Consider the following 55782-nt stretch of genomic DNA (forward strand, 5'->3'; position numbering starts at 1 on the left):
AGGGAGGGCAGCGGATCGAAGCTGCGGCCGCTGGGGATGTCGACCTCCACTTCCGGCCAATGATCGCGGAAATAATCGATGGTGGGCATCAGCCACTGGAAGCAGCTGTGGCACTCGATGGCCATGTGCAGTCGTCCCTGTTCCTCGCCGGCCAGTCGCGCCAGGTCGCGCTCGGCCATACGAATCTGCGGCAGCACCTGCTCCGCCAGGGCCAGCAGGCGCGTGCCGGCGCGGGTGAACTCCACCGGACGGGTCTTGCGCAGGAACAGCGGACTGCCCAGACGCTCTTCCAGATCCTTGATCTGGTGCGAGAGGGCCGACTGGGTCAGATGAACCCGTTCGGCGGCCTCGACCAGGGAGCCGGCGTCGCGTAGCGCGATAAGGGTACGAAGGTGACGTAGCTCGAGCATGGAGAATGAAGTTTTTTCACTTTAATGATTAGTTAATTTAGTTTGATTCAACCAAGTCGGCCAGCGAGACTGCACTCCAACGCCATTGGCGAAAACACCATTCTATCCGCTAATCAAGCCAAGGAATAACCATGACGCTGGCCCACACTTTAGGTTACCCGCGTATCGGTGCGAACCGTGAACTCAAGCAGGCCGTCGAGTCCTACTGGAAAGGCGACATCGATTCCGCCGCGCTGGAAGCGCGAGGTGCCGAGTTGCGCGCGCGTCACTGGCAGGCAAGCCGCGACGCCGGGCTCGATCTGGTCACCGTCGGCGACTTCGCGTTCTATGACCAGATTCTGAATGTCACCGCCATGGTCGGCGCCGTCCCTGCACGCTTCGGCCCGAGTGGCGAGCAGGTTGATCTCGACACCACCTTTCGTATGGCGCGTGGCCGGGCACCGACGGGTACGCCGGCCGCGGCCTGCGAGATGACCAAGTATTTCGACACCAACTACCATTATCTCGTCCCCGAGCTACACGCGGGACAAACCTTCCGAATCGCCAGCTCACGGCTGTTCGACGAAGTCGAGGAGGCCAGGTCGGCGGGTCATCCTGTCAAGGTGGTGCTGACCGGCCCGCTGACATGGCTGTGGTTGGGCAAGGCCCGAGAGGAAAACGGCTTCGAACGTCTCGATCTGCTCGATGCACTACTGCCGGTCTACGGCGAGATCCTCAACCGTCTGGCCGAACAGGGCGTGGAGTGGGTGCAGCTCGATGAGCCGGCGCTGGTTCAGGACCTGCCCCGGAAGTGGCAACAGGCGTTTGAGTCAGCTTACAGCGCGCTGCGTATCGCGCCGGTCAAGTTGCTCGTCGCGACTTATTTCGGTGGCTTGGGTGACAATCTGGCATTGGCGGTGGGGCTGCCGGTGGATGGCCTGCACATCGATGTGGTGCGTGCCCCGGAACAGCTGACCGGCGTCCTTGACCGACTGCCCTGTTACAAGGTGCTGTCGGTCGGCGCCATCGACGGCCGTAACGTCTGGCGTGCCGACTTGACCCGGTTGCGTGACACACTGAGCGCGGCTCGCGCACGTTTGGGTGAGCGGCTGTGGATCGCGCCCTCCTGTTCGCTACTGCACGTTCCGGTGGATCTCAACTCCGAGACCGAGCTGGATGCCGAGCTCAAAAGCTGGCTGGCGTTTGCGCGTCAGAAACTCGACGAGACCGTGACCCTGGCTCGGCTGCTTGATGGCAATGCATCCGTGGCGGACGAGAAGCGCCTCGAGGCGGCTGATGCGGCCCTGGCCGCGCGGCGGGCTTCAGCACGTATTCACAAATCGCAAGTGGCCAAGCGGCTCGGCGCCGTGACTTCGGCGGATACCGAGCGCAGCAGTGCCTACCCGGTGCGGGCACGCGAACAGCAGCAGGCGCTGGGATTGCCGTTGTTTCCCACCACTACGATCGGCTCCTTTCCGCAGACCTCCGATATCCGTGCGGTGCGTCGCGCCTTCAAGGCCGGCGAACTCGACGAGGCTGACTACGAGGCGCGCATGCGTGAGGAGATCAGTCATGTCGTCTCGCGTCAGGAGGCGCTGGGCCTTGATGTGCCCGTACATGGCGAGCCGGAACGCAACGATATGGTCGAGTACTTCGGGGAGTTGCTCGACGGCTTTGCCTTTACCCGCTTTGGCTGGGTCCAGAGCTATGGCTCACGCTGCGTCAAACCGCCCATCATTTTCGGCGATGTCAGTCGCCCTCACGCCATGACCGTGCGGTGGAGCGAGTATGCCCAGTCGCTGACGGCCCGGCCGATGAAGGGCATGCTTACCGGCCCGGTGACCATCCTGCAGTGGTCATTCGTGCGCGACGATCAGCCCCGCGAGACAACATGCCGCCAGATCGCCCTGGCTCTGCGTGACGAGGTGGCCGAACTGGAAGCTGCCGGGATCCGTATCATCCAGATCGACGAGCCCGCTCTGCGCGAGGGCCTACCGTTACGGCATGCGCAGTGGCAACATTATCTCGACTGGGCCGTGGAGAGTTTCAAGCTGTCCGCCGCCGTTGTCCGTGACGAGACGCAGATTCATACGCACATGTGCTATGCGGAGTTCAATGACATCATCGCCGCCATCGCGGCACTCGATGCCGACGTGATCACCATCGAGACGTCGCGCTCCGACATGGAACTGCTCGAGGCATTCCAGGAATTCGAATATCCCAATGGCATCGGTCCGGGGGTGTACGACATCCACTCGCCGAATATTCCCGATGTGGCCTGGATGGTTCAGCTAATGGAAAAGGCTTTGGACAAGATTCCCGCCGAGCGGCTATGGGTCAACCCCGACTGTGGCCTCAAGACCCGCGGTTGGTCGGAGGTCGAGCCGGCCCTGGCGAATATGGTCGAAGCGGCTGAGGAACTGCGTAGACGCTTTGCCTGAGCGCGGCGGCACGTGAGCGAGAAAGACGCGTGTGTAAGCGGTACATGCAGCGGCGCTGATGATCAGCGGCTGGTATGATGAGATATCTCGTTCCGATGTGCCAGTGGAGTTGCTATGCGTCTCATACTTACCTTGCTGGGAGCCGTCGTGCTAATGACCGGCTGTGCCGGACCGGCCCCGACCCCCGATACTCAGCCGCCGATCGATGATATTGCCGTTCGTGTGCCCACCGCCGTGCCGTCAGCGGCGCCGGACAAGGCGCCCGAACCGAAGTCGCCACTGTTACCCTCGGCATTCTTTGCCGATGGTGCAGAGGCCTTCATCGCTTGGCGCTGCATGCCGGCCCAGGATCTGATTGCCGCCTTTCCTGACGGTTACCTGCGCTTATGGTCGGCGCAGGGTCACTATCGCCTCGACCGTGCCGTCGTGGCGTCGGGGAAACGCTACGTCAAGGATGATCTGGTGTTCTGGAACGAAGGTCGTCAGGCGAGGGTGGAAAGTGACAATGGTCGCCTGGCATGCGAAGAGGATGCCCAGCGTCAGACTCTGACGCGTCGCGACCACCCGCGATCGATCTTTCACGCCGTGGGTAACGAGCCGGGCTGGACATTGGATCTGGACCGCGACCGGCCACAGATGACGCTGATCAGTGACTATGGCGAGCAAAACCGCACGCTGGATTATCAGTTGGTCAATCTCAACAATGGGCAGCAGGCCAGCGTAATCCTGCGCAGCAACGACGCCTCGCAGCCGATCACGGTACGTCTTCAGGCACGTGCCTGTTTCGACACCATGAGCGGCAAGCCCTATCCGGTGCGGGTCACAATCGAGATGGGGAGCCGTACATTGCAAGGATGCGGACAAGGTATCGAGCGCCAGTCATAGCCTGCGCTCATCGGGCGTCGATGCTGATTAACATTCGTTTACGTCGAATGGTTGGCGCGGTTTTTTGCGATTTTCATTGCAAACTTTCTATTTAAAATGATCGTCATCCCCCTTCAAGGAGAATGGATGATGATGACCCCTACTCGCGTGTTGCTGCTCAACAGTTCGATTCTCGGCGATAACGGCCAGTCCCGTGGTCTCGCCGAACACTTCAAGCGTCAGGCCGCCGAGCGCGACGAGCTTAGCGTCACCGAGCGCGATTTGGTCGCCGAACCGCTGGCGCACCTCGACAGTGCCGAGCTCGCCAGCTGGATGGCCGCCAAGCACGAGCGTAGTGACGCGCAGCAGGCGTTGGCGGAACGCTCCGAAGCCCTGCTTGCCGAGCTATTCGCTCACGATGTGCTGGTATTGGCGGTACCGCTATACAATCTCGGCATTCCCTCCCAGCTCAAGGCCTGGTTTGACCGTGTGCTACGCGCCGGCAGAACCTTTCGCTACACCGAACAGGGGCCGCAGGGGCTGGTCGAGGGAAAGCGCGCCATTATTCTGGCGGCACGCGGTGGCCGGTACGCAGGTACCGAGCTGGATTCGCAGACTCCGCACCTGACACATATGCTGGGGCTGATGGGGATCGGTGAGGTCGATTTCGTTTATGCCGAAGGCTTGGCAATGGGCGTTGCACCTCGCGAGGCGGCGGTTGCCGAGGCGCGCCAAGCCATCGATCGCTTGGTTGCAAGCCTATAGACGCGCTGGCGAAAACATCAGCGCTCGGTGTTGCGCGCTTCGGCATGGCTTGCCTCGACACTCTGCGCGTCGATAAAGGTGCGATGATCCTCAGCGACGCAGTCGGTATAAGGGAGCGTTAGCGTCGTTACCATCTCGATGAAGCCTCGAGCCGGCCCTCCAGCCGCTGACTGACATGGCGGGCGAGACGTGCTCGTCGGGATTGAGCGATCGCGAGCCGCGTAGATGTTCGCGTGCGAGAATGCCTCCCCGCTTGCGATAGGGCTTGCCGGCGTCGAGCGTGTGGGTGCCGCGAAAGAAGCGGTAAGGCGATTCGGCAAACTTGGCGTATCTGGCGGCGCGATCGGACCCGGCAAGGTGTGCGTTGGCCGTGGCGATGGTGTTCAAGGCTTGCCGAGGCCGGTCGTGCCGGGTTAACGGCGCTGACATGAGATGATCCCTTGATGGGAGGGGGCGTGGCACAGGGGGATGCGGTCCGAGACGATACGCCGCATGAGTTGTCGCAAGCTATCTCCGTTAGCCCGCTCGCCAGGTGCCCGATGTGCCTCGATGGCTTGCCAGCTGTCACTCGCGCGACGTTCGGCCAGGGCAAAGCGGAACGGGTAGTAGCCCGGAAAGCCGAGGCGCAGGTCGGTGGCGATCAGCGTTTCGTGATCGGCGTGTGCTTGACGTTGATAGGCTAGAAACGGTCCGGCGAACCAGTCAAGGCGTTGGCCCGCAGGCGTATTCAGTGCGATTGCCTCAAGCGCCGCGCCACGTGCAAAGCGGGTCATGCTTGGCGGGCGTTCGTCGAGCAGGCCAACCAATCCTTCGTAATAGTCATCGCCTTCGATGATTGTCACCCGCCATAACAGCGCATTGAACGGTGTCGGCTGGACCAGGCGCGGGGCCTTCAGCAGGCCGCGGTCGGCAAGAACAGGGGCCAGGCGGGCATCGACCACACTCATGGCCACTAGGGTGAAGGCCAAGTACGCACTCGAAAGCGTCAGCCCCCAGGGGAGCGCTCCGGGAACTCGACCGCTGGACAGCGCGATCAGCAGCGTGATCAGTAGCGGCAGGGTGTACAGGGGGTCGATGATGAAAATGCTATGCCAACTGACCGGGGCAACTCTTAGTGGCCACCACAGCTGAGTCCCGTAGGTGGTAAAGGCATCGAGCAGCGGATGGGTGAGCAGGCAGGCGCTGAAAAACAGCCACCAATGCCGGAATGCGATCCCGCGTGTGCGAGGCCCGCTGGCGCAGAGCAGCGCCAGGCCCGTGGCCAGCGTTTCCAGCACGAACAGCGAATGGCTGAAGCCGCGATGATAGGTATAGTCGGCCACGGCGTCGCCATAGTCGATGACCACGTCAAGGTCGGGCAGGGTGCCGAGTGCCGCGCCGACGAGGATCGCCTTGCGACCCAGACGTCGGCCGAGGAGGGTGCCGCCCACCGCGGCGCCAAGGCAGGCCTGAGTCAGGGAGTCCACGATGGATTTCCGGGCGTCATGTGCCGGCCCAGGCGGGACGACACGCCATGACTCTGGAATATGTCGGGCAATCGTCGCGGTGGGCCCCGGGCAGATAGCCGGTGCTCATCAGGAACTCATTGACGATTTCCGGGCCGGTAAAGCGGAAGGTGCGCTTGAACAGGCGTACCCACTCGGGGAGAGTGAGCGGATGATGGTGCTCGAGCCACGCCTGAAAGCTACCATGTTCGCACTGTAGTGCCTGAATGACGACGGCATTGTGGATCGCGGCGTCGATCTTGCGCCGGTTGCGAATGATGCCGGCGTCATGGAGTAGCCGTTCACGCTCCTTCTCGCCATAGGCCGCGACCCGGGCAATGCGGAACTGGTCGAATGCTGCCTGGAATGCCTGACGCTTCTTGAGTACCGTCAGCCAAGATAGCCCCGCCTGGTTGATCTCCAGAACCAGGCGCTCGAACAGTTGGTCGTCATCATTCACGGGAAAACCGTATTCGCCATCATGGTAGGGCCCATGGACCGGATGAGAAGGTGCCAGATCACAGTAATCGGCCATGCGATGCCTCTATAATGAGCGGGTCCGGCTCCAGCCTGACGGATGATTGGAACAATAGTGTCACGCATGATGCCGCAATTCACTGAGATAGAAAAAGCGAGAGTCGATATGGTAATACGCTGCAACGATTTTTTTCCCGCGTTTTCCGGTCGATGGCGCCAGGCGTTGGCCACATTGACATTGGGTCTGGTGGCCGGTGTCGCCTGGGCCGGGCCGGTCGCCGAGATCTGGAAGGATCCCTACTGCGGCTGTTGCTCCGCTTGGGTCGAACACCTCGAGTCCGCCGGTTTTACGGTCCATACCCACGAAGAGCGCAACATGCCTGCGATCAAGGCCGAGCATGGCGTCCCTGCCGGATTGGCTTCTTGTCATACTGCGATGATCGAAGGTTACGTGATCGAGGGCCATGTGCCAGCTACCGACATTCAGCGTCTGCTGGAGATGGATGCCGATATCGAGGGGCTCGCCGTACCGGGCATGCCCCAGGGGTCGCCGGGCATGGAAACCGGTCGATTCGACGATTATAACGTCTATGCTTGGAACGCTGGCGGCAATGAAGCCCGAGTCTTCGAGCGCCATATTCACGAGTAAGGAGAATCTTGATGCAATATCTGCACACCATGGTGCGTGTCGCCGATCTCGACGCCTCGCTGCACTTTTACTGCAACCTGTTGGGACTCAGGGAAGTCAGCCGCATCGAGAATGACAAGGGCCGCTTCACCTTGGTCTTCCTGGCCGCGCCGGATGACGAGGCGCGGGCCCGTGAGGACAAGGCACCGATGGTCGAGCTGACCTATAACTGGGATCCCGAAACCTACACCGGCGGGCGCAACTTCGGCCATCTGGCCTATCGTGTCGAGGATATCTATGCCTTGTGCGACAAGCTTCAGGCGGGCGGCGTCACCATCAACCGCCCACCGCGTGACGGTCATATGGCCTTTGTGCGCTCACCTGATGGCATTTCCATCGAGTTGCTGCAAAAAGACCAGCCCCTTGAGCCGCAGGAGCCATGGGCATCGATGGAGAACACCGGCAGTTGGTAACGCCGACGTCCGCTAGCCGGGCGAGCGCAAGGGAGATGCGAGTCACCTGATCAGGGAGGAAAACATGGCGCTGGATGAGACCCTACGTGAGGCTTTTCGCCATGAAGCCCGTCTGCTCGAAGGCCGGGACAGTGCGGTGTATGAGAAGTATGGCAAGGATCCGCTGGAGCCGATCATCGGCGTGGGCCCGAGTGACGCCCCGCTAGGGTTTTTCGGCCGCGATCCGGGGCGCCAGGAGGTCGAGCATGGCGAGCCCTTCGTGGGCAGTGGCGGCCAGAAGGTGCGGGCGGCGCTGTATCGCCACCTCCACGGCGAGGAGTTGCCCGATTTCGCCGCCTCGCTTGACGTCGGACGGCCATTTTTCTGGGCCAATACCGTGCCCTACAAGCCCGCGGGCAACAAGGCGTGGTCGATGGCGGTCAAGAAGCGTTTTCAGCCACTCATGGCCAAGGTGCTGGTCGATGAGTGGCAGGGGCGCGAGCTGATCACGATGGGGCGCGAGGCCTTCCTGTGGTTTGGCATCAACCAGCCGCGCGAGGTCCGTCAGGCGCTGGAGGCGTTCTGGACCCGGGAAGACCGCTTCAGCGCCTGTCATGCCACTTCGCTAGTACTTGAGGATGGGCGCGAGGCGCAATTCCGCCTCGCCCCGCTGCCTCACCCCTCTCCCCTTAACCAGACCTGGTTCAAACGCTTTCCCGATCTGCTGAAACAGCGTCTCGAGGCCTGGGACGTGGCGGGGCGACTCGCCGATTCTTCAGGCCGACCTTAGGCCCTGGGGGCTAGTCTTAATCGGGGCGCAGGGCCAGTCGTCCGCTACCGAGGAACATGATGGCCAGTGCCCCGCAGAAGAACATGCCCTGAAGTTCCAGGGCCCAGCCGCCCTGTCCCGTGAGGGTCAGCAGTTGCGGGACATGGACCAGTACAATCGCCACCAGCATGTTGCCGGCCATCAGCAATGCGCCGAGCCGGGCCTGCCAGCCGAGTATGGCCATCACAGGAGCGACCAGTTCACCGATCAGCACGCCATAGGCTAGAAAAGCGGGAAGCCCATAGGCTTCCAGCATGCTGCCGATACTGTTGAGGCTGCCGGGGTCGAGCAGCTTTGAAATGCCGTGCAGCAGGATCAGGCCTCCTACCGCCAAGCGCAGGATGAGCTTTCCCAGATCGTCATGATGCCAAAGTGGCCGCATCGAGTTTCTCCATAGTATGCACCAGGTGCCATAATGTCGCGCCGTGGCACTTGGCGCCACTGGTCAAGGGCAGGCGCTTGAAAGATAGAGTAATGTTCTCTAGTCGTATATTTCAGACAGGTAATCAATTTGAAAAAAACGGCCGGCCCACACGGAGCTAATGCAGCTTGGCTTTATCCAATTATCCAGGATATGCAATGCAATAAACATTATAATTGTCGGTGTGATAGCTGATTATGTGAATTATTTTATCATATAAAAGCCTCGTGCGCCTTGTGAGAACATCAATATAGATACCCAGCTCTAGGTAGCTATGCTTTGACTCTTGTCTATGCCTGTCGTACAACAGGCCGGCCCAATGAGCTTTTCTAGTGGCAGGCTGCCGCTACGGCGGCCTATTGGAAAATCGCGCATCGACAATACTAAAGATTAGCTGTCAACGTCTGGCGGGATGTAGAGGAAAGCCAAATGAATAACGTAATTAGGTTCCTGGGAGATGCTTGGCAGCAATTCTTTCGGGCTCCCGTGCCGGTGCCTCTCGAATATCGTCGCAATTATGAAATTTTCGTTCGTATTTACCTAGTGGCGACACTAGCGCATGTTTTCTATATACCGATTATTGTATGGCTGGATTCGGATCTGCTGCTTAATTTGAACTTGATGAGCATCGCGCTCAATCTCGTAGCACTGCTCCTGCATCGGCGCGGGTCGTGCACCTCAGCCCTTATGGTACAGCTTCTTGGCGTTACCGTGCTGATTGCGATCAGCACCATAATGCTCGGGGCCGGCGCCGATTATTACTTTTTTGTTATCCTCTTCGAGTTGCTCATCAGCGATCTACGGCGCCGCGCCAAACTGGGCCTGAGTTTAGCTTTATTGGTTCTGGCGCTATGCTCGATGCATTATTCTCATTTTATGATGCCCCGTTGGCAGCACGACGCCATCTCGAGAGAAATCCTGCAAAGCGTGAATCTAGGTTCCGTGTTTCTGCTGTTCTCGTTTATTGTTGTTCAACTGTATGTCATTACTGCGCGCACCGAAAAGCGCTATCGAGTGGATGCCTCGCACGATTCGCTGACCGGCGTACTCAACCGACGGGCCGTTTTCGAGCTGGCCGGGGAGCACTGCCAGCGAGGCGCGGGGTTCGCGCTGCTGTTGCTCGATGCCGACCATTTCAAGGCCGTCAATGACAATCATGGCCATTCTGCCGGAGATGAAGTGTTGCGCCATCTGGCGATGATCTTGAAAAAGACGCTGCGTGAAGGCGACCTGCTGGGCAGAGTCGGGGGGGAGGAGTTCCTGGTGATATTACCCGGGACCGGGCGCGAGGAGGCGTTGATGGTGGCCTCCCGGCTACGCCAAGGCCTGGCGCAGCAACCCTGTCGACTGCAGAAACTGACGCTGCCGGTGACACTCTCCATGGGGCTGGCACTTTCGCGGGAGGCCACGCAGCTCAGTGAGATGATAGATTTGGCCGATCGACGCCTGTATGCCGCCAAGTCGTCAGGGCGCGATCAGCTGGTGGCCGAAGGCCATGAAGCCGGCCCTTGGGACGGAGACAAGCAGGACATCAAGGGACGGCTCGCTCAAGGCGTGTCTCAGTATCAATGCTTCTGAGGATGCCGATGGCTGTCAAGCGAAGGGCAGATGCAGGCGATGGGCAATCGTGACGATGCGCCTAACACAGCATACTGCCACGGGCGTATAAAGGATCCAGGGGAGAACCATCAGGGCGATGGCGAGCGCTCCCATGTAGACGTCACTGAACCAGTGCGCGCCGACCATGATCCGCGGCGCGCTCAGGAGCACGACGAACATGATGCTCAGCGTGCCGATCATGCGGCCGCTGAAGCGCAGCATGAAAGCGGCAAACACCATCAGCATCAAGCCGTGATCCCCGGGGAAGCTGTTACGCGAGGCATCCTTGGCGGGAATGGAGACGATATCGGTCAGGCGGTGGGCATTCTCGAAAACCAGCGTTGGGCTGGGATGGCCGTAACGGATTCCTTTGGTCGTGAACAGTGCCAGTAAGGCTGCCGTGACCAGCATGGTCAGGCCGATGCCGAACCAGCGCCAAATGCGCCCCGGTGTCTTGTCGCGCATACCGGCGATGAGAAACAGCAATGCCATGACGCCGAAGGCAATAGCGTCGAAGATCCTCAGGTTGAGGAAGGCCAGTACCTCTGTCCAGTGCCGGTGATCGACAGTGACGAATTGGTTGAAGAACCAGAATATACCATCGTCAAGACGTGACCAGACGGTTAGATAAGGCAGCCACCAAGTCACGATGAGCGATAGGCCAAGAGTATTGAGCAGCAATATCTTGCGGGATTGCATGATGAATAACCCGACAGGGAGAATTTCTCTATATTACTTTTAAGTAATCTATCAGTGAACAGTGTTTCTGTTGGGTGCGCTCAATTGCCGCTGTGCCTGAAGCGGTGAGGTCTGGAAAAGGGCATGCCCGGAAGGAAACTCTGCATGAAAGAGCCGCCCGCAGGCGGCTTCGGTTGATCGGGAGACGGTGAAAAGGGAGAGCTGCCGGATTACAGTGCTTCGATCTTGTCGCGCTGTCCGAGCAGCAGATCGCGCGTGCTCTGGGCCTCCTTGAGCTTGGCCTGTTCCTTTTCGACGACTGCCGCCGGGGCCTTGGCAATGAAGCTCTCATTGCCGAGTTTCTTCTCGACGCCCATGATCAGCTTGTCCTGCTTGTCGATCTCCTTGGCCAGGCGCGCCAGCTCGGCATCCTTGTCGATCAAGCCGGCCATCGGCACCAGCACTTCCATCTCGCCGACGCGCTGAATGGCGCTCAGCGGGGCCTGATCGGCGACCTCGAGCCAGGTGGCGCTTTCCAGCTTGGCCAGCTTGGCGAGAAAGGGGCGGTTGGCCTCCAGCCGCTGGCGGTCGCTGTCGCTGCCCTTCGTCAGCAGGGCGGTGAGCGGCTTGCCGGGAGCGATATTCATCTCGGCGCGAATGTTGCGCACGGCGACGATCACGCCCTTGAGCCATTCGATATCCTGGGTCGCCTGTTCGTCGATCCTGTCGGACTCGGCCTGCGGCCAGGGCTGGTTCATGATCGAATCCGAGCCGTCGCCACTTGTCCTGCCCGCCAGCGGCGCCACGCGCTGCCAGATCTCTTCGGTAATGTAGGGCATCATCGGATGGGCCAGACGCAGGATGGCCTCGAGCACGCGTACCAGCGTGCGTCGTGTGCCGCGCTTGGCCTCGGAAGCGGCGGCCTCGTCCCACAGCACCGGCTTGGAGAGTTCCAGGTACCAGTCGCAGTATTCGTTCCAGACGAACTCGTAGAGCGCCTGTGAAGCGTGATCGAAGCGGAACTCCTCCAGGGCCTTGGTCACCTGGGCTTCGGTCTGCTGCAGGCGCGAGACGATCCAGCGGTCGGCCAGTGACAGCTCGATGTCCTGGCCGTTCAGGCCGACGTCTTCGCCTTCGGTGTTCATCAGCACGTAGCGTGAGGCATTCCACAGCTTGTTGCAGAAGTTGCGGAAACCATCGAGACGCCCCATGTCGAACTTGACGTCGCGCCCGGTGGAAGCCAGCGACAAGAAGGTATAGCGCAGCGCATCGGTCCCATGAGGCTCGATACCTTCGCTGAACTCGGCGCGAGTCGCTTTCGCAATCTTCTTGGCCTGCTGCGGCTGCATCATGTTGCCGGTACGCTTGTCGACCAGCGTCTCCAGGTCGATGCCGTCGATCAGGTCGATGGGATCGAGTACATTGCCCTTGGACTTGGACATCTTCTGGCCCTGGCTGTCGCGTACCAGGCCGTGTACGTAGACCTGCCTGAACGGCACCTCACCGGTGAACTTCAGTGTCAGCATGATCATCCTCGCGACCCAGAAGAAGATGATATCGAAGCCGGTGACCAGTACGCTGGAGGGGTGGAAGGTGGCGAGTTCCGGAGTCCTTTCGGGCCAGCCCAGCGTGCCGAAGGTCCACAGGCCCGAGCTGAACCAAGTGTCGAGAACGTCGTCGTCCTGAGCCAGCACGATATCCGGTGCCAGACCGTATTTTTCCCGTGCCTCCGCCTCGTCGCGGGCGACATACGCATTCCCTTCGGGGTCGTACCAGGCGGGAATGCGATGCCCCCACCACAGCTGGCGCGAGATACACCAGTCCTGCAGATCGCGCATCCAGGCGAAGTACATGTTCTCGTAGCTCTTGGGCACGAACTGGATATCGCCGTTTTCGACTGCGGCGATGGCCGGCTTGGCCAGACTTTCCACGGCGACGAACCACTGATCGGTGAGCAGCGGCTCGATGACGTCGCCGGAGCGGTCGCCGTACGGCAGAGTGTTGTTGATGGTCTCGACCTGTTCGAGCAGGCCCTGGGCATCCATGTCGGCGACGATCTTGTCGCGTGCGGCGAAGCGACCGAGTCCGGCATAGGCCGCCGGCAGGGTGGCGTCCTCATCGGGCAGCGGCTGACCCTGGAGGTCGAAGATTTCGGCGTGCTCGAGGATCGTGGCATCCTTGGAAAACACGTTGATCAGGACATGGCCCTGGCGCTTGCCGACCTCATAGTCGTTGAAGTCATGCGCCGGGGTGATCTTCACGCAGCCGGAACCTTTCTCCATGTCGGCGTGTTCGTCGGCGACAATGGGGATACGGCGGCCGACCAGCGGCAGCTCGATGAACTTGCCGACCAGCGAGGCATAGCGCGGATCCTCGGGATTGACCGCCACGCCGGTGTCGCCGAGCAGGGTCTCGGGACGGGTGGTGGCGACCACCAGGTAACTCTTGCCGTCATCGGTGGTCACGCCGTCGGCGAGCGGGTAGCGGAAATGCCAGAACTGGCCCTGCTGCTCGCGGTTCTCCACTTCCAGGTCGGAGATCGCGGTGTGCAGGGTCGGGTCCCAGTTGACCAGACGTTTGCCGCGGTAGATCAGGCCCTCGTCGAACAGGCGGACGAAGACCTCCTGCACCGCCTTGTAGAAGCCATCGTCCATGGTGAAGCGTTCGCGGCTCCAGTCGACGCTGGCGCCCATGCGCCGCAACTGACGGGTGATATGTCCCCCGGACTCCTTCTTCCACTCCCAGACCTTGTCGATGAACGCCTCTCGACCCAGATCATGGCGCGACTGGCCGGTTTCGGCCGCCAGCTTGCGCTCGACCAGCATCTGCGTGGCGATGCCGGCGTGGTCGGTACCCACCTGCCAGAGTGTGTTGCGCTGCTGCATGCGTCGCCAGCGAATCAGCGTATCCATGATGGTGTCCTGGAACGCATGCCCCATGTGCAGGCTGCCGGTGACATTGGGCGGCGGGATCATGATCGAAAAGGGCTGGCCCTCGCCGGACGGCGCGAAGCGGTTGTCAGCCTCCCAGCGTTGATACCAGCGGGTTTCGATCTGTTCGGGTTGGTAGGTCTTGTCCATTGCGAGCTCTGACTGAGAAGGATGGCGCTGACCACGGCCTGACTGGCGTGAATCGCGAAATGGGGCTGATTATAGCGCCCGGCGTTGCGCGTCGCACGCCGCCCGACGCTGTCATGGATGAGGGATATCGATTTAGGGAGACTGCCGAGCGTCAGCCTACAGGTTGTGCGCCTTCACCGGATAGCCGCGCTTCTTGTAGGTCTGCCAGCAGGCGCGCTTGGTGGTCAGTACGTCCTGATGCTGATTGATGATCTCGGCGACCCGCTCGAAGCGCGAGAACCATTCGGGAATCTCGGGGTGCAGGTTGAGCATGGCTTCGATGCCCGGCTCGGGTGGAGTGTCCCAGCCGATGGTCACCGGGGGCGGCGGCTCGAGGGCGTCGGCCAGCAGACCGTGAGGGACGTAGCTGTCCGCGCGAAAGGTCCATAACCGCTCGTCGAAAGCGCGTGCCATCGCCTCGTCTTCGGCATGCACGTGCAGCCGATACCCCTTGCGATGGATGGTTTCGGCCAGCCGGCAGGCGAAATCGAGCCGGGCGTCCAGGGTGGTATCGGAGAGGATATAGAAATCGATACGGGTCATGGGTCACCAATGCAGGAGCAGTGTCGATCGCCAGCGTACGTGCCTGAATCATACTGCGGGTGGTACCGCTCCGGATGCTTGTCGCGAACGACGGCAACCGGAGCAGAGGGCCCGGCAAAACCGCTCAGGCGAGACGCATCAACCAGTCATGCGTGTCTTCGCTGCGCCCATACTGGATATCGAGCAGCCGCTTGCGCAGCGCCTTGCCGACCTCGCCACCACTGCCGGAGGTGCAGGACATGCGCTCGGTATCACTGACCAGTTCGCCGATCGGCGTGATGACGGCGGCGGTGCCACAGGCGAATACCTCGCTGATCTCGCCCGAGGCGATGCCTTCACGCCACTCATCGATGCTGATCTGACGTTCTTCGGGCTTGAGTCCCGCATCCTTGGCCAGTTGCAGCACGGAGTCGCGCGTCACCCCTTCGAGGATGGTCCCGGTGAGTGCGGGCGTGACGATGCGGCCATCGCTGAAGACGAAGAACAGGTTCATGCCGCCGAGTTCTTCCACCCACTTGTTTTCTACCGCATCGAGAAACGCCACCTGGTCGCAGCCGTGAGCGGAGGCTTCCGCCTGTGCCGTCAGCGACGCAGCATAATTGCCGCCGCACTTGGCAAAGCCGGTGCCACCGGGCGCGGCGCGGTTGTACTTCGACGACAGCCAGATCGATACCGGCTTGACGCCGCCCTTGAAATAGGCCGCCGCCGGCGAGGCAATCACGTAGTAATCGACCTCCTTCGAGGGGCGTACGCCAAGGAATTTCTCACTGGCGATCATGAACGGACGCAGATACAGGCTCGATTCCTCGGCCTCGCTGGCGGGTGTCGGCACCCAATCGATGTCCTGGGCGACCAACGCCTTCAACGAGCCAATGAACGTGTCGGTATCGAGCTCGGGCAGTGCCAGGCGCCGTGCCGAGGCACGAAAGCGCGCAGCGTTCTTCTCGGGACGAAAGGTCCACACCGAGCCGTCGGCATGACGGTAGGCCTTGACGCCCTCGAAGATCTCTTGAGCGTAGTGCAACACCGAAGCGGCTGGATCGAGGGTCAGCGGGCCATAGGGGCGAATTTCGCCACTATGCCAGCCATCGTCCAGCGTCCAGCGAACATGTGCCATGTGATCGGTAAAGAAACGGCCGAAGCCGGGGTTTGCCAGAATTTCCGCACGTACGTTCGCATCGGTGGGATTGGCGTTGGGCTTCAAGCCAAAGCCTGGTATGGACACAGTTGCATTCTCCATGGCTGCATTGCAGATAGACAAGGTGACCCGAAAACCCCCTACAACCTGTTCACGATCGTCACCCGCACCGGCGGGGCGCATAGCCAGGACGAAGTCCCTCGGCAATCGACAGACAAGCCGATTTACCGCCATGTCGCGCTGCCTGGCGGCGCCCGGCATCCCGTCGGGGGCATGAGTCCCGAGATGCACGATGGGAACAACACCGTGCAGCGGATCGGTGGTTCGTGGGCAGAGGGTAAGCATGACACAAGCACCTCACGCCGAGAAAGTCCGGCGTGAAATGCTCGCCCGGCGCTTACTCGGCGATGCTTTGGAGTTCGAGTTCCCGGTCGAGCAGGTATTGAGTCAGCAGCCCCACCGGGCGTCCGCTGGCACCTTTCTGCTTGCCCGAGACCCAGCCGGTGCCGGCGATATCGAGATGCGCCCAGGGGTAGCTATCGGCAAAGCGGGACAGGTAGCAGGCGGCGGTGATGGCACCGGCCGGGCGCCCGCCGATGTTGGCCAGATCGGCGAAGTTGGAGTCGAGCTGGCCCTGGTATTCGTCCCACAACGGCATGTGCCAGGCACGGTCCCAGGCGGTTTCACCCGCTTCCAGCAGGTCGAGGGCGAGGTCGTCATCGTTGGAGAACAGGCCGGTGGCGTGGGCGCCAAGGGCGATGACGCAGGCGCCGGTCAGGGTGGCGATATCGACCACGCTGGCCGGCTCGAAACGCTCGGCGTAGGTCAAGGCGTCGCACAGCACCAGGCGGCCTTCGGCGTCGGTATTGAGCACCTCGACGGTCAGCCCCTTGAGGGTCTCGATGATATCGCCCGGCTTGGTGGCCCGTCCGTCGGGCATGTTTTCGGCGGCGGCGACGATGGCGACCACGTTGATCTTGGGCTTGAGCGCGAGCAGTGCCTGGACGGTGCCGAATACGCTGGCCGCGCCGCACATATCGAACTTCATCTCGTCCATGTCGGCGCCGGGCTTGAGCGAAATGCCGCCGGTATCGAAGGTAATCCCCTTGCCGACCAGCACATGCGGAGCTTCCTGGCGATCATCGGCGCCGTGGTAGTGCATCACGATCAGGCGCGACGGCTCGTCGCTGCCACGGCCTACCGAGAGCAGCGAACGTGCGCCCAGCGCCTCGAGTGCCGCTTCGTCGAGGATGTCGACGCCCAGTGCCCCGTTGGACTGTTTGCCGAGCAGTTCGGCCTGGCTGGCAAGATAGCGTGGGGTACAGACGTTGCCGGGCAGGTTGCCCAAGGTGCGGGCCAGATTGACGCCGGCGCCGATGGCGGCGCCGGTCTTGACGCCCTGTTCGATAGCCTGGACATCGTTGGTGTCACTGATCAGCAGTGCCACTCGGTTCAGGCGCGGGGCCGGCCCCGGCGCTGATTTGAACTGGGTGAAGCGGTAAACGGCACGCAGGGCGGCCTCGCTGGTCATACGGGCCTTCCAATCGCTGGTGCGCTCCTCGATGGGGATGTCGGTAAAGGCGACGGTCACCTCGTCGCTCGGCAGTTTGATCAGGGCGGCGAAGGCAGTATCCAGCGCCTTGATCAAGGTCCCCTCGTGGCATTTGCCACGTTCACCCAGCCCCACCAGCAACAGACGTTCGGCGCCGAGTCCCGGTGCGAAGGGCACCAATTGAACGTTGCCGAGTCCGGGATCGAAATCGCCGCGTTCGATCAACTGTCCGATCAGCCGCTCGCTGGCGTCATCGAGCTTGTCGGCTACCGGCAACAGATCGCCGTCCTTGAACACCGGAACCACGAGACAAGCCGTTTCGACCTTGGCGGGATTAACGGTGAGTACGGGAAATTCCATGACATCTCCACACGACAAAGGCTTCAGCCACGCTACGGTCTCTTCGCGAGACAACTGTGCGTGGATTCTGGATAATGCCGGCACGTCGCCGGCGCCGAATGTCCTCAGTGTACGCAAAGCCACGCGGCAATGCATGAAGCGCACGCAGGGATTGCCACGCAGGACACTCGGTGTCTTCATGGAAGCTGTCTTGAGCGCCGGAAGCCGACCCGGGAGAGAAGATTGATCGTATTCCGTTATCTGACACGCGAGATTCTCACCACCATGGCCGCCGTGGCCGGCGTGCTGTTGCTGGTGATCATGGGCAGCCGTTTCATCCGCTATTTCAGTCAGGCGGCCGAGGGCGACATTCCCGCCAGTATTCTCGGCACCCTGATGCTCTATCACCTGCCCGGGTTCATGCAGCTGATTCTGCCGCTGGCATTCTTCCTGGCGATACTGTTGGCATACGGCCAGCTCTATCTCAATAGCGAGATCACCGTTCTGGTGGCCTGTGGCATCAGCCCCAACCGCCTGCTGCGCGTGACGCTGCTGCCGGCATTGCTGATCGCGGTGGTGGTCGGAGTCTGCAGCCTATGGCTGACACCGGCGGGTGCCCGGCACAATGAAGTGATGCTGGAAGAGCAAAAGAGCCAGCTGGATTTCTCGGTACTGGCGCCGGGGCGTTTTCAGGGGCTCGGCGGCGGGCGGACCGCCTATACCGAAAATCTCAGCGACGACCAGTCGCGCATGGAAGGGGTGTTTATCAGCGAGCGCCAGGAGCGCGGCGACGGCATTCCCGAAGCGGTGGTCACACGGGCCGCAGGCGGCTACCAGACCGTCGACAGCGACACCGGCAGCCGCTTTCTCGTGCTGACCGACGGCGAGCGCTACAGCGTCGAGCCAGGCAACCGCATCGCCGAACGACTGCAGTTCGAGACGTATGCCGTACGGTTGTCGCGGGGCGATGAGATGGCCGAGCTGGACGCTGCGGAGCTCACCAGCACTCGCGGCCTGCTCGCCAGCGATACCCTTGAAGCGCGGGCGACGCTGCAGTGGCGCCTGGCGCTGCCGCTGATGGTGCCGATTCTGACCCTGCTGGCGCTGCCGCTGGCCCGGGTCAACCCCCGCCAGGGGCGTTTTGCCAAGTTGCTGCCGGCGATCTTCCTGCATATCAGTTACCTGAGCCTGCTACTCGCCGCTCAGGATGCCATCGAGCGCGGCGCCTTGCCGGTAAGCATCGGCATGTGGCCGATCCATGCCGTCTATCTGCTATTGGGTGTGTGGCTGATGCGCCGCGCCCAACTGGGAGGAGCGCGCTCATGATGGTAGATCGTCTCGATCGCTACATCGCACGCAACGTGCTGGGGGCCATGTTGGTGGTTCAGGTGCTGATCCTGGGGCTCGATCTGGTGATCTCGTATATCAATGACCTGGGCGACGTGGCGGGAAATTACGGTGCGCTGGACGTGTTGCTTTACCATATGCTGCGCCTGCCCTGGCGCTTCTATCAGTACGTGCCGGTCGGCGTGCTGATCGGCGCTCTGATCGGCCTGGGAGCGATGGCTTCGAGCAATGAGCTGACCGTGATGCGCGCCGCCGGTCGTTCCCTGGTAAGAATCCTGTGGGGCGTCATGAAGCCGCTGGGTGTGGTCATTCTGCTGACGATGGCGATGGGCGAGTTCGTCGCGCCAGCGTCCGAGCAGTACGCCGAAGCCTGGCGGCTCGAGCAGCTCGAGGGCGAGGGCGCGATATTGACCGAGCGTGGCGGCTGGCAGCGCGAAGGAGACGATTTCTATCGTTTCGGGGCGATCCGTGCCGACGATACCGTGCTCAACCTGACCCGCTACCACTTCACTGGGACGACGCTCGACGAGGCGGTATTCGCCGAGCGGGCGGTGTGGAGTGATGGTGGCTGGAAGCTTCAGGACGTGCAGGTCACCCGTTTCATGCAGGACGGTACTGTCAGCGAACATTACACGACGCGGCCCTGGGAGACCGCGCTATCACCCGACCAGCTCAACCGCCTGCTGCGTCCCGTCGACAGCCAGGCGCCCAGCGAGCTGTGGCGCTATGCGCAGTACCTGAAATCCCAGGGCGTGGAGGCGACCCAGCCGTTGCTGTTCTTCTGGCAGAAGATACTGCTGCCGCTGACGCTGGCGGCGTTGGTACTGGTCGCGGCATCGTTCGTGTTCGGGCCGCTGCGCAGCGTGGCGGCAGGAACGCGGGTATTCTACGGCGTGATCGTCGGGCTGACCTTCAAGTATCTCCAGGATCTGCTGGCGCCGGCCTCGATGATGTTCGGTTTCTCTCCGGCCTGGGCGGTATTGGTGCCGACCCTGGCGAGCTTCGCGCTGGGGATCGCCATGCTGCGGCGTACTGGCTGACAGCGTGTCTTCAGGCGAACATGATGGCCTTCAAGGAGTATGACCATGCGGCGCTTCATGCATCTCGACGATACCTATCCACCGGGACTGCTACGGCGCCTGGGCGCGGTGCTCTATGATTTTCTCATCGTGATCGCCTTGTGGATGCTGGTGGGCTTCATCGGCGTGGCCCTCAATCATGGCGAGGCCAACGAGAGCCCGTTGCTGCACAGCGCACTGTTCGTCGTGAGCTTCGTCTTCTTCGCTTTCTTCTGGATGCGCAGTGGCATGACCTTGGGCATGCAGGCCTGGCGGCTTCGCGTACAGAGCGTGGAGGGCCATTCCCTGACGCTTCCCCAGTGCCTGGTGCGTTTCATGGTGGCCTGGGTCTCGCTGTTGGCCTTCGGCCTGGGCTATCTCTGGGTGCTGTTCGACCGCGAGAAGCGCAGCTGGCATGACATTGCCTCGGGAACCCGGGTCGTGGTGCTGCCCAAGGGCGCTCGATAGCGCGGCGGTGATCGCCAGGTCATGGCTGGCGACGGGCTTGAGGCTTCGGTAATAGACGAAGTGATAGGGGCCGACGGCTGGAAAAGTGGCCAAAGCCAGCCATGCTGAGAAGCGGTGCGCAACAGCCGCCTCGCGTTCGCGTGGCTCATAACAATCGCGCGCTGCAGGCCACAAGGAGACTCGCCATGATCTACGCTCGTCCCGGTGCCGAGGGCGCCGTCATCGCATTCCAATCCCGTTATGAAAACTTTATCGGCGGCGAATGGGTGGCACCCAGCGACGGCCGCTATCTCGACAACATCACGCCGGTGACCGGGGAGGTGTTCTGCCAGATGCCTCGCTCGTCCGCGGCGGATATCGACAAAGCCGTCGCGGCGGCGCACAAGGCCGCTCCCGCCTGGGGCAAGACACCGCCCGCGGCGCGGGCCAACCTGCTGCTCAAGATTGCCGAACGGGTCGAGCAGAACATCGAACGCCTGGCGATTGCCGAAAGCTGGGACAACGGCAAGGCGGTACGCGAGACGCTGGCCGCCGATATTCCGCTAGTGGTCGATCACTTCCGTTATTTCGCCGGCTGCCTGCGCGCGCAGGAGGGCGGGATCAGCGAAATCGACGAGCATACCGTGGCCTATCACTACCACGAACCCTACGGCGTGGTGGGGCAGATCATCCCCTGGAACTTTCCGATTCTGATGGCGGCCTGGAAGCTGGCGCCGGCGTTGGCGGCGGGGAACTGCGTGGTGCTCAAGCCTGCCGAGCAGACTCCGGCCTCGATCAACGTCTTCCTCGAGCTGATCGGCGACCTGATCCCGCCGGGGGTGCTCAACGTGGTCCACGGCATCGGCGAGGAAGCCGGAGAGGCCCTGGCCACTCATGAAGGCATTGCCAAGATCGCCTTCACCGGCTCCACCCCGGTGGGCAGCCGCATCATGGCCAACGCCGCCAAGCGCGTTATCCCCGCGACGCTGGAGCTGGGCGGTAAATCGCCCAACCTGTATTTCGAGGATGTGCTGTCACATGGCGATGCCTTCGCCAGCAAGTGCATCGAAGGTTTGCTGATGGCGTTCTTCAATCAGGGTGAAGTGTGTACCTGTCCCTCGCGGGCGCTGGTACACGAGTCGATCTACGACGAATTCATAGCCCGGGCCATCGAGCAGGCCAAGACCATCCGTCAGGGCAATCCGCTGGATACCGACACGCAGATCGGCGCCCAGGTATCCCAGGAGCAGTTCGACAAGATCCTGTCCTACATGGATATCGGCCGCGAGGAGGGCGCCGAGTGCCTGATCGGCGGTGGACGGGCCAACATGGAAGGTGAACTGGCCAATGGTTTTTACGTGCAGCCCACCATGCTCAAGGGCAAGAACACCATGCGCGTCTTTCAGGAAGAGATCTTCGGGCCGACCCTGGCGGTAACCACCTTCCGTGACGAGGCAGAGGCGCTGGCGATCGCCAACGACACCCAGTTCGGCCTGGGGGCCGGTGTCTGGTGTCGGGACATGAATCGTGCCTACCGCCTGGGGCGCGGCATACAGGCCGGGCGCGTGTGGACCAACTGCTATCACCAATACCCGGCGCATGCCGCCTTCGGCGGCTACAAGAAGTCGGGCATCGGTCGCGAAACCCACAAGATGATGCTCGACCACTACCAGCAGACCAAGTGCGTGCTGGTGTCCTACAGCGACGATCCCATGGGACTGTATTGAGCCCCGCAAGGCGCATGCACGGCCCGTAGGGCCAGAGCCACAACCCCGCCTGGGCGGGGTTTTTTATGGCAGCGATAAATATTTTTCATTTAGACGAAAATGCAGTTGCAATGCTTTATGCGAATCATTTACATTCGTTATGCAAAGACGAGCGAGGTGATCCGATGTATGTCTGCATCTGCAAGCGCGTAACCGACCGCACGATTCGCGAAACTGTCAACGATGGCGCACGTAGCTGGCGTGAAGTCCAGCAAAGCACCGGGTGTGCCACGCAATGTGGTAAATGTGCCTGCCTGGGCAAGAAGATCGTCAATGAGGCGGTGGCGCGCGAGTTGATGGAGGCTTCGGATCTGGCCTATGCCGTTTAAGCCATTTTTGCAACGGCCTGTTGCAGGTTATGCGACCGAGGATCTGCGTTTGGCCGCCGCGATAGTGTCACGATAGGGGGCAAGCTTGGCTCTTCGCCGCTAGACGCTTGACTCTTCGCCGCTAGAACAGCGGCTTGCGTATACAGCGCGAATCGTTTGCTTTTTATGTGAGCTATCATCCGCTAACGCTTCGTACATTGTGAATGCTTCGCAGTTGCGCGAAGATGGCTGCAAGATGTTGTCATAATTCGACTTTTTCATGTTTTTGCGCGATACTCCCCTCATCGGTCAGAAGGGGTGCGCCAGCGTGCGCCCGTTATTTATGTAAGGTTAAGGGAGCGCAATCATGAAAGGTGACGCCAAGGTTATCGAGCATCTCAACACCGTCCTCGGCAACGAGCTGGTGGCCATCAATCAGTATTTCCTGCATGCCAAGATGTACAAGGATTGGGGTCTCAAGGGCTTGGCCAAGTGGGAGTATGGCGAGTCCATCGAGGAAATGAACCACGCCGACAGGCTGATCGAGCGCATCCTGTTTCTGGAAGGCCTTCCCAATCTGCAGGATCTCGGCAAGCTGCACATCGGCGAGAACACGCGAGAAATGCTCGAAAGCGATCTGCTGATCGAGCACGAAGGCCGCGCCGACCTGATCGAGGCGATCACCTACAGCGAGCAGGTCCGCGACTATGTCAGCCGTGACTTGTTCAAGAGCATTCTCGACGACGAAGAAGAGCATATCGATCATCTGGAAACCGAACTGGGTCTGATCGACAAGGTTGGCCTCGAGAACTACATGCAGCATAAGATGAACGAAGAAGGATAAGTTGCGCTAGCGCCGGGGCGGAGCCATCCGCTGCCCGAGTACGCTGATCGCCCGCCCTTGGTCACAAGCGGCGGGTTTTTCATGTCTGGTATCGACCCGCGCCATTTCGCATCGGCTGACTCCTGGCCACGGCTTCCGGCGGCTATATCAGGGCCTTGTCGAGTCGAACATGTTCTAGACTGCGTAAGCCGCCTTGGGTGTGGATACTCGCGCAGCGCACCACGCCTGGCCAGGGCAGACAGAACTCACTCAGGGATGCAGTGACGCATGGCGGAATTGAACATTGCGTTAGTCACGATAGGCGGCGTGGTGCTGGTGTTGGGCTTGCTGAGCCGTTTCTTGAACCGCTCCTGGCAATCGCCTCCGCTATTGGCCTTTTGCGTCGGAGTTGCCCTCGGGCCGCTGGGGCTGGGGTGGTTGGACTCGGCAACCTGGCCGCATCCGCAGCGTCTGATGGAGGAGGCTGCGCGGTTGGCGCTGGGGATTACCCTGATGAGCATGGCGCTGCGACTGCCGCCGCGGTATCTGTTCATGCATTGGCGCGAAGCGCTGATCCTGGGCGGCATCGTCATGCCGGTCATGTGTCTGGTCGGTGTGGGGCTCGCTAGTGTCCTGCTGGGGGTACCGTTGATCGTGGCTCTGCTGATGGCGAGCAGCATCGCTTCCACCGATTGCGTGGTCGCCTCGTCCATCGTCTCGGGCGATGTGGCCCGGCGCAACATGCCGGGAGGCTTTCGGCACATGCTGCCGATGGAATCGGGCGTGAACGTGGTCTATCCGGTGATGATGCTCGCGGTGCTGCTGACCCGGCCGGGAGATGCGCCATGGTCGACATGGTGGCTGCACGTGCTGCCCTGGGAGGTGGGAGGCAGCGTTGTGCTGGGCATCTTGCTCGGGCTGGGCGTGGGACGCGCGCTGCGCTGGGCGGAAAGTCGTCACTTGATCGATCAACCGTCGTTTCTCTCGCTGACCGTCGCGCTGACCTTGCTGGTGCTGGGCGCGAGCAAGTTGCTCGACATGGCCAACATGTCGGCGGTATTTGCCGCGGGGGTGGCCTTCGACCAGCAGGTCGGCGGTAATGAGCGCAGTGAGGCCGAAAGCCTCCAGGAAACCATCAATCAACTGGTCATGCTGCCGGTATTCGTACTGCTGGGGGTAATGGCCCCCTGGCACGCATGGGCGGACCTGGGAATCCATGGAGTGTGGTTTATCGCCGCGCTGTTCATGCTGCGGCGCTTGCCGGTGATTCTCGCGCTTCGCCCGCTGCTCGGGCCCTGGCGGGACTGGCGTACCGCCTGTCTGGCCGGATGGTTCGGCCCCATCGGGGTCTCGGCGCTGTACTACTCCTCGTTGATCATCACCAAGACGGGAGACGATATCGCCTGGAAGGTTGGCAGCCTGGTCGTGTTGGTATCGCTGGTGCTGCATGGCATGAGCGCAACACCTTTGGCCCGGCTTTACGGCCGCTCGCAGACAGGGCAGCGTCCGTAGACGCGATGGTACTGATAGCGGTGCTTTCGATCAGATGACAAGGAGAGAAAATATCTCATGCAGGATGACAGGAGCCACGCCGCAGCCACGATTCCACCGGAGCCATTGCCGCGCAGTTTCTACGCCCGCCCCAGCCTGATCGTCGCCCGTGAGTTGATCGGCTGCCACCTGGTGCGTGAAACCGGCGACGAGCGTCTCGTCGGACGGATCGTCGAAACCGAGGCCTACGGCGGCGCCGGAGACAGCGCCAGCCATGCGTCGCGCGGCCATACTCCGCGTACCGCCACCATGTTCGGGCCGCCGGGGCATGCCTACATCTATCTGATCTACGGCATGTACGACATGCTCAACCTGGTTACCGAGATCGAGGGCGAGCCCGGTGCGGTACTGATTCGTGCCATTACGCCACTGACGGGGGAGGCCTCGATGATTGCCCGGCGCGGCGGCAAGCGCGGGCGCGAACTGGCCAACGGCCCCGGCAAGCTGGTGCGGGCGATGAGCATCACGCTGGCTGAGCTCAACCGCCATGATGTCTGCGCGGGCAACCGGCTATGGGTGGAGGCCGGGGCGCCGGTGGGGGCCGCCGACATCGTCGCCGGGCCGCGGGTGGGCATCGATTATGCCGAGCCCGAGCATCGCGACGCGGCTTGGCGGTTCCGGCTCGCGCCGCAACTGGTGTCTAGCCGAGGTCGTTGACCAACAGCCTTTCCACCTGGGCGATCCGCTCGGACAGCAGGGCATCGTTGTCGGCAAGAAGCGTAATGTGTCCGATCTTGCGGCCGGCACGGGGCGCCTTGCCGTAGTCGTGCCAGCGGGTACCGGGAATGGCAAGTACCGCATCCCGATCGGGGAAGGCGCCGATCACATTGAGCATGGCGCAGGGCACGAGACGCTCCGTGGCGCCCAACGGCAGACCGCTGATCGCTCGCAGATGGTTCTCGAACTGGCTGGTGGCGGCGCCCTCGATACTCCAGTGACCGGAATTGTGCACCCGCGGCGCGATCTCGTTGGCCAGCAGCGCATTGCCGACGACGAAGAACTCGAATGCCATCACGCCCACATAGTCGAGTGCGTCGAGTACGCGAACGGCATACGCCTCGGCGCGCGCTTGCAGGGCGTGGTCGGGCTGGGGAATCGAGCAGTGCAACATGCCCTGGCGGTGCTCGTTGCGCACCAGCGGCCACACGCGATGCGTCCCGGTGCGATCGCGTACCGCTATCACCGAGACTTCATAATCGAAATCGACAAAGCCTTCCAGAACCAACGGCACGCCACCGAGTTCGGCGAAGGCGCCGCTGACGTCGGTGGTCTCGCGCAGCACCTTCTGTCCCTTGCCGTCGTAGCCCAGGGTGCGGGTCTTGAGCACCGCCGGCAGGCCGATCTCGGCCACCGCCGCGTCAAGCTCAGGCTGCGTGTCGATCTTCGCCACCGGGGGAAGCGGAATTTCCAGCGAGCGGAACAGCGATTTCTCGGCCCAGCGGTCGCGCGCAGTGGCCAACGCCTCGGCGGGGGGAAAGGCCGGACGCTGTTCGGCCAGCTGCGTTACGGTGTCGGCGGGCACATTCTCGAACTCGAAGGTCACCACATCGCTGTTGAGGGTCAACAGCTCGAGCGCGGCGCCATCGCTCCAGTCGGCTTCCAGGTGACGCCCATGCGCGGCGGCGCAGGCCGAAGCCGATGGGTCGAGGAAAGTGAAGCGAAAGTCGAGCGGGGCGCCCGCCTGGGCGAGCATGCGGCCCAACTGGCCGCCGCCGATGATGCCGATACGCATGACTTAGTTCTCTTGTGGCTCGGGTTGGCTGGGGTCGGGGGCATCGAGCACCTTGCGCGTCTGTTCGGCGCGGTATTGCTCCAGGGCGGTGCGGACCTCGGGATACTTGTTGCCGAGCATGGCCGCCGCCAGCAGGGCGGCGTTGATCGCCCCGGCGCGGCCGATCGCCAGGGTGCCGGTGGGAATGCCGGCAGGCATCTGTACGATCGACAGCAACGAATCAACGCCACTGAGCATGCTCGACTGCACCGGTACGCCGAGTACCGGCAGGCAGGTCTTGGCGGCCGCCATGCCTGGCAGATGCGCGGCGCCACCGGCCCCGGCGATGATGATCTCGAGACCCCGCTCGGCCGCGGTGGCCGCGTAGTCGAACAGCAGGTCCGGGGTGCGATGCGCCGATACCACCTTGATCTCGTGGACGATGCCCAACTGCTCCAGAGTCTCGGCGGTATGACACATGGTCGCCCAGTCGGACTTCGATCCCATGATGACGCCTACCAGTGCGTTCATGCTTCCTCCGCTCAGTGCTCGGCCGGCCGGCGGCGAGTGCTATTCGGCTGGGTTGATGCGACTCGTCGGCGGCCGGGAAAATCGGTCGCGCAGTATAGCATCGCCCTGCCGAGGCGGCATGTCACGATCCGTGGCTCGTCTAGGAAAAGGCGGTTTCCAGCTCGAAACGCGATACCGGTTCGCCCTGCACCTCGACCGTCTCGATGAACATGCTCAGCGGCCGCACCCATAAGCCATAATCGCCGTATAGCGCGCGATAGACCACCAGCGTCTCCTCGGTCTCGCTATGCCGGGCCACGCCGAGCACCTCGTAGCGTTGGCCCTTGTAGTGCTGGTAGATGCCCGGCACGGGCAGGCGGACGTCACGTTTCATGGGAAGACTCCTCGGGGGATGACGCGGCGCGTGCCGCCAGGCGGGCCAACACGCGCGAGGCGGCGACGAAGCCGAAGCTGCCGGTAACGAAGGTGGCGGCGCCGAAGCCGCTGGCGCAATCCAGGCGCGTCGCCTCGCCGCCACCGGGTTTCTGCAGGCACACCTCGCCATCGCCGCTTGGGTAGATCAACTGTTCGTCGGAATAGACGCACTCGATGCTGTAGCGACGCTTGGGATTGCGCGAGAAGCCGAAGTCGCGCCGTAGCCGCGAGCGCACCTTGGCCAGCAGCGGGTCATGTTCGGTACGGGTCAGATCGGCGGTACGAATGCGTGTGGGATCGGTCTGGCCGCCGGCAGCCCCGGTGACGGTGATCGGAAGTTTGCGGCGCTTGCACCAGGCGATCAATGCCGCCTTGGCCACCACGCTGTCGATGGCATCAATGACATGATCGGCGTCCTCGGGGATGCGCTCGGCGAGATTGGTCGGGGTGACGAAGGCGGTATCCGCCACTACGGTGATGCCGGGGTGGATCGCCCGGCAGCGTTCGGCGAGCACGTCGACCTTGGGGCGGCCGATAGTGCCATCGAGAGCGTGCAACTGACGGTTGATGTTGGAGACGCAGACATCGTCGAGGTCGATCAGCGTGAGCTTGCCGATCCCGGCGCGCGCCAGCGCCTCCACCGCCCAGCTGCCCACACCGCCCACGCCGATCACCACCACGTGGGAGTAGCGAAAGCGAGAGGCGGCACGGGCGCCATACAGGCGGCGAATGCCGCCGAAGCGGAAATCGTAGTCGTCGTTCATGGCGTCCTGTATCACAAGGCGCCGTCTGCCATGGCAGACGGCATCGTCAGGGGTTCGTGAGGCGTGGTGTCCCAGTCGATGCGGGTCGAGGGCGCGTGCCCCGCCCAGCCGAAGCGATCCAGCAGCGCCGCCATGTCGGCATTCAGCGCCGCCTGGAGATGCAGCGTCTGTCGAAGAACGGGGTGCCACAATCTCAGGCCCACCGCCGCCAGCAGCAGTCGGTCGCTGTCCAGATGATCGCGAAAGAAGCGATTGTGCAGTCCCTTGCCATGCGTGGCGTCGCCGATGATCGGATAGCCGCGGCGCGACAGGTGGCGACGGATCTGATGGCGGCGCCCGGTGTAGGGGCGCGCCTCCATCAGCGAATAGCGGGTCTGGGGATAGCGATCCACGGCGACCGGCAGCTCGACGCTGTCCAGCCGGCGTATCGCGGTGACCGCGGGCTGGGCCGGCATCTCGGACTTGGGGCGCAGGCCGTCCTCCTCACGCAATGCATAGTCGAGGATTTCCTGCTCGGGGCCGATACCGCGTACCACCGCCAGATAACGCTTGCGCACCCGGTATGCGGCGAACTCTTCACCCAGCGCGGTGGCTATTTCCGCTGACAGACCGAACAGCAGAATGCCCGAGGTCGGCCGGTCGAGGCGATGCACGGGGTAGACGTGACGCCCCAACTGATCGCGCAGGGTCTGCAGGGCGAATACCGTCTCGCCACGCGCCAGCGGCGTGCGATGCACCAGCATGCCGGGCGGTTTGCGAACCGCGACGAGATGGTCGTCCTGATAAAGGATCGGCAGTATGGGAACCATGAACCTCTCACCGATGGGGAAGGCGCTATTTTCAGGGCTGATGTCCGCGATGTACAGCCTGGGAGAGTGTGCCGGCTCGCATGTGGCGACCAATGTCGCCTCGCCAAGCACGTCTCGATAAGCGATGCTGAAGCAGAACCAAAACGCCGTTCCAGTGTGAGACTATCAGCCGGTTATCGGCTAGCTTGCGTATGCTGAGTGGCATGGCGAGTCGCTGTTTGCCACCCTGCCGCTATGGGAGTATTCCGAAAGGCAGCTCGCAGCTTTCGATGCCGGCTATCGTTATCCGCCGGCAGGCCCGCCGTTGCTGCGGCGTGATCGGCGCTCCGCCGTGGTGGTGCAGGTGTTGCTTCAACGATTCACGCAGCATCGTATCTCAGACGGGTTTCATTCATCGACGACTGAGCAGGGATACTTCATGACCACCCCCTCCCAGCCCCATCTGGTCGTATTGACCGGCGCCGGCATCAGCGCGGAAAGCGGCCTGAGGACCTTCCGCGACAGTGACGGCTTGTGGGAAAACCATGCCGTTCAGGACGTGGCTACACCCGAGGCCTGGGCGCGCGACCCCGAACTGGTGCTGCGCTTCTACAACGAGCGCCGCGATCAGGTGCGCCGCGCCAAGCCCAATGCCGCTCACAAGGCGCTGGCCGAGCTCGAGCGGGCCGGCTTCCGGGTCAGCGTGATTACCCAGAACGTCGACGATCTGCATGAACGGGCGGGGTCGAGCGACGTGCTGCATCTGCACGGCGAGATTCTCAAGGTGCGCTCCAGCGTCGACCCGCATCTGCTGTATCCGTTGCGCAAGGGCGGCATCGGCATCGGCGACTTGTGTGACAAGGGCAGCCAGTTGCGCCCCCACGTGGTGTGGTTCGGCGAAGCGGTACCGCTTTATGCCCCGGCCTGCGATATCGTCGCGCAGGCCGATCTGGTGCTGGTGGTGGGCACCTCGCTGTCGGTCATGCCTGCGGCATTGCTGCTTGAGCAGGCCCCCTTCGACGCGCCATGTATCCTGGTCGACCCTCAGGCCGATCAGTTGGTGACCCCCGGCGCGATTGCCCTCAGCCAGCCCGCCAGCCAGGGCGTGCCCGAGTTGGTGGGACATTGGCGGCGAGAAGGCCGATTGTGGGTGCCGAGTCTGGACTGAGCCTCGCGGCAACGCTACCGTAGCGGGTGCCGCATTACGGCGCCATCTTCTCTCAAACCAGAGTCGCTGAAGCGACCGGGCCTCATCGTATGTGATGCCCCGATCAGGACACGCCAGCATGTTCGAACGTCTCAATCGCCTGTTCCCGCTGTGGGCCATCCTGCTCGCCGCGATTGCCGCCTGGCAGCCGGATGTCTTCACCGGCCTGGCCGGCCTGATTCAGCCGCTGCTCGCGCTGATCATGTTCGCCATGGGGCTGACCCTGGCGAAAGAGGACTTCATGCGGGTCGCCAGACAGCCGTTACCGGTAGCCGTGGGGCTGGTGCTGCAGTTCTCGATCATGCCGCTGGCGGCACTGGCGGTCTCCTGGGCGCTGGATCTGGATGCCGCCCTGACGGCGGGCATGGTGCTGGTCGGAGCCACTGCAGGGGGGACGGCGTCCAATGTCATCACCTGGCTGGCGGGGGGCAACGTCGCCCTGTCGGTGTCGATGACCATGGTGTCGACGCTGGTGTCGGTGGTCGCCACGCCGCTGTTGAGCTGGCTACTGGTCGGCCAGAGCGTCGAGGTGCCGGTGGCGGGCATGCTGCTGAGCATCGCCAAGCTGGTCATTGCGCCCATCGCACTGGGAGTGATCATCCATCAGTTCCTGGGCCGGCACATCCAGCGTGCCGAGTCCGGACTGGCCACGCTCGCCATGGCGGCCATCGTCGTGATCATCGCTATCGTGGTGGCGCTCAATGCCGGGCGCCTGGCGACGCTGGGGCCACTGGTCGCGCTGGCGGTGATCGCTCACAACGCCCTGGGCCTGGCCGGCGGTTACTGGGTCGGGCGGCTGTGCGGCTTCGATATCCGCACCAGCCGGACCCTGGCCATTGAGGTGGGAATGCAAAATTCGGGGCTCGCGGTGGCCTTGGCCAGCCAGTTCTTCACCGCGACGGCGGCGCTGCCCGGGGCACTGTTCTCGGTGTGGCACAATGTGTCCGGATCGCTGCTGGCGGGGTACTGGAAGCGTCGCCCGGCGCACGATAACGTTGCCGACGATAAGCGTCACGCCATGCGCTGATCGCCGCCAGGAGGACCGCGTCGCGGCAACGGGACGACAAGGATTTCGGTGCGACAAGGAGTTCAGTCGACAGGGGCCGGGCATGTTAGACTGCCCGGCCCTGTTCTTTCCGGTAACCGGCACGTCCCCCGATGAGTGAAACCTGCGACACCGAGACGCCCTGTCTCTCCTGCGAGCGTACCGACGGCGATTGGGAAGGCGATCCTGCGACCGGCCGTCTGCGCCCACCGCGCCGCCCCTTCAAGGCTCGCGGCAGTTTCGTGACCCGTTGCGAGGCGTGTCGCCTGCCGCAGCTCAATTGCCTGTGCCCCTATCGGGTGCCAGCCGAAAGTCATGCGCGATTCTGGCTGTTGACGCATCCGCTCGAGCACAATAAACCGACCAATACCGGGCGGCTGATCAGCGACATTCTGGGAACCACCGAAGTCTTCACCTGGTATCGCACCGCGCCGGATCCGCGGCTGCTCGAACGCCTCGAGGATGCGCGATTCGCGCCGTTCATCATCTTTCCCGACGATCAGCCGGACTATGCCGAACGGGTAGTGGGGCAGGGTGCATTGCGCGACGTCACCGCCGACGGGCGGATTCCGGTTTTCGTGATTCTCGACGGCACCTGGCGGCAAGCGCGGCGCATGTTCCGTAAGAGTCCTTATCTCGACGGCCTGCCGGTACTGCCGTTGAAGACAGAGCGCCTGACCCGCTACCGGCTGCGCAAGCCCGCCTCGACAGCTCACCTGTGTACCGCCGAGGTCGCCGCGGAGCTGTTGCGCATGGCCGAGGATACCTGCGCGGCGGCGATTCTCGACGACTACTTCGACGCCTTCAACGACAGCTACGCCGCCAGCCGCGTGCACCACAAGCTGGAGGCGCCGACGCCGGCCATGCAACGCCTGCTCTCGCGCCAGTAAATCTTCATCAGTCAAGCTCAGCCAAGCAGTTGTCCGGCGATCCTGAGTCCGGCGACCCAGGTGCCGATCGCCGAACCCAGCGTGGCGAGCAGGAATACCAGCAGGGTGCGCGAGACGCGGTTATGCCACCAGCCGCGCGGCGAGCTGACGGCGTGGCGCAGGCGCGAGAAGTCGCCGACGGTGGGACGGCGCATGGCCAGTTCCACGCCGGCGGCGACGAAGCCGGCGCCGATGGTCGGGTTGAGTGAGGTCAGCGGGGCGGCGAAGAAGGTTGCGAGAATGGTCAACGGATGGGCCCAGGCGATCAGTGTGCCCAGCGCCGCCAGCACGCCGTTGATCAGAAACCACTCGCCGACCAACGACCAGCCCAGGCCGGTGTCGCGGGAGAAGCCGATGGCGAAGCCGGTCAGCACCAGGGCGACGATGATCCAGGGGATGGCCTTCCAGGCACGGCTGCGCTGCGGGGTGATTTCCAGTTCGCGGCGCTCATCGACGAGGGCGGCGGTGGAGGAGGCCGCTTCGCCGAGCGCTTCGAGATGCTCGCTCATGCCCTTGAGATGCCCGGCGCCGATCACCACCAGCACGTTGTGAAACTTGCCCTCGGGGGCTTTCTCGCGCAGGCGCAGCGCCATGTAGCGGTCACGCTCGGCGACCAGCGGCACATACAGGGAGGCGGATTGATGGGCGAACTCGGCGAAGGTCGACTCTAGCACGTCGCCCTGCTTGAGGCGCTCGATCTCCTCGGAGGAAACCTTCTGACGCGAGATCACACTGCCCAGCAGACCCGAGATCAGCGTCATGCGTTGCCACCAGGGCACGTTGTGGTAGACCCGCTTCAGGGTGACGCCGATTTCACGGTCGATCAGCTGTAGCGGCAATCCGGCGCGCTCGGTTTCCTCGACGGCGGCACGCATCTCGGCGCCGGGTTCGATGTCCGATTGCTCGGCGATACGTTGCTGAAAGGCGCTCAGCGCCAGGCTGGCCGCGACCATGCCGGCCTTGCCTTGGCGCACCACCTGGAACAGGTCCATATCCGCCATGGCATCGGGTCGGATCAGACTCTGATGACGCGAGGCACACAATTCGATGGCCACGGCGTCGTACTCGCCTGAGCGGATCAGATTGCGCACCTCGTCGGCACTGGCGCGTGAAACATGTGCGGTGCCCAGCAGGGTATAGCGGGTCGAGCCTTGCTCGATGACCTGGCGAGGGCCGGCGGAAGTGTCGGTCATTGAGAAGTCGCTTGCAGCTGAATGAAGTCAGTGATTATCCACTAGCTCCCGGGATGCGCCAAACCGCAAAGCCGGTCCGTTTCCCGAACCCGGGCTAACGGCGCCAGAATGCGGGCATGAACAGCACCAGGATAGTGAAGATCTCCAGGCGCCCGAGCATCATCGCCAGTACCAGGATCCACTTGGCGAGCGCCGGGATGCTGCCGTAGTCGTTGGTGACCTCGCCCAGGCCAGGGCCGAGATTGTTGAGCGCCGAGCCGACGGCCGACCAGGCCGTGACCTGATCGAGGCCTGTGGCCAGCAGCCCCAGCAGCATGAGCACGAACAGCAGCAGGTAGGCCGAAAAGAAGCCCCACACCGCCTGAGCGACGCTGTCGGGAATGCGGATGCGCCCGATCTTGACCGCGAGGACGGCATTGGGATGGATCAGGCGCTGCACCTCGCGCAAACCCTGCTTGAGGATCAGCAGGATACGGATCACCTTCATGCCGCCGCCGGTGGAGCCGGAACAGGCCCCGACGAACGCCGCCAGAAACAACATGAAGGGCAGCGCACCGGGCCAGGCGGAGAAGTTGGCGACGCCGAAACCGGTGGTGGTGGCGATCGAGACCGCCTCGAACAGCCCATGACGAAAGGCGCTCGTGTCATTATAGGTGCCCGAAATGAGCAGGGTGGCGATGGTGACGACGCTGAGCACTGCCAGCAGCAGGATGAAGAAGCGAAACTCCGAATCGCGCAGATATTGCGCGAGACGCTTCTCGCGCCATACCGCGAAATGCAGGCCGAAGCTGATCGATGACACCACCATGAAAAACACGCAGATCAGTTCGATGGCGGCGCTATCGAAATAGGCGATGCTGGCGTCATAGGTCGAGAACCCCCCCACCGCGACCGTCGAGAAGCTATGTCCGAGTGCGTCGAACCAGTTCATGCCGGCCAGCCAGTAGGCCGCGAAGCAGACCAGTGTCAACGTGGCATAGATGTACCACAATGCCTTGGCGGTTTCGGCGATGCGCGGGGTGAGCTTGGCATCTTTCAGCGGGCCGGGAATCTCGGTGCGATAGAGCTGCATGCCGCCCACACCCAGCGTCGGCAGGATGGCGACCGCCAGCACCACGATGCCCATCCCGCCCAGCCATTGCAGCTGTTGCCGGTAGTAGCGCACCGACTCCGGCAGCAGATCGATGCCGGTGATCACCGTGGCACCGGTAGTGGTCAGCCCCGAGAACGACTCGAAGACGGCATCGGTCAGCGACAGCGCCGGGTCGTCGGCCAGCATTAGCGGCAACGAGCCGAACAGGCCTAGAACGCTCCAGAACAGCACCGTGATGATGAAGCCGTCGCGAGTCTTGAGCTCCTTGCGCGCCCGATGGTTGGGCCAGTACAGCGCGGCACCCGTGACTGCGGTAATCACCAGGCCAATCACGAAAGCGTCCCAGGTCGCGTCGTCATAGAGCAGCGAGATGAGAATGGGCGGCACCAGCGTCAGGCTGAACAGCATCAGCAGCAGGCCCAGTATGCGCAGCGTAACGCGCGGGGTCATGGCACAGCGTTCCTTGCGTAAGAGTGCATGAGCAGGGGACAGTCCTGCCGATCAGAAGAAGGTCAGACCGACCTGGAACAGGCGTTCCACCTCGCGAATGCGGCGCTTGTCGATCACGAATAGAATGACGTGATCGCCGGATTCCACTACCACGTCGTCATGGGCGATCAGCACTTCCTTGCCGCGTACGATGGCGCCGATGGTGGTGCCCTTGGGCAGGGTGATCTCGTCGATGGTGCGCCCCACGACCTTGGATGAACGTGAGTCACCGTGGGCGATGGCCTCGATAGCCTCCGCCGCGCCGCGCCGCAGCGAGTGGACGTTGACGATATCGCCCCGCCGCACGTGGGTCAGCAGGCTACCGATGGTGGCCTGCTGAGGTGAGATGGCGATATCGATCTCGCCGCCCTGTACCAGATCGACATAGGCGGCATTGTTGATCAGGGTCAGCACCTTCTTGGCCCCCAGGCGCTTGGCCAGCATCGACGACATGATGTTGACCTCGTCGTCGTTGGTCAGGGCGCAGAAGATGTCGCAATCCTCGATGTTCTCTTCCTGGAGTAGTCGCTTGCTGGTGGCGCTGCCATGCAACACCACCGTACGCTCGAGATGCTCGGAGAGAACCGTGCAGCGCTCCAGGCCATGTTCGATGATCTTGACCTGGTGGCTGTGCTCCAGCGTCTCGGCAAGGCGTTGGCCGATATTGCCGCCACCGGCAATGATGATGCGTCGAAAGCCTCGGTCGACCTTGCGCAGCTCGCCCATCACCGCGCGGATATCCTTGCGCGCGGCAATGAAGAATACCTCGTCATCGGCTTCGATGATGCTGTCGCCGCGCGGGATGATGGGGCGATTGCGGCGGTAGATGGCGGCCACCCGGGTGTCGACGTTGGGCATGTGGCGGCGCAGAAAGCCGAGTTCCTGGCCCACCAATGGGCCGCCGTAATACGCCTTGACCGCGACCAGCTGGGCCAGGCCGCCGGCGAAGTCGAGCACCTGCAGCGCGCCGGGGTATTCAATCAGACGGCGGATGTGGTCGGTGACCACCTGCTCGGGGCTGATCAGCACGTCGATGGGAATCGCATCGTTGGAAAATAATCCCTTGCGGGTCAAATAGGCGGTGGAGCGCACCCGGGCGATCTTGGTCGGGGTACGGAACAGGGCATGCGCCACCTGGCAGGCCACCATGTTGACTTCGTCGGAGTTGGTCACCGCAATCAGCATGTCGGCATCCTCACAACCCGCCTGGCGCAGCACCATGGGGTAGGAAGCGGTGCCGACCACGGTGCGGATATCCAGGCGGTTGTGCAGTTCGCGCAGCCGCTCGCTAGCGATATCGACCACGGTGATGTCGTTTTCCTCATGGGCCAGATGTTCGGCCAGAGTGCCGCCGACCTGGCCAGCCCCAAGAACGATGATTTTCATGCGTGGGTATCCACTTCGATAACTGGGCGTAGCATAAACCAGCCACTGGATCGATTGACAGGATATTGGCGGGGATGGCCGTCCGCGTAACGCGGTGACAAGGCCCGGTGGGGGCCGCATTGGAGTAGAAGGCACACCTGAACAGAAGCGAAGCAGGCTGGGGAAGGCGCCGGGGCGTGCCCCAGCGCGTGATGCCACCTCAGTCGAGGGTAAAGCCGAGCTTGATGGTGACCTGCCAGTGCGCGACGCGGCCATCTTCGACATGGGCGCGGGTGTCGGTGACTTCGAACCACTTGATGTCGTGAATCGTTTGGCTGGCCTTGGTCAGGGCCCGCTGGGCGGCATCTTCGATTCCGGTGGTGGACGAACCGGTCAGTTCAATATGCTTGTAGACATGATCGCTCATGAATCCTGGCTCCTTGTGTCGATATCGCTTCCATGAAGTCGCTTGCGAGATAGTCTGCCCGCCATGGGCGGGCATCGCTGACTCAGTATAGAAGCCATACAGGGAGTTGCCCGGCCGCGGCCGGGACATGAGGACGAGAACAGGGACGAACTGGGCAGGAAACCGGGGCGTGGGCGGCAATCAGCCGCCTCGCTTGGCCAGTCGGGCATAGAAAAAACCGTCATGGCCGCCGACCTGGGGCAGCAACTGGCGACCTTCGCCGGCGGCGCGCCCCCACTCGGCGGTCACGGGCGTGGTGACCTCGGCGTCGGGCGTGCGACCGATGAAAGCGCGGATCTGATCGCTGTTCTCCTCGGGCATCACCGAACAGGTGGCATAGAGCAACGTGCCGCCGGGGGCGAGCAGCGTCCAGAGATGGTCGAGTAGACGCGCCTGCAGCGCGGCGAGTTCGGCGATGTCGCTGGCGCGGCGTAGCGCCTTGATATCGGGGTGACGGCGAATCACGCCGGTGCCGGAGCACGGTGCATCCAGAAGCACCGCATCGAAGGGACTACCGTCCCACCAATCGGGCGAAGCCGCATCGGCGTGCAGCGTCCGCGCCGGCAACGCCAGCCGCGATAGCGTCGCTTCGACACGCGTCAGGCGTTCGGCGTCACTGTCCACGCCGAGCAGGTCGACATCGAAACGCTCGAGCAGGTGTGCCGCCTTGCCGCCGGGGGCGCAGCAGGCATCGAGCACTCGCGCGCCAGGACGTCCCTGTAGCGTGGGTGCAAGCAGCTCGGCGCTAAGTTGTGCAGCCTCATCCTGTACGCTGACGTCGCCTTCGGCAAACCCCGGCAGGGTCTGCACGTCACAGGGCGCCGACAGGGTCAGGCCCTCTGCGGAGTGACGGCAGGGCAGGGCCTCGAGCCCCGCCTCGGCGAGACGCGCCAGATAATCCTCGCGCGTGCCGCGACGCCGATTGATGCGCAGCGTCATCGGCCCGGGCTGGTTGTTGGCCTCGGCGATCGCTTGCCAATCCTCGGGCCAGGCTTGGCGCAGCGCCTTGAGCAGCCAATTGGGATGCCACGACGCCACTGCGGGGTCGCGATCCACACGTGCCTGCAAGGCATCCGATTCGCGCTGCAGGCGGCGCAGGCAGCCGTTGAGCACCCGTGTTGCCCACGCCTTGCCGAACTTGCGCGCGGCGCCGGCGGTTTCGCCCACCGCGGCATGCGCCGGCACCCGCATGTAGAGCAGTTGGTAGAGGCCCAGCAGCAGTAGCGCCTGGATATCCTGATCCCGGCGCTTGAAGGGTTGACGCAGCAGCTCGGCCGAGAGGGCCTCGAGGCGAGGCAGGGTCCGGCAGACCCCGAAACACAAGGCCTTGGCGAAGCTGCGGTCGCGCTCGTGGATGGCGTGGGCATCGAGTGCCGCCTCGAGACCCGAGAGCGAGCCCTGAGCGGTGAGTACCGGCACCAAGGCCTGAGCGGCCGCGGCGCGCACATTCTGACCGGTCATGAGACTTCTCCTGCGTCACCCAGGCGCTGGCCGGGGCGTACCCGCTCGGCCCGGGAGTTGAGCAGATCGCGCACTGCCAGTGGCTTGCCCCCGGGCAACTGAGCCTGGGTGACCCGCAGCACCTCGTCGCCCTGCGGGCCACAGGCGATGCGCAGCGCGTCTACATCATGCGCGAGCAGCGTACCGGGGGCTGCGGACGCCTCGTCGGGGCGGCGCGGATCCACCTCGGCGAACCATAAACGTAGCGCATCGCCACCCAGGCGGGTCCAGGCCACCGGCCAGGGGTTGAAGGCGCGGATACGGGCCGCCAGCTCGCCCGCCGGACGCGTGAAGTCCACTTCGGCCTCGGCCTTGGAGAGTTTGGCGGCATAGGTGACGCCTTGCTCGGGTTGGGGCGTGGCGCTCAGCTCGCCTGAGGCCAGCGCATCGAGTGCCGCGACGATCGCTTCACCGCCCAGCTGAGCCAGGCGGTCATGCAGCTCGCCGCCGGTCGTGGCGGGGGGGATCGGCAGGGTGCGTATCAACAGCATGTCGCCGGTATCGAGCCCGGCATCCATCTGCATGATGGTCACGCCGCTCTGCGAGTCGCCGGCTTCGAGGGCACGCTGGATCGGCGCCGCGCCGCGCCAGCGCGGCAATAGCGAGGCGTGCACGTTGAAACAGCCCAAACGGGGGATGTCGAGCACCGCCTGCGGCAGCAACAGACCGTAGGCGACCACCACCATGACATCGGCGTCGAGCGCTTTGAGCTCACGCTGGGCGTCGCTATCCTTGAGCGTGGCGGGCTGATGCACGGGAATGGCATGCGCCTGGGCCAGTGCCTTGACCGGGCTCGGCATCAGCTTGCGTCCGCGGCCCGCGGGACGGTCCGGCTGGGTGTAGACCGCCACGATCTCGTGGTGGCTGGCGAGCAGAGCCTTGAGACTTTCGGCGGCGAAGTCCGGCGTGCCGGCAAACGCCACGCGCAGGGATTGGGACATGAGCGGATTCCGTGAAATGAACGATGCCGCGATGATAGCGGAAGGAAGAGTGCGTCAAAAACACCGAAGGCCGGACGATCCAGCCTTCGGTTCAGGGGGCAGAGTGCGGGGCGCGTGGGTCGCCCTGCGTCGTGAACGGTTTTAGGCGTCCTGCATTTGCTTGTGACGCTTTTGCATCTTCTTTAGCACCCGGTCGCGCTTGAGCGGGGAGAGATAATCGACGAACAGTACCCCCTCGAGATGATCGCACTCATGTTGGATGCAGTGGGCGAGCAAGCCGTCGGCTTCCAGCTCGTAGGGGTTACCGTCGCGATCCTGAGCCTTGAGGTGCACGCGCAGTGCGCGCGGCACTTCGGCGTAATACTCGGGAATCGACAGGCAGCCTTCCTGCATCGGCTCTCGCGCGTCGTCGAGAGGCGTATAGTGGGGGTTGATGAGTACCAGCGGCTGGGACTGGTTGTCGCTGACATCCATGACGATAACGCGCCGATGCACATCGATCTGCGTTGCCGCCAGTCCGATGCCACGGGCGTCGTACATGGTTTCCAGCATATCGTCGACGAGCGAGCGGACCTCGTCATCGACCTGTTCGACCGGCGCGGCCTTGGTGCGCAGGCGCCCGTCGGGAAATTCAAGGATCTCTAATCTGGCCATGGCGTTGACAATACCGTTATGTTGTCATGCAGAAGTACAGCATAGTGTACTGACCTGCGGGAATGAACGAAACCAAGAGTCTTCGATGGACGTCTCGGGATTGGCTTCATGCCCCTTGCGTGTCCGGGCCGTGCCGCTAAAGGTGGCATGATGGCCGTGCAATGCAGGTGCGCGCAGCAACCACGGCGCGACGACAAGCCCATATGACATACACCGTCATCGGTGCGGTGATACGCGATTTGACGCCATATTTCCGGCCAGGTTCCACGTAGTGACCGGCACGCCACATGTGACAGACGCTGGCGGATGAACAACAGAAGAATATTAGGTGCAGGCGAGCATGACGAAAAAGGGACACCGAGGGGGCAGGGCATGGCGGTTGGCCATGCTGCTGCTGATTCTGGGGAGCAACATCGCCACGGCGATGGCGCAGGAGGTTGGGGTGCGCCGCGATGCGCCCCAGCGTTATACCGTGACCCAGGGCGATACGCTATGGGGCATCGCCGGGCGCTTTCTGGAGTCTCCCTGGCAATGGTCCCAAGTGTGGCAGGACAACCCGCAGATTCGCGATCCCCAGCGAATCTATCCCGGTGACAGCGTGGCGCTGAGCTATACCCAGGGCGCCCCGCGTCTGCACCTGGAGCGTGGACCGGGCGAGGTGGTACGTCTTTCGCCCGGAATCCGTCGTGTACCGCATCGTGAGGCGATCGCCACGATCCCGCTGGAGGAGATCGAACCGTTTTTGCAGGACTACCGGGTCATCGAGGCTGACAGCCTGCCGGCGCTGGGGCATGTGGTGGCGGGCGATAACCGACGCATCATCAGTGGCGCCGGCGACCGCCTCTATGCTCGCGGCAACTTTACGGGACAGCGTGCGCTGCTGGGCATCTATCGCGAAGGCCAGCGCTACGTGGATGCGGCGAGTGGCGAAAGGCTGGGTCTCGAGCTGCAGACTATCGGCCAGGCGCAGTTGGTAAAGATGCAAGGCGACGTCGCGGTGCTCGAGGTGCGCAAGGCGAGTCAGGAAATTCGCAGTGGCGATATTATCCTGCCGCTGCCGGCCAACCCCATCGATACGCGTTTCCAGCCGCGGGCACCGGCAACCGCAGTGAACGGTCGCGTACTGGCAATACCGGGAGGGGTGAAGTTCATCGGGCGCCTGGACGTGGTCGCGCTGGATCGCGGCGCGCTCGACGGGTTGAGCCCCGGCCATGTGCTGGGCGTAGCCCAGGTCGGGGAGCAGGTCATCGATCCGCTGAGCGGCGATACGTTGCAACTGCCGGAGCAAGAGGCCGGTCTGGTCATGGTGTTTCGTACCTTCGAACGGGTCAGCTACGCCCTGGTCATGCAGGCGCGGCTTCCGCTGTCGGTGGGCGATCGAGTGCATCGGCCCGAGGCCGAGGAGAACTTCGTCGCGCGTGGCACGCGGTGAACTCGGGGGGCAGAGCATGACGGTGCGCGAATGGCTGATCCTGTCGATGTTGCCGGGGCTGGGGGCCAGACGTATCGCAACGCTGGCGGACCATCTGGTGCAACAGCAGGTATCTCAGCCCTGGCCTCAGGGCTGGCTGGCGGGACTTCCCGCTGAGCCGCGCGAGGCGTTGAGGCTGTGGCTCGAGCATCCCGATCGCAGCCCGTTACAGGCCCCACTCGAGGCCGCCCTGGCCTGGGAGGCGCAGAGCCCCCAGCACCACCTGTTGCATCCCGGTCATGACGTCTGGCCCGCGCTGCTGCGCGAGCTGCCCGATCCGCCACCGGTACTCTGGGCCAAAGGCAGCCTGGAGGCGCTGAACCCGCCGGCGCTGGCGATGGTCGGTACGCGCCGTCCGACCCGCGAAGGGCTGGATAATGCGGCGCTTTTCGCGCGGCAGTTAGTTGAGGCCGGCTACAGCGTCGTCAGCGGATTGGCGCTGGGCATCGATGGGTGCGCGCATCGTGCCGCTCTTGACGCGGGCGGGGCAAGTGTCGCAGTGCTCGGGTGCGGAGTGGAGGTCATCTATCCACCCCGTCATGCCGACCTCTACCGGCGAATGCTCGCGGAAGGTGGCCTGCTGCTATCCGAGCACGCGCCCTTGATCCGTGCCCATGCCCGTTTCTTTCCCCGACGCAACCGTATCATCACGGGTCTCTCCCACGGCGTGCTGGTCGTCGAGGCTGCGCAGAAAAGCGGCTCGCTGGTCAGTGCGCGTCTGGCCATGGAGCAGAACCGTGAGGTCTTCGCGCTGCCCGGCTCGATCCACAACCCCCAGGCGCGGGGTTGCCTGGAGCTGATTCGCCAGGGGGCCGCCCTGGTGACCTGTCTCGACGATGTCCTGAACGAACTGACGCCGGGCGGTTTGGTCCGCAGGGTGGACCGGCCGCAACCGGTGGCCGGGCCCTTTCCTGACACGCTTTCGCCGTGGCCGGGCAATGGCGGATTCGAGACGACATTGAAGGGCTCGGCGCCGCCTGGCAGAGCATTGAAAGAGCCGGTGTCGTCAGGCCCGGAAGATCCCCTGCTGGCGCTATTGACCGACATGCCGACGCCATTGGACGTATTGATCGAGCTGACCGGGCGCGATGTCGGTGGCTGCCAGATGCACCTGCTGGAGCTTGAGCTACAGGGCCGGGTGGCCCAGGCGCCTGGCGGTTGGGTGCGGGTGCAGGCGCCGTCCTGAGCGGTGTAGCCAGCGCGCCGGAAGAAGAGGTCCGGCGGTCGGCGTGGTAAAATGCGTGTCCGCCTCGCCAGCGCCCGACCCGCCACCGAGCAGGCGGACGCCCTGGCGGGCGCGCATGGCAGAACCTGCGCAAACGCTGCGTGTGGTTCGGTGAGATCGCCGTATTGTCCGAAAACGCTGGGCAGCGGCCCGAGTCAGGTAGATCAACCTATGTCTGAATCCCGTGATACGTCATTGAACTCCGCGCTTGTCGCCCTGCGCGCCGGCGGCATCATCGCCTATCCGACCGAGGCCGTATGGGGGCTGGGCTGCGACCCCGACAACGATGCCGCGCTTGCCGCGCTGATTCGCCTCAAGGCACGCGATCCCGCCAAGGGGTTGATCCTGATCGCCGGCGATATCGCACAACTCGCGCCCTGGCTCGAGGGGCTCGAGGCCCCGCTTTATGAACGTCTCCAGGCCCGCTGGCCGGGCCCGTATACCTGGCTGGTCCCCGACAATGGCCGGTCGCGGCCGTTGCTGCGTGGCGAGCATGACCGCCTGGCGGTGCGCGTCAGTGACCATCCTTGGGTACAGCGGTTATGCGCCGGTTTTGGTGGCCCACTGGTATCGACCTCGGCCAATACCGCGGGACAGCCGCCCGCGATGACAGCCCAGGAGGTCTCTACGGTGTTTGGCGACGGCGTCGCGGCCGTTGTCGATGGTCCCTTGGGCGGGCGTGAGCGACCGAGTACCATTCGTGATCTGATATCGGGCGAGATAATCCGCAGCTGACCGTAACCGCCAGGAGGGTGTCACGCCCCATAGGTAATGGCGTGCGGTCCTCCGAACATTCAACTTTACCGGGAGAGAGACGTGGCTCACGCCTACCTCGACGACGTTAAAACCTATCTGCTCGATCTGCAGGACCGGCTATGCGATGCCTTGGCCGCAGAAGACGGCGGAGCGGCCTTTCATGAGGATGTCTGGGAGCGGCCTGCGGGGGGCGGCGGGCGCTCGCGGGTCATCGAGAACGGCGCCCTGTTCGAAAAGGGCGGGGTAAACTTCTCTCATGTCTTCGGCCAGCAGTTGCCGCCTTCGGCCACGGCGGCCCGGCCGGAACTCGCCGGGCGCAGCTTTCATGCCGTGGGGGTCTCCTGGGTGTTGCATCCGGAAAATCCGCACGTTCCTACCGCTCACGGCAACGTGCGGTTCTTCATCGCCGAGAAAACGGGTGAGCCGCCCGTCTGGTGGTTCGGCGGCGGGTTCGATCTGACGCCCTACTATCCGACGACCGAGGACGCAGTGCATTGGCATCGGGTGGCCCGGGACGCTTGTGCGCCTTTCGGAGAGGAGGTCTATCCGCGCTTCAAGACCTGGTGCGACGAATACTTTTACCTGCGCCACCGCGACGAAACCCGCGGTGTCGGGGGGCTGTTCTTCGATGATCTCAACGAGGGCGGCTTCGCGCACTGCTTCGCCTTCCAGCGCGCGGTGGGCGATGCCTTTCTCGACGCCTATCAACCCATCGTACAGCGCCGCCGCACGATGCCCTTCGGCGAACGCGAACGCAGCTTCCAAGCCTACCGGCGCGGACGCTACGTGGAGTTCAACCTGGTCTGGGACCGAGGCACGCTGTTCGGGCTTCAGAGTGGGGGCCGCACCGAGTCGATTCTCATGTCGATGCCGCCCATGGCGTGCTGGAAATATGCCTGGGCGCCGGAGCCGGGCAGCGCCGAGGCACGGCTGAGCGATGAATTTCTCAAGCCTCGCGACTGGCTGGGCGAGGTCGAGCAGGAGCAACCATGAGCGATCGTTATTGTGTCTTGGGCCATCCCATTGCCCATTCGCTGTCGCCGCGCATCCATGCGGCCTTTGCCGAGCAGACCGGCGTGGATATGAGCTACACGGCCCTTGAGGCACCGCTGGACGATTTCACCGGCACGTGGCGCAATTTCGTCGCCGAAGGCGGCAAGGGCGCCAACGTGACCGTGCCGTTCAAGGAGGAAGCCTTTCGCCTGGCCGACGTGCTCAGTCCGCGTGCCAGGCGGGCAGGCGCGGTCAATACGCTGATGGTGGGCAAGAATGGCGAGACGTACGGCGATACCACCGATGGGGTGGGGCTGGTACGCGATCTCGAAGCCCATGCGGCCCCCTTGGCGAGAACGCGCATTCTGGTAATGGGGGCTGGTGGCGCGGTGCGTGGTGTACTGGAGCCACTGTTGGCGGCTCGACCGGCGGCGCTGATGATCGCCAATCGCACCGCGTCGAAGGCCGAGTCTCTGGCCCATGCGTTTGCCGATCTGGGGGAGGTGACGTGGGGTGGCTTCGATGCCGTGGTGGGGACCTTCGATCTGGTCATCAATGGCACCAGTGCCAGCCTCAGCGATCAACTGCCGCCGTTGCCCGATGACATCTTCGCCGATGAGGCGCTGGCCTACGACATGATGTATGGCGCTCAGCCGACCGTGTTTCTACGCTGGGCGGCGGCGCGGGGCGCGCAGCCCGTAGACGGCCTGGGAATGCTGGTCGAGCAGGCGGCAGAGGCATTCTATCTGTGGCGCCATGTGCGCCCGGATACCCGCCCGGTAAGAGAAATGCTGCGTGGGGCGCTTTGAGCGCCGCACGCATAAACGGTGGAGGCGACGTCTCAACGCTTCCTGACCAGAAAGCCGGCCATGCACAGTAGCAACCCTAGGGTTGAAGTGAGCAGGGAGGCATTGACCATCAGCGGATAGCGCTGAAAAAACGAGTGAAACGGTTGGGGAGTCTCGACACAGGTGCGGTGCAGATAGTCCCAGTAGCCGCCCGCGAAGAGACACGAGCGGATGGCGTTCTGCTCCCAGAAATACAGGCCCAGCAGCAATAGCAGCGGTAACAGCAGGAGTGCGCTCCCCAGGCGAGTCAGCATGTCAGGTTCTGCAGTTGGGGCGCTTGCCGGCGCTGCGCGCCTGCTCGTAGAGCGGCAGGGCCTGGTCCAGGCGCGCCTGAAGTTCCTGCATGCGCTGGCCGTGGCTGGGGTGGGTGGACATCCACACCGGCGGCTCGCCCTGGCTGTCGGCCGACATGTTCTCCCAGAGTGCCAGGCTGGCGCGCGGGTCGAAACCGGCCTGTGCCATCAGGTCCAGGCCCAGCAGGTCGGCTTCGCTCTCCTGCTTGCGCGAGAAGGGTAGAATCACGCCATATTGGGCCCCGGCGCCGAGTAGCGCCATCAGCTGTTCGCCACCCTGGCCTTGCAGCCCGGCGGCGGCTTGCAGTACCGACAGGCCAGTCTGGGTGGCGGTCTGGGTCGAGACGCGCTCGTTGGCATGATCCGCCAGCACGTGGGCCACTTCGTGGCCGATGACCGCGGCCAGTTGGTCCTGATTCTGGGCGACGTCCAGCAACCCGCTGTTGACGCCGATATAGCCGCCGGGCAGCGCGAAGGCGTTGGCGGAGTCGTCCTTGAAGGTCTTGACCTCCCAGCTATCGATACCGTAGCTGGCCGGGACTTCGGCGGTGATGGCGTTGGCCACGCACTGCACATAGCTGTTGGTGGGGCCGGTGACCACCGGTAACTCCTGCTGATACTGGGCGAAGCTTTGCTGCCCCATCTCGCCAAGCTGTTCATCGGAATAGAAGGCCAGCTGATTGCGTCCCAGCGGTGAGCTTGAACAAGCGGCAAGTGCCAGGCTGAGGGTGCCGACGCTGAGTAGATGCTGCCATTGTCCAAGGCGCGATATCCATTGCATAGGGCTCTCCTTATGATCTGCTGGACCCGGTTTACAAACCGCTCCAAGATACCCGGATACCCCGCCGGGTCAACTATTACCGCAAGCATACTACACGGAGAATGCCACTATGGATGATGAGCTGTCCCAACGCCTTCGGCGCCTGCTGGATCGCGTCGAGGGCTGGTTGCCGCCGGAGCCGCCAGCCATCGACTGGACGCGTGATGTCGCCGCGCTGTGGCAGCGTCATGCGTTGGGCGGACAACTGATCCCCGTGGCTCCCCGAGACAGCGTGCACCTCGACGACCTGATCGGCGTCGAGCGACAAAAGGCGGCGCTGCTCGCCAATACACGGGCCTTTCTGCAGGGCCTGCCTGCCAACCATGCGCTGCTGTGGGGCTCGCGCGGCAGCGGCAAGTCGTCGATGGTGCGGGCACTGCTCAATACGCTGGCCGCGGAAGGTCTGCGGCTGATTCAGGTCGATCGCCACGACCTGATCGGCCTGCCGGGGCTGGTGCAGCGCTTGCGAGGCGATACGCACCGGTTTGTGGTGTATTGTGACGATCTTTCCTTCGAGGGCCATGACGATGCCTACAAGGCCTTGAAGAGCGTGCTGGACGGTACTTTGACCGGCCCGCCGGAGAATGTGCTGTTATACGCAACCTCCAACCGTCGCCACCTGTTACCGGAGTCGATGAGCGATAATCAGGTGACGCAGCTCGTCGAGGGCGAGCTTCATCATGGAGATGCGGTGGAAGAAAAAGTGTCGCTGTCGGATCGCTTCGGGCTGTGGCTGGCGTTTCATCCCTTCGATCAGCAGGCGTTTCTTGCCACCTGCCAACACTGGGTGGCGTATCTGGGCGGGCAGGATAGCTGGAGCGAGCAGGCCCGCATCGAAGCGCTGCGATACGCGACCCTGCGAGGCGTGCGCAATGGCCGTGCCGCCTGGCAGTTCGCCTGCCAGTGGGCCGGGCAGCAGCGGCTGGACACGGTCGCGGCTGGGGCGAGTGCGACCCGGTAACGTGTCTGGCATAAAAGGGAACGAGAATATATCGCAGCCATGCGGGAAGGCTGGGATGTTCGGCTTGACGAGGCTGGTCTACCAGTTTCGCGAAAGGGGATGGGGACATGGATGATACGGAATGGCAGCGGCGTCTGGCCGACATCCGCGCAAAGGCCTTCGAGAATCTGAAAAGTGGTTTGCGTGCGGTCGCTCAGGTGACTGATATCCTCAGTCAGAGGACGGCTCCCTGTGACAGCGACTCGCTTGAACGTCTGCGTCATGCCCTGCATCGCATGGCCGAGTCGACGGACGCGTTCGGTTGCCCCGAGTTGAGCGTCGATTGCCGGGAGATGGAGACGCAGGTACAGCAGTGGTGTAACAGCGGTATCCCCCCGGCGCCTTATACGCTGGCCGCCTTGCATGAGCGCTTGAAAGGACTGATTGCTCGCTTGGAAGTCAGTGTAGAGGTGGCGGGCTCTGCGCAGGAGGACACATCGTCGAAGCAGGCGCTATCGGCGCGTGTGGCCGTGTTGGGCGAAGATGGCGAACAGGCACGCATGCTGTGTAGTGCGCTGGACGGCTTCGGCTATAGCAGTCAGCACTTTCGCCATTCTCAAGCACTGGCCGACTGGCATCCCGATGTCATCATCGCCGAACATAGCGGCGCTGGCTCGTCGCTGATGGAAGTGGGTGAGCGTTGCGCCTCGCTGGAACCATTGCCGGCGTTGGTGGTACTGAGCCGCTATGGCGACTATGACAGCCGGCTGGAGGCCGTGCGTGCCGGGGCCAAGGGGTTCTTTACCTATCCGATTGATCTTCCAGCGCTGGAGAACCGCCTCAAGAATCTGCTGACACAGCAGCAGCATGCATCCTATCGAGTACTGATCGTCGACGAAGATGCCGAGCACGCCGAACATCTACGTCTGGTGCTGGCCGGAGCCAATGTCGAGTCATGTATCCTGACGGAGTCGCGCGAGGTTCTGAGCGTGCTGCGCGGCTACCTCCCGGATCTCATTCTGGTAGGCATGCAGTTGACCGGTTGTACGGGGCCCGAACTTGCCCAGCTCATCCGTCTCGATGACGAGTGGTTGAAGATACCGCTGCTCTACCTTTCCACCGTAGAGGAGCGCGACCAACAGGCCTGGGCACTATCGTTGGCGGGGGACGGCGTCCTGACCAAGCCGGTCTCCGAGACTCAATCCGTGGCGGTGGTGCTGGCCTGTGCCCAACGTTCGCGCCAGCTCAGCGAGGCGCTGTTACGCGATGGATTGACCGGTTTGATGAAGCGTTCGGTCATCCGCGAACAGCTCGACATCGAAGTATCCCGCGCACATCGCACCGGGCGCCCCGCTTGTGTGGTAATGCTCGACATCGACCGCTTCAAGGTGATCAACGATAGCTATGGCCATGCCGCGGGGGATTACGTCATCCGCATGCTCGCCAACCTGTTGCGTCAGAGACTGCGCAAGGTCGATCATATCGGCCGCTACGGCGGCGAGGAGTTCGTGGCCATCCTGCCCGACTGCCTGCCTGGGAGCGCGCAGCAGATATTCGATGAGATCCGCTGCAAGTTCAGCGCCCTGAAGTGCATCGCCGGAGATCAGATATTTCACGCCAGCTTCAGTGCCGGGATTGCCTGCACCCGCGACTGGCCGGACTCGGATGCCGTGCTCGACATCGCCGACATGGCCATGTATCAGGCCAAGGTGCAGGGGCGCAACCAGGTACGCCAGTCGGATGCGACACCCATGACCGTACGCTAGGGTCTGTTGACGTTGCATGCACGGCCACGCCGGAGCCAGTTTTTGTGCGGGGCGGCTCGCGTTATCTTGGCGCGCCTTGCGCACGGGGCGCCAAGATAGCGCCGCTTCTTCGACGCTCCCCGCGTCCCATATTCAAGATAGGCTCGGGCTGAGCCGCCTTAGCGTCGGTTCTTGCGCGCCTCGCGGGTGCGCGAAAGCTGGCGCGCGCGCGCTTTTTCGCGATCGCTGGCATCGGCGTTGCTGTCGTAAGGGTTGTGGCCTGAGCGGAACTCGAAGCGAATCGGCGTGCCGCGTACCTTGAGGACCTTGCGGAAGGTATTGATCAGGTAGCGCTTGTAGGCTTCCGGCAGTGAGTCGGTCTGGTTGCCATGGACGACGATGATCGGGGGATTGCTGCCGCCCTGATGCGCCATGCGCAGCTTGATGCGCCGTCCATGTACCAGCGGTGGCTGATGCTCGGAAACGGCATCCTGCAGCAGGGTGGTGAGCCGGTTGGTCGACCAGTGGCTGGTCGCGCTGGCATAGGCCTTGTCGACCGAAGGATAGAGATCGCCTACCGCGGTGCCGTGTAGCGCCGAAATGAAGTGCAGGTCGGCATAGTCGGCAAAGCCCAGCCGGCGTTTGATCTGAGCACGCATCTTCTCGCGCGCCTCGCTCTCCAAGCCGTCCCACTTGTTGACGGCGAGCACCAGGGCGCGTCCGCTGCTGAGGACGTAATCCAGAAGGTGCAGGTCCTGCTCGACCAGGCCGGTACGGGCATCAAGTACCATGATCGAGACGTGGCACTCCTTGATCGCCTCGAGCGTCTTGACGATGGAGAATTTCTCGGCAATTTCGCTAACATTCTTGCGCCGGCGGATGCCCGCGGTATCGACCAGCACATAGGATTTGCCACGACGCTCAAAGGGAATCTCGATGGCATCGCGCGTGGTCCCGGCCTGGTCGAAGACCACCACACGCTCCTCGCCCAGCAGGCGATTGACCAGCGTCGACTTGCCGACATTGGGACGTCCGATCACGCCGATGCGAATACCGCGGGCGTCATCCGGAAAGGCCTCGTTCTCGTCGCGTTCGGGAAACGGGGCGAGGACTTCCTCGATCAGCGTCGTGACGTTACGGCCATGTGCGGCGGCGATGGGGCGTGGATCGCCCAGACCCAGCGTCCAGAAGTCCGCCACGGCGGTGTTCTCTTCCAGGCCGTCGGTCTTGTTCACCACCAGCCAGGTTTTCTTCTGATTGACGCGCAGATGATTGGCGATGGCTTCGTCGGCGACATTCAGTCCCGCGCGGGCATCGACCAGAAACAGCACGATATCGGCCTCGTCGATGGCCAACAGCGACTGTTCCGCCATGACCGCGTCGATGCCATCCTCGTCACCGCTGATACCCCCGGTGTCGATGACCGTGTAGAGCTTGTCGCCGAGTTTGCCATTGCCATACTTGCGATCACGGGTCAGGCCGGGGAAGTCGGCCACCAAGGCATCGCGTGAACGGGTCAGGCGGTTGAAGAGAGTCGATTTGCCGACGTTGGGTCGGCCGACCAGGGCAATGACGGGGTTCATGATATCTCGCAAGCGGGGATCGGGATGAATGTTCTGCGCCTGGCCCAAGGCGTGGCGCACATGCCGTACGATGCCCGTAGGGGTAAACAACAGAAAAACCTAAGTGCCCGCCACTCCGATGAGCGCAGCCATGACAGGCACGATGTAATTCTAGCATTGGCCGCCGCCAACGGCCTAGAAAGGAAAAGCGCGGCGCCTGACGGCGCCGCGTGTAGCTCAATCGGCGGAGGCGGTGACGTCGTAGGCTGCCAGCGAGCCATCATTGGCCAACGCGTACAGACGCTGACCGTCGCTGAGCAGCGTGACGCTGAAGCCGCTGCTGTCCAGGCGCGTGCGTCCCGTCAGCTCACCGCTGCGTGGGTCGAGCAGGTGGATGTAACCTGCGTAGTCGCCCAGTGCCAGTTGACCATCGACGAATGCCGGCGCGGTCAGCTTGCGGCCTTCCAGCGTATCGGCATCCCACAGTACGCGCCCCGAGTTGGCATCCAGCGCCAGCACGTGGCTGGCCTCGTTAACCGCGAACAGGTAGTCGCCGATGACCAGGGGCGTGAGATAGCTCGACTCCTGGCGTTCCCACTGGACTTCGCCGGAGGTGGCGTCGATGGCCAGCAGGCGCCCGTTATAGCTGGTGACGAACAGGCGGCCATCCTGGGCGAGTACCGGTTGGCCATCGAGGTCGACGAGCTGGTCGACTTCGGTACGGCCCTGCGGTACGGCTACGCGCATGTCCCAAAGCGCCTGGCCGCTGCGGTTGTCCAGCGTGACCAGGCGACCGTTGGCAAAGCCGGCGAATGTGACCTGTTCGATGACGCGCGGCGTTCCGGTGCCGCGTAGGGTCAGGGCGGGTTGGGTGCTGGTATAGGCCCAGCGCTCCTCGCCGGAAAGGCGGTCGAGTGCGGTTACCGTACCGTCGACGCTCTGCACCACGACCAGTTGGCTGTTAAGTTGGGGCGGTGCGAGGACTTCGCTGGAGACGCGCCGCCGCCAGGCGATGTCGCCGCTTTCGCGGTCGATGGCCAGCACTTCACCGTTGCGTGTGCCCACGTAGAGGTTGGCGATATCTCCGGCGATGCCGCTGGAGAAGGGGGTATCGAAGCGGGCCTCCCACTGGGTGTCGCCAGTGTCGGCATCGATGGCGCGCAGCAGGCCCTCGGCATCCACCGCATATAGCGTGTCGTCCGCCAGGTAGGGGGTCAGCGGATAGTGGGCGCGGCCCAGCCCGCTGCCAACGCCCTGTTCCCATTTCTCATCCAGGTGCACGCTGGCGGAAAAATCCTGGAGTTCCTTGGGCGGGTATTGGGGCTCGACCTGTCCGGCGCAGCCCGCCAGCAGGGTAGCGATGGCGAAGGCCGCCGGCATGAACAAGTGAGACATTTTCATCAGGTGGCGTCCTTTGTACCGAGATTGTCGAGCTTGAGCTGCACGCCGTAGATCGGCTGGCCCGTCGACTGGGACAGGCTCAGCGACTCCTGATAGGCCTGGCGCGCATCATCGGGGCGGTTCAGCGCCGTATAGGCATCGCCGCGCACATCGGCCCGCTGGGCGCCGAGAGCGTCGGGAATCGCGGTATCGAGCGTGGTCAGGGCGGTATCGGCATCGCCTTCAGCCACCTGCAGGCGAGCGAGACCTAGACGCGCAAGCCCCTGCACATAGGGACGCTCGCTGCGCTCGATCAAGACTTCGAGCGTACTGCGAGCGGCGCCGAGGTCGCCGCTGTCGACGGCGGCACGCGCTTCGATCAGCCCCGCCAGGTCGGCATACAGTGTCCCACCGTGCTCGTTGTTGAGAGTTTCGGCAAGACTGGCGGCCTGTTCCAGAACGTCGGCATCGTCGGTGCCTTGCCCGACCAGGGTCAACAACTGCTGATAGCGCTGCGAAGCCGCCTCGGCCTGGTTCTGCTGATAGTTCTGCCAGGCCTTCCAGGCGAATACGCCGATACAGGCGATGATCACGCCGGCGATCAGCGACTTGCCGTTGTCCTTCCACCATCGCTTGATCGCGTCAAGCTGTTCTTCTTCGCTTCTTAGTTCCGCCACGGGCGGTCTCCTTTGACTTCATGATCTCAGCGTCGATTTCCGCCGCAGCGGGGCGCAGTTACTGGCCGCTCAGGAGGCTCCCGAGCCGCGCGGCGAGTTCATCACGCATCAGCGTTTCCTGATCGCGTGCCTCGCGCAGGAATTTCATTCCCACTTGCCGCTGCGCCACTTCATCCTCGCCGAGAATCAGCGCCAAGCGGGCGCCGCTCTTGTCGGCCTTCTTGATCTGACTCTTGAAACCGCCGCCACCGCAATGCAACTGCAGGCGCAAGGTGGGCAGCGCGCCGCGCAGCTGCTCGGCGAGCAGCAGGGCTTCGCGTTCGGCCGCCTCGCCCAGCGCCAGCAGATAGACGTCAGGCCCCTGACGGGTGGACTCCGGCACCAGTTCCAGCGTCTCGAGCAGCAGGATCAGGCGCTCGATACCCATGGCGAAGCCGACGCCGGGCGTGGGCTTGCCGCCGAGCTGTTCGACCAGGCCGTCATAACGCCCGCCGGCACATACCGTTCCCTGACTGCCCAGCGTCTGGGTCGTCCACTCGAAGACGGTGCGGGAGTAGTAGTCCAGGCCACGTACCAGGCGCGGATTGATGACATAGTCGATTCCCGCGGCATCGAGAATCGCGCTCAGGCGTTCGAAATGCTCGCGCGACTCCGCATCGATGTGCTCCATCAGTTGTGGCGCATCATTGAGCATCGCGGCCATGACGGGATTCTTGGAGTCCAGGATGCGCAGCGGATTGCTGCTCAGCCGGCGCCGCGAATCCTCGTCGAGAACCTCGAGGTGCTGCTCGAAATAGGCCACCAGAGTATCGCGATAGGCGGCACGAGCGTCGCTGGAGCCCAACGAGTTGAGCTCCAGCGTGACATGTTCGTAGAGTCCGAGCTCCTTCCACAGGCGCGCCGTCAGCAGGATCAGCTCGGCATCGATATCCGGGCCTGGCATGCCATAGGCTTCGACGCCGACCTGATGAAACTGACGATAGCGGCCTTTCTGAGGACGTTCGTGGCGGAACATCGGGCCCTGATACCACAAGCGTTGGGTCTGGTTGTGCAGCAGGCCATTCTCGAGCGCGGCGCGCAGGCAACTGGCGGTGCCCTCCGGGCGCAGCGTGAGACTGTCACCATTGCGATCGGCGAAGGTGTACATCTCCTTTTCGACGATATCGGTCACCTCGCCGATGGAGCGGGCGAACAGCGCCGTCTGCTCGACGATCGGGGTGCGGATCTCGTTATAGCCGTAGCGCTGCATCAGCGCCTGAACCTGACGTTCGAAGTACTGCCAGACGGGAGACTGGTCCGGCAGCAGGTCGTTCATGCCACGAATGGCCTGGATCTTCTTGCTCAACTGTCACTCCTGGCAGCCGGACGCACGCGGCGCCCGGTGATGATAATGGAAGGTCAATTTGTACGGGCGATGACGTCGCGTTCCTGAGCCTGTTTCTCGCGAACCTTCTCGCGGATCAGCTTCTCGAGGTCGTCGACGAGGTTGTCGTTGCGCAGCTTTGAGGCCGGCTTGCCGTCCAGATAGACCAGATTGGCCGGGCTGCCACCGGTCAGGCCGACATCGGTCTCCTTGGCCTCGCCGGGGCCGTTGACCACACAGCCGATCACCGAGACGTTGAGTGGCGTCATGACATCCTCGAGGCGCTCCTCGAGGGCATTCATGGTGCTGATGACATCGAAGTTCTGGCGCGAGCAGCTGGGGCAGGCGATGAAGTTGATGCCCTTGGCGCGCAGCTTGAGACTCTTGAGCATGTCGAAGCCGACCTTGACCTCCTCGACCGGATCGGCGGCCAGCGAGACGCGGATGGTATCGCCGATGCCGTCCATCAACAGCATCCCCAGGCCGATAGAAGACTTGACGGTGCCCGAGCGCAGCCCCCCGGCCTCGGTAATCCCCAGGTGCAGCGGCTGTTCGATCTGTTGCGCCAGCTGGCGATAAGCGGCCACGGCCATGAACACGTCTGAGGCCTTGACGCTGACCTTGAAATCGTGGAAATCGAGGCGGTCGAGATAGTCGATATGGCGCATGGCAGACTCGACCAGCGCCTCCGGCGTAGGCTCGCCGTACTTCTTCTGCAGATCCTTCTCCAGCGAACCGGCATTGACGCCGATGCGGATCGGAATGCCATGTTCGCGGGCCGCGCCGACCACGGCACGCACACGATCTTCGCGTCCGATATTGCCGGGGTTGATACGCAGACAATCGACGCCAAGCTCGGCGACACGCAGGGCAATCTTGTAATCGAAGTGAATGTCGGCCACCAAGGGCACGTCGACTTCGCGCTTGATGCGCCCGAAGGCCTCGGCGGCCTCCATATCGGGCACCGAGACGCGCACGATGTCGGCGCCGGCGACTTCGAGCCGGCGGATCTGGGCGACGGTGGCGGCGACATCGGCCGTGTCGGTGTTGGTCATGCTCTGCACGGCAATCGGAGCATCACCGCCCACGGCGACCTTACCGACATGAATCTGGCGCGACTTGCGGCGGATAATCGGAGAGTGCATATGCATGGTGCGCGTCATTCTCCCAATGTGAAGCGGGCGACATTATTGTCGCCGGCGTAGGACGTAAGATCGATCCGCTGGCCCTGGTAGCGCAGCTCGACGCCGCTGGCGTTACCGATGGTCAGACGAAAAGGCGGCTCGCCTTCGGCGCTGGCCTGGGTGCCGGCACTTTGCAATCCGACGAAGACGCGTCGGTTATCGGCATCGTATATCTCGGTCCATGACTGTTCGTTGAATGTCAGCGACAGGGTCCGCGTATCGCTGGCGGCGGTATCCTGCGCAGCGTCGGTTTCAGATGCCACGTCCTGCGCGGTATCGCTCTCCGGCGGGGTGTCGGTGGCGAGGCTATCGGCAGCGCTCGCATCCGCTTCGGCATTCTCGCCAGCGTCACTCGAGGCCGGGGAACCCTCGCTACCGGGTGTGGCGAGGGGGGCTTCGGCGATGCCGGGAGCCGCC

At 63.1% G+C, this 55782-nt stretch carries 55 protein-coding genes (2 of these 55 only partly in view); 25 read left to right on the forward strand and 30 right to left on the reverse strand.

Features of this window, described 5'->3' with window-relative positions; all coding sequences use genetic code 11:
- Positions 1-410, reverse strand: the 5' portion of a protein-coding gene (locus ACW4DH_RS11230) for a LysR family transcriptional regulator (RefSeq protein ID WP_459636487.1). 505 nt of this gene lie to the left of the window's left edge; 410 of the gene's 915 nt are visible here — the first part of the coding sequence; its start codon is at positions 408-410; its stop codon lies beyond the left edge, outside the window.
- A 131-nt stretch (positions 411-541) separates the two neighbouring features.
- Here ACW4DH_RS11230 and metE point away from each other — a divergent pair, with 131 nt between their 5' ends.
- The 3 genes from metE to ACW4DH_RS11245 all read left to right on the forward strand — a co-directional run bounded on the left by metE (position 542) and on the right by ACW4DH_RS11245 (position 4459).
- Positions 542-2830 carry a 5-methyltetrahydropteroyltriglutamate--homocysteine S-methyltransferase gene (gene metE / locus ACW4DH_RS11235; protein ID WP_459636488.1) on the forward strand — a complete coding sequence of 763 codons (2289 nt, stop codon included), beginning with the start codon at positions 542-544 and terminating at the stop codon, positions 2828-2830.
- 114 nt (positions 2831-2944) lie between these two features.
- Positions 2945-3715 (forward strand): MliC family protein, encoded by a 771-nt coding sequence (locus tag ACW4DH_RS11240; RefSeq protein ID WP_459636489.1) that lies wholly within the window; start codon positions 2945-2947, stop codon positions 3713-3715.
- Positions 3716-3841: 126 nt separating this feature from the next.
- On the forward strand, positions 3842-4459 hold the full coding sequence (locus ACW4DH_RS11245; protein WP_459636490.1) for an FMN-dependent NADH-azoreductase: 618 nt from the start codon (positions 3842-3844) through the stop codon (positions 4457-4459).
- 90 nt (positions 4460-4549) lie between these two features.
- Here the strand turns inward: ACW4DH_RS11245 and ACW4DH_RS11250 are convergent, their stop codons facing one another.
- From ACW4DH_RS11250 to ACW4DH_RS11260, 3 genes are read right to left on the reverse strand one after another with little or no spacing between them, the layout of a single operon-like run.
- On the reverse strand, positions 4550-4888 hold the full coding sequence (locus ACW4DH_RS11250; RefSeq protein WP_459636491.1) for a hypothetical protein: 339 nt from the start codon (positions 4886-4888) through the stop codon (positions 4550-4552).
- Positions 4873-5925: a metal-dependent hydrolase gene (locus tag ACW4DH_RS11255; RefSeq protein WP_459636492.1), complete on the reverse strand. Its 1053-nt coding sequence runs from the start codon at positions 5923-5925 to the stop codon at positions 4873-4875. Before ACW4DH_RS11255 ends, ACW4DH_RS11250 begins: the two co-directional genes overlap by 16 nt.
- 16 nt (positions 5926-5941) lie before the next feature.
- Positions 5942-6478 carry a DNA-3-methyladenine glycosylase I gene (locus tag ACW4DH_RS11260; protein ID WP_459636493.1) on the reverse strand — a complete coding sequence of 179 codons (537 nt, stop codon included), beginning with the start codon at positions 6476-6478 and terminating at the stop codon, positions 5942-5944.
- 108 nt (positions 6479-6586) lie between these two features.
- On the opposite strand from ACW4DH_RS11260, the gene ACW4DH_RS11265 reads away from it, so the two are divergent.
- From ACW4DH_RS11265 to ACW4DH_RS11275, 3 genes are all read left to right on the forward strand, one after another.
- Positions 6587-7069, forward strand: coding sequence for a DUF411 domain-containing protein (locus ACW4DH_RS11265; protein ID WP_459636494.1), 483 nt, complete (start codon positions 6587-6589; stop codon positions 7067-7069).
- Between the two features lie 11 nt (positions 7070-7080).
- A complete protein-coding gene (locus tag ACW4DH_RS11270) occupies positions 7081-7521 on the forward strand; it encodes a VOC family protein (RefSeq protein ID WP_459636495.1) in 441 nt (146 codons plus the stop codon).
- Positions 7522-7585: 64 nt separating this feature from the next.
- A complete protein-coding gene (locus tag ACW4DH_RS11275; RefSeq protein ID WP_459636496.1) occupies positions 7586-8290 on the forward strand; it encodes a uracil-DNA glycosylase family protein in 705 nt (234 codons plus the stop codon).
- 16 nt (positions 8291-8306) lie between these two features.
- Here the strand turns inward: ACW4DH_RS11275 and ACW4DH_RS11280 are convergent, their stop codons facing one another.
- The gene (locus ACW4DH_RS11280) at positions 8307-8711 is read right to left on the reverse strand and encodes a DoxX family protein (RefSeq protein ID WP_459636497.1); all 405 of its coding nucleotides are present in this window, start codon (positions 8709-8711) and stop codon (positions 8307-8309) included.
- Between the two features lie 966 nt (positions 8712-9677).
- Here ACW4DH_RS11280 and ACW4DH_RS11285 point away from each other — a divergent pair.
- Positions 9678-10328 (forward strand): GGDEF domain-containing protein, encoded by a 651-nt coding sequence (locus tag ACW4DH_RS11285; protein ID WP_459636498.1) that lies wholly within the window; start codon positions 9678-9680, stop codon positions 10326-10328.
- 15 nt (positions 10329-10343) lie between these two features.
- On the opposite strand, the gene ACW4DH_RS11290 is transcribed toward ACW4DH_RS11285, so the two are convergent.
- From ACW4DH_RS11290 to ACW4DH_RS11310, 5 genes are all read right to left on the reverse strand, one after another.
- Positions 10344-11048, reverse strand: a complete 705-nt coding sequence (locus ACW4DH_RS11290; protein ID WP_459636499.1) for a phosphatase PAP2 family protein — start codon at positions 11046-11048, stop codon at positions 10344-10346.
- A 209-nt stretch (positions 11049-11257) separates the two neighbouring features.
- Entirely contained in the window at positions 11258-14107 is a 2850-nt protein-coding gene (locus tag ACW4DH_RS11295) for a valine--tRNA ligase (protein ID WP_459636500.1), read from the reverse strand.
- Between the two features lie 156 nt (positions 14108-14263).
- Positions 14264-14689, reverse strand: coding sequence for a DNA polymerase III subunit chi (locus tag ACW4DH_RS11300; RefSeq protein WP_459636501.1), 426 nt, complete (start codon positions 14687-14689; stop codon positions 14264-14266).
- Between the two features lie 124 nt (positions 14690-14813).
- Positions 14814-15929, reverse strand: a complete 1116-nt coding sequence (locus tag ACW4DH_RS11305) for a branched-chain amino acid aminotransferase (protein ID WP_459636670.1) — start codon at positions 15927-15929, stop codon at positions 14814-14816.
- Between the two features lie 295 nt (positions 15930-16224).
- Positions 16225-17739: a leucyl aminopeptidase gene (locus tag ACW4DH_RS11310; protein WP_459636502.1), complete on the reverse strand. Its 1515-nt coding sequence runs from the start codon at positions 17737-17739 to the stop codon at positions 16225-16227.
- A 222-nt stretch (positions 17740-17961) separates the two neighbouring features.
- On the opposite strand from ACW4DH_RS11310, the gene lptF reads away from it, so the two are divergent.
- The 8 genes from lptF (at position 17962) to ACW4DH_RS11350 (ending at position 25675) form a co-directional block, all read left to right on the forward strand.
- Positions 17962-19044: an LPS export ABC transporter permease LptF gene (gene lptF / locus ACW4DH_RS11315; protein ID WP_459636503.1), complete on the forward strand. Its 1083-nt coding sequence runs from the start codon at positions 17962-17964 to the stop codon at positions 19042-19044.
- Positions 19041-20105: an LPS export ABC transporter permease LptG gene (lptG, locus tag ACW4DH_RS11320; protein ID WP_459636504.1), complete on the forward strand. Its 1065-nt coding sequence runs from the start codon at positions 19041-19043 to the stop codon at positions 20103-20105. Before lptF ends, lptG begins: the two co-directional genes overlap by 4 nt.
- A gap of 45 nt (positions 20106-20150) precedes the next feature.
- Positions 20151-20591, forward strand: a complete 441-nt coding sequence (locus tag ACW4DH_RS11325; RefSeq protein WP_459636505.1) for an RDD family protein — start codon at positions 20151-20153, stop codon at positions 20589-20591.
- A 185-nt stretch (positions 20592-20776) separates the two neighbouring features.
- A complete protein-coding gene (exaC, locus tag ACW4DH_RS11330) occupies positions 20777-22297 on the forward strand; it encodes an acetaldehyde dehydrogenase ExaC (protein ID WP_459636506.1) in 1521 nt (506 codons plus the stop codon).
- Between the two features lie 65 nt (positions 22298-22362).
- Positions 22363-22665: a (2Fe-2S)-binding protein gene (locus tag ACW4DH_RS11335; protein WP_459636507.1), complete on the forward strand. Its 303-nt coding sequence runs from the start codon at positions 22363-22365 to the stop codon at positions 22663-22665.
- 346 nt (positions 22666-23011) lie between these two features.
- Positions 23012-23488 (forward strand): bacterioferritin, encoded by a 477-nt coding sequence (bfr, locus tag ACW4DH_RS11340; protein ID WP_459636508.1) that lies wholly within the window; start codon positions 23012-23014, stop codon positions 23486-23488.
- A 267-nt stretch (positions 23489-23755) separates the two neighbouring features.
- Entirely contained in the window at positions 23756-24979 is a 1224-nt protein-coding gene (locus ACW4DH_RS11345) for a cation:proton antiporter domain-containing protein (RefSeq protein WP_459636509.1), read from the forward strand.
- 57 nt (positions 24980-25036) lie between these two features.
- Positions 25037-25675, forward strand: coding sequence for a DNA-3-methyladenine glycosylase (locus ACW4DH_RS11350; protein ID WP_459636510.1), 639 nt, complete (start codon positions 25037-25039; stop codon positions 25673-25675).
- On the opposite strand, the gene ACW4DH_RS11355 is transcribed toward ACW4DH_RS11350, so the two are convergent.
- The 5 genes from ACW4DH_RS11355 to ACW4DH_RS11375 all read right to left on the reverse strand — a co-directional run bounded on the left by ACW4DH_RS11355 (position 25659) and on the right by ACW4DH_RS11375 (position 29247).
- Positions 25659-26750 (reverse strand): 5-(carboxyamino)imidazole ribonucleotide synthase, encoded by a 1092-nt coding sequence (locus tag ACW4DH_RS11355; protein WP_459636511.1) that lies wholly within the window; start codon positions 26748-26750, stop codon positions 25659-25661. The genes ACW4DH_RS11350 and ACW4DH_RS11355 overlap by 17 nt on opposite strands.
- 3 nt (positions 26751-26753) lie before the next feature.
- On the reverse strand, positions 26754-27260 hold the full coding sequence (gene purE, locus ACW4DH_RS11360; protein ID WP_459636512.1) for a 5-(carboxyamino)imidazole ribonucleotide mutase: 507 nt from the start codon (positions 27258-27260) through the stop codon (positions 26754-26756).
- Positions 27261-27399: 139 nt separating this feature from the next.
- Positions 27400-27633: a DUF1653 domain-containing protein gene (locus tag ACW4DH_RS11365; protein ID WP_459636513.1), complete on the reverse strand. Its 234-nt coding sequence runs from the start codon at positions 27631-27633 to the stop codon at positions 27400-27402.
- A complete protein-coding gene (gene tcdA / locus ACW4DH_RS11370; RefSeq protein ID WP_459636514.1) occupies positions 27623-28438 on the reverse strand; it encodes a tRNA cyclic N6-threonylcarbamoyladenosine(37) synthase TcdA in 816 nt (271 codons plus the stop codon). Before tcdA ends, ACW4DH_RS11365 begins: the two co-directional genes overlap by 11 nt.
- 11 nt (positions 28439-28449) lie before the next feature.
- Positions 28450-29247: a pseudouridine synthase gene (locus ACW4DH_RS11375; RefSeq protein WP_459636515.1), complete on the reverse strand. Its 798-nt coding sequence runs from the start codon at positions 29245-29247 to the stop codon at positions 28450-28452.
- A gap of 418 nt (positions 29248-29665) precedes the next feature.
- On the opposite strand from ACW4DH_RS11375, the gene ACW4DH_RS11380 reads away from it, so the two are divergent.
- The 3 genes from ACW4DH_RS11380 (at position 29666) to ACW4DH_RS11390 (ending at position 32368) form a co-directional block, all read left to right on the forward strand.
- Positions 29666-30394 carry an SIR2 family NAD-dependent protein deacylase gene (locus tag ACW4DH_RS11380; RefSeq protein WP_459636516.1) on the forward strand — a complete coding sequence of 243 codons (729 nt, stop codon included), beginning with the start codon at positions 29666-29668 and terminating at the stop codon, positions 30392-30394.
- Between the two features lie 118 nt (positions 30395-30512).
- Entirely contained in the window at positions 30513-31460 is a 948-nt protein-coding gene (locus ACW4DH_RS11385) for a bile acid:sodium symporter family protein (protein ID WP_459636517.1), read from the forward strand.
- Between the two features lie 131 nt (positions 31461-31591).
- Positions 31592-32368: a tRNA-uridine aminocarboxypropyltransferase gene (locus ACW4DH_RS11390; protein WP_459636518.1), complete on the forward strand. Its 777-nt coding sequence runs from the start codon at positions 31592-31594 to the stop codon at positions 32366-32368.
- A gap of 17 nt (positions 32369-32385) precedes the next feature.
- Here the strand turns inward: ACW4DH_RS11390 and ACW4DH_RS11395 are convergent, their stop codons facing one another.
- The 7 genes from ACW4DH_RS11395 to def all read right to left on the reverse strand — a co-directional run bounded on the left by ACW4DH_RS11395 (position 32386) and on the right by def (position 40108).
- Positions 32386-33600, reverse strand: a complete 1215-nt coding sequence (locus ACW4DH_RS11395; RefSeq protein WP_459636519.1) for a TraB/GumN family protein — start codon at positions 33598-33600, stop codon at positions 32386-32388.
- 94 nt (positions 33601-33694) lie between these two features.
- Positions 33695-35143: a TrkH family potassium uptake protein gene (locus ACW4DH_RS11400; protein WP_459636520.1), complete on the reverse strand. Its 1449-nt coding sequence runs from the start codon at positions 35141-35143 to the stop codon at positions 33695-33697.
- Positions 35144-35194: 51 nt separating this feature from the next.
- The gene (gene trkA, locus ACW4DH_RS11405) at positions 35195-36568 is read right to left on the reverse strand and encodes a Trk system potassium transporter TrkA (protein WP_459636521.1); all 1374 of its coding nucleotides are present in this window, start codon (positions 36566-36568) and stop codon (positions 35195-35197) included.
- Positions 36569-36767: 199 nt separating this feature from the next.
- Positions 36768-36974 carry a dodecin gene (locus tag ACW4DH_RS11410; RefSeq protein WP_459636522.1) on the reverse strand — a complete coding sequence of 69 codons (207 nt, stop codon included), beginning with the start codon at positions 36972-36974 and terminating at the stop codon, positions 36768-36770.
- A 180-nt stretch (positions 36975-37154) separates the two neighbouring features.
- Positions 37155-38474, reverse strand: coding sequence for a 16S rRNA (cytosine(967)-C(5))-methyltransferase RsmB (gene rsmB / locus ACW4DH_RS11415; RefSeq protein WP_459636523.1), 1320 nt, complete (start codon positions 38472-38474; stop codon positions 37155-37157).
- Positions 38471-39454, reverse strand: coding sequence for a methionyl-tRNA formyltransferase (gene fmt, locus ACW4DH_RS11420; protein WP_459636524.1), 984 nt, complete (start codon positions 39452-39454; stop codon positions 38471-38473). The genes rsmB and fmt overlap by 4 nt, the downstream gene beginning before the upstream one ends.
- A 141-nt stretch (positions 39455-39595) precedes the next feature.
- Entirely contained in the window at positions 39596-40108 is a 513-nt protein-coding gene (gene def, locus ACW4DH_RS11425; protein ID WP_459636525.1) for a peptide deformylase, read from the reverse strand.
- Between the two features lie 385 nt (positions 40109-40493).
- On the opposite strand from def, the gene ACW4DH_RS11430 reads away from it, so the two are divergent.
- From ACW4DH_RS11430 to aroE, 5 genes are all read left to right on the forward strand, one after another.
- A complete protein-coding gene (locus ACW4DH_RS11430; protein ID WP_459636526.1) occupies positions 40494-41540 on the forward strand; it encodes a LysM peptidoglycan-binding domain-containing protein in 1047 nt (348 codons plus the stop codon).
- Between the two features lie 16 nt (positions 41541-41556).
- Complete coding sequence (gene dprA / locus ACW4DH_RS11435) at positions 41557-42765, forward strand: DNA-processing protein DprA (RefSeq protein ID WP_459636671.1); 1209 nt, start codon at positions 41557-41559, stop codon at positions 42763-42765.
- Positions 42766-42975: 210 nt separating this feature from the next.
- Positions 42976-43539: an L-threonylcarbamoyladenylate synthase gene (locus tag ACW4DH_RS11440; RefSeq protein WP_459636527.1), complete on the forward strand. Its 564-nt coding sequence runs from the start codon at positions 42976-42978 to the stop codon at positions 43537-43539.
- An 81-nt stretch (positions 43540-43620) separates the two neighbouring features.
- Positions 43621-44553 (forward strand): oxygen-dependent coproporphyrinogen oxidase, encoded by a 933-nt coding sequence (gene hemF, locus ACW4DH_RS11445; RefSeq protein ID WP_459636528.1) that lies wholly within the window; start codon positions 43621-43623, stop codon positions 44551-44553.
- Positions 44550-45362: a shikimate dehydrogenase gene (gene aroE, locus ACW4DH_RS11450; RefSeq protein WP_459636529.1), complete on the forward strand. Its 813-nt coding sequence runs from the start codon at positions 44550-44552 to the stop codon at positions 45360-45362. The genes hemF and aroE overlap by 4 nt, the downstream gene beginning before the upstream one ends.
- A 32-nt stretch (positions 45363-45394) precedes the next feature.
- Here the strand turns inward: aroE and ACW4DH_RS11455 are convergent, their stop codons facing one another.
- Entirely contained in the window at positions 45395-45655 is a 261-nt protein-coding gene (locus ACW4DH_RS11455) for a hypothetical protein (RefSeq protein WP_459636530.1), read from the reverse strand.
- 1 nt (position 45656) lies between these two features.
- Positions 45657-46475 (reverse strand): M48 family metallopeptidase, encoded by an 819-nt coding sequence (locus ACW4DH_RS11460; RefSeq protein ID WP_459636531.1) that lies wholly within the window; start codon positions 46473-46475, stop codon positions 45657-45659.
- Between the two features lie 109 nt (positions 46476-46584).
- On the opposite strand from ACW4DH_RS11460, the gene ACW4DH_RS11465 reads away from it, so the two are divergent.
- Both ACW4DH_RS11465 and ACW4DH_RS11470 read left to right on the forward strand, forming a co-directional pair.
- The gene (locus tag ACW4DH_RS11465; protein ID WP_459636532.1) at positions 46585-47475 is read left to right on the forward strand and encodes an ATP-binding protein; all 891 of its coding nucleotides are present in this window, start codon (positions 46585-46587) and stop codon (positions 47473-47475) included.
- Positions 47476-47582: 107 nt separating this feature from the next.
- Positions 47583-49220 (forward strand): diguanylate cyclase, encoded by a 1638-nt coding sequence (locus tag ACW4DH_RS11470; protein WP_459636533.1) that lies wholly within the window; start codon positions 47583-47585, stop codon positions 49218-49220.
- A 158-nt stretch (positions 49221-49378) separates the two neighbouring features.
- Here ACW4DH_RS11470 and der read toward each other — a convergent pair whose 3' ends face one another.
- The 6 genes from der to ACW4DH_RS11500 form a co-directional block, all read right to left on the reverse strand.
- On the reverse strand, positions 49379-50782 hold the full coding sequence (der, locus tag ACW4DH_RS11475; RefSeq protein WP_459636672.1) for a ribosome biogenesis GTPase Der: 1404 nt from the start codon (positions 50780-50782) through the stop codon (positions 49379-49381).
- Between the two features lie 216 nt (positions 50783-50998).
- Entirely contained in the window at positions 50999-52162 is a 1164-nt protein-coding gene (gene bamB / locus ACW4DH_RS11480; RefSeq protein WP_459636534.1) for an outer membrane protein assembly factor BamB, read from the reverse strand.
- Positions 52162-52818 carry a YfgM family protein gene (locus ACW4DH_RS11485; protein WP_459636535.1) on the reverse strand — a complete coding sequence of 219 codons (657 nt, stop codon included), beginning with the start codon at positions 52816-52818 and terminating at the stop codon, positions 52162-52164. Before ACW4DH_RS11485 ends, bamB begins: the two co-directional genes overlap by 1 nt.
- Positions 52819-52876: 58 nt before the next feature.
- A complete protein-coding gene (hisS, locus tag ACW4DH_RS11490) occupies positions 52877-54163 on the reverse strand; it encodes a histidine--tRNA ligase (protein WP_459636536.1) in 1287 nt (428 codons plus the stop codon).
- A 53-nt stretch (positions 54164-54216) separates the two neighbouring features.
- Positions 54217-55332 (reverse strand): flavodoxin-dependent (E)-4-hydroxy-3-methylbut-2-enyl-diphosphate synthase, encoded by a 1116-nt coding sequence (gene ispG, locus ACW4DH_RS11495; protein ID WP_459636537.1) that lies wholly within the window; start codon positions 55330-55332, stop codon positions 54217-54219.
- A gap of 8 nt (positions 55333-55340) precedes the next feature.
- A protein-coding gene (locus ACW4DH_RS11500; protein WP_459636538.1) for a RodZ domain-containing protein crosses the window boundary here: on the reverse strand, positions 55341-55782 show its final stretch. Its footprint extends 614 nt past the window's final position; the window shows 442 of its 1056 coding nt (coding positions 615-1056); the start codon falls outside the window, past its right edge; the stop codon is at positions 55341-55343.

It is taken from the genome of Halomonas sp. WWR20 (assembly GCF_054602495.1).

What these genes read in the sequence shown, in the direction of transcription:
- ACW4DH_RS11390 (WP_459636518.1), top strand. Translation starts at nt 31,592, where the DNA reads ATGAGTGAAACCTGCGACACCGAGACGCCCTGTCTCTCCTGCGAGCGT.
- ACW4DH_RS11365 (WP_459636513.1), bottom strand. Translation starts at nt 27,633, where the DNA reads ATGAAACGTGACGTCCGCCTGCCCGTGCCGGGCATCTACCAGCACTAC.
- tcdA (WP_459636514.1), bottom strand. Translation starts at nt 28,438, where the DNA reads ATGAACGACGACTACGATTTCCGCTTCGGCGGCATTCGCCGCCTGTAT.
- ACW4DH_RS11460 (WP_459636531.1), bottom strand. Translation starts at nt 46,475, where the DNA reads ATGCAATGGATATCGCGCCTTGGACAATGGCAGCATCTACTCAGCGTC.
- ACW4DH_RS11300 (WP_459636501.1), bottom strand. Translation starts at nt 14,689, where the DNA reads ATGACCCGTATCGATTTCTATATCCTCTCCGATACCACCCTGGACGCC.
- ACW4DH_RS11295 (WP_459636500.1), bottom strand. Translation starts at nt 14,107, where the DNA reads ATGGACAAGACCTACCAACCCGAACAGATCGAAACCCGCTGGTATCAA.
- fmt (WP_459636524.1), bottom strand. Translation starts at nt 39,454, where the DNA reads ATGTCCCAATCCCTGCGCGTGGCGTTTGCCGGCACGCCGGACTTCGCC.
- ACW4DH_RS11310 (WP_459636502.1), bottom strand. Translation starts at nt 17,739, where the DNA reads ATGGAATTTCCCGTACTCACCGTTAATCCCGCCAAGGTCGAAACGGCT.
- metE (WP_459636488.1), top strand. Translation starts at nt 542, where the DNA reads ATGACGCTGGCCCACACTTTAGGTTACCCGCGTATCGGTGCGAACCGT.
- ACW4DH_RS11430 (WP_459636526.1), top strand. Translation starts at nt 40,494, where the DNA reads ATGCTGCTGCTGATTCTGGGGAGCAACATCGCCACGGCGATGGCGCAG.
- der (WP_459636672.1), bottom strand. Translation starts at nt 50,782, where the DNA reads ATGAACCCCGTCATTGCCCTGGTCGGCCGACCCAACGTCGGCAAATCG.
- ACW4DH_RS11380 (WP_459636516.1), top strand. Translation starts at nt 29,666, where the DNA reads ATGACCACCCCCTCCCAGCCCCATCTGGTCGTATTGACCGGCGCCGGC.
- trkA (WP_459636521.1), bottom strand. Translation starts at nt 36,568, where the DNA reads ATGAAAATCATCGTTCTTGGGGCTGGCCAGGTCGGCGGCACTCTGGCC.
- ACW4DH_RS11240 (WP_459636489.1), top strand. Translation starts at nt 2,945, where the DNA reads ATGCGTCTCATACTTACCTTGCTGGGAGCCGTCGTGCTAATGACCGGC.
- ACW4DH_RS11395 (WP_459636519.1), bottom strand. Translation starts at nt 33,600, where the DNA reads ATGACCGACACTTCCGCCGGCCCTCGCCAGGTCATCGAGCAAGGCTCG.
- rsmB (WP_459636523.1), bottom strand. Translation starts at nt 38,474, where the DNA reads ATGACCGGTCAGAATGTGCGCGCCGCGGCCGCTCAGGCCTTGGTGCCG.
- ACW4DH_RS11265 (WP_459636494.1), top strand. Translation starts at nt 6,587, where the DNA reads ATGGTAATACGCTGCAACGATTTTTTTCCCGCGTTTTCCGGTCGATGG.
- ACW4DH_RS11375 (WP_459636515.1), bottom strand. Translation starts at nt 29,247, where the DNA reads ATGGTTCCCATACTGCCGATCCTTTATCAGGACGACCATCTCGTCGCG.
- ACW4DH_RS11455 (WP_459636530.1), bottom strand. Translation starts at nt 45,655, where the DNA reads ATGCTGACTCGCCTGGGGAGCGCACTCCTGCTGTTACCGCTGCTATTG.
- ACW4DH_RS11260 (WP_459636493.1), bottom strand. Translation starts at nt 6,478, where the DNA reads ATGGCCGATTACTGTGATCTGGCACCTTCTCATCCGGTCCATGGGCCC.
- ACW4DH_RS11465 (WP_459636532.1), top strand. Translation starts at nt 46,585, where the DNA reads ATGGATGATGAGCTGTCCCAACGCCTTCGGCGCCTGCTGGATCGCGTC.
- ACW4DH_RS11350 (WP_459636510.1), top strand. Translation starts at nt 25,037, where the DNA reads ATGCAGGATGACAGGAGCCACGCCGCAGCCACGATTCCACCGGAGCCA.
- ACW4DH_RS11440 (WP_459636527.1), top strand. Translation starts at nt 42,976, where the DNA reads ATGTCTGAATCCCGTGATACGTCATTGAACTCCGCGCTTGTCGCCCTG.
- ACW4DH_RS11245 (WP_459636490.1), top strand. Translation starts at nt 3,842, where the DNA reads ATGATGATGACCCCTACTCGCGTGTTGCTGCTCAACAGTTCGATTCTC.
- ACW4DH_RS11270 (WP_459636495.1), top strand. Translation starts at nt 7,081, where the DNA reads ATGCAATATCTGCACACCATGGTGCGTGTCGCCGATCTCGACGCCTCG.
- ACW4DH_RS11305 (WP_459636670.1), bottom strand. Translation starts at nt 15,929, where the DNA reads ATGGAGAATGCAACTGTGTCCATACCAGGCTTTGGCTTGAAGCCCAAC.
- ACW4DH_RS11400 (WP_459636520.1), bottom strand. Translation starts at nt 35,143, where the DNA reads ATGACCCCGCGCGTTACGCTGCGCATACTGGGCCTGCTGCTGATGCTG.
- ACW4DH_RS11325 (WP_459636505.1), top strand. Translation starts at nt 20,151, where the DNA reads ATGCGGCGCTTCATGCATCTCGACGATACCTATCCACCGGGACTGCTA.
- lptG (WP_459636504.1), top strand. Translation starts at nt 19,041, where the DNA reads ATGATGGTAGATCGTCTCGATCGCTACATCGCACGCAACGTGCTGGGG.
- ACW4DH_RS11385 (WP_459636517.1), top strand. Translation starts at nt 30,513, where the DNA reads ATGTTCGAACGTCTCAATCGCCTGTTCCCGCTGTGGGCCATCCTGCTC.
- ACW4DH_RS11335 (WP_459636507.1), top strand. Translation starts at nt 22,363, where the DNA reads ATGGCAGCGATAAATATTTTTCATTTAGACGAAAATGCAGTTGCAATG.
- dprA (WP_459636671.1), top strand. Translation starts at nt 41,557, where the DNA reads ATGACGGTGCGCGAATGGCTGATCCTGTCGATGTTGCCGGGGCTGGGG.
- bamB (WP_459636534.1), bottom strand. Translation starts at nt 52,162, where the DNA reads ATGAAAATGTCTCACTTGTTCATGCCGGCGGCCTTCGCCATCGCTACC.
- aroE (WP_459636529.1), top strand. Translation starts at nt 44,550, where the DNA reads ATGAGCGATCGTTATTGTGTCTTGGGCCATCCCATTGCCCATTCGCTG.
- ACW4DH_RS11345 (WP_459636509.1), top strand. Translation starts at nt 23,756, where the DNA reads ATGGCGGAATTGAACATTGCGTTAGTCACGATAGGCGGCGTGGTGCTG.
- ispG (WP_459636537.1), bottom strand. Translation starts at nt 55,332, where the DNA reads ATGCATATGCACTCTCCGATTATCCGCCGCAAGTCGCGCCAGATTCAT.
- ACW4DH_RS11275 (WP_459636496.1), top strand. Translation starts at nt 7,586, where the DNA reads ATGGCGCTGGATGAGACCCTACGTGAGGCTTTTCGCCATGAAGCCCGT.
- ACW4DH_RS11410 (WP_459636522.1), bottom strand. Translation starts at nt 36,974, where the DNA reads ATGAGCGATCATGTCTACAAGCATATTGAACTGACCGGTTCGTCCACC.
- ACW4DH_RS11250 (WP_459636491.1), bottom strand. Translation starts at nt 4,888, where the DNA reads ATGTCAGCGCCGTTAACCCGGCACGACCGGCCTCGGCAAGCCTTGAAC.
- ACW4DH_RS11290 (WP_459636499.1), bottom strand. Translation starts at nt 11,048, where the DNA reads ATGCAATCCCGCAAGATATTGCTGCTCAATACTCTTGGCCTATCGCTC.
- def (WP_459636525.1), bottom strand. Translation starts at nt 40,108, where the DNA reads ATGGCCAGATTAGAGATCCTTGAATTTCCCGACGGGCGCCTGCGCACC.
- purE (WP_459636512.1), bottom strand. Translation starts at nt 27,260, where the DNA reads ATGAACGCACTGGTAGGCGTCATCATGGGATCGAAGTCCGACTGGGCG.
- bfr (WP_459636508.1), top strand. Translation starts at nt 23,012, where the DNA reads ATGAAAGGTGACGCCAAGGTTATCGAGCATCTCAACACCGTCCTCGGC.
- ACW4DH_RS11355 (WP_459636511.1), bottom strand. Translation starts at nt 26,750, where the DNA reads ATGCGTATCGGCATCATCGGCGGCGGCCAGTTGGGCCGCATGCTCGCC.
- ACW4DH_RS11280 (WP_459636497.1), bottom strand. Translation starts at nt 8,711, where the DNA reads ATGCGGCCACTTTGGCATCATGACGATCTGGGAAAGCTCATCCTGCGC.
- ACW4DH_RS11470 (WP_459636533.1), top strand. Translation starts at nt 47,583, where the DNA reads ATGGATGATACGGAATGGCAGCGGCGTCTGGCCGACATCCGCGCAAAG.
- exaC (WP_459636506.1), top strand. Translation starts at nt 20,777, where the DNA reads ATGATCTACGCTCGTCCCGGTGCCGAGGGCGCCGTCATCGCATTCCAA.